We start from the raw sequence: 54,978 nt of genomic DNA, 5'->3' as shown, positions 1-54,978 counted from the left end.
CTCCAGGCCGCGGCGGCCTCCCGGTTGCTGGCCACGGATCCCGAGGCCGCGCGGCGCGCGCTCGCCGCGATCGAGGAGACGGGCCGCAGCGCGATGGCCGACCTCGACCACGTCCTCGGTCTGCTGCGGGCCGACGGCACCGGCACAGGACCACGATCGCCCGCCCGCACCCTCGCGGACCTCCCCGCGCTGCTCGACGACGCCCGCCGCGCGGGTGCCGACGTCGTCCTCGTCGACGTGCCCGAGCGACCGCGCGGTCTCGGCCACGGGAGCGTCCGCGGCACGGAGGACGCCCGTCTCGTCGACGTGCCGCGCGCGACGTCGCAGGAGGCGTACCGCGTGGTGCAGGAGGCGCTCACCAACGCCCTGCGGCATGCGCCGGGCGCGCCGGTGACGGTCACCGTCGGGATCGAGGGCGCGGAGCTGCTGGGCGTCGAGGTGCGCAACCCGCTCCCGGAGGGCCCCGCGCCACCGCCCGACGGTTCGCGCCCCGCCCGCTCCGGAGGTCGCGGCGTCACGGGCATGCGCGAGCGCGCCCGCCTGCTGCGCGGGGAGGTCGACGCCGGTCCCGCGTCGGACGGCGGCACGTGGCTCGTGCGGGCGGCGTTCCCGCTCAGGAGGTCCGGTGCGTGACGGTCCCGTGGGGACGATGGAGCGCACGCCGCCGCCGCTGAGAGGATCGAGCACATGACGGGCAGCCCACGCGACGGCACCATCCGCGTCGTCCTGGTCGACGACGAGGCGCTCGTGCGCGCAGGACTGCGCGTCATCCTCGACGCGGAGCCGGACCTCGAGGTCGTGGGCGAAGCAGGGGACGGCGTCGACGTGCCGCGCGTCGTCGCCGCGACCCGGCCCGACGTCGTGCTCATGGACGTGCGCATGCCGCGCGTCGACGGCATCGCGGCGACGACGGCGCTCCTGGCGCGCGAGCCGGCCCCGCGCGTTCTCGTCGTCACGACGTTCGAGAACGACGACCACGTGCTCGACGCCCTGCGCGCCGGCGCCCACGGGTTCCTGCTCAAGCGCGCCCGGCCCGAGGAGGTCGTGCAGGCGGTGCGCGTCGTCGCGCGGGGCGAGTCGCTGCTCTTCCCGGACGCCGTGCGTCGCCTCGCGACCGCACGGCCACCTGCCGGCGACGAGCTGCGCGGCGCACGGCTCACCGAGCGCGAGGGAGAGGTGCTGCGGCTCATGGCCGGCGGCCTGTCGAACGCCGAGATCGCGGGCGAGCTCTACCTCGGCGTCGAGACCGTGCGCACGCACGTCGGCAACGTGCTCGCGAAGCTCGGCGTGCGGGACCGCACCCAGGCGGTCGTCCGGGCGTACGAGTCGGGGTTCGTCCGAGCGGGGTGATGCGTGGGCCTCGCGGCGAGCCCGGATCCGCCGAGGGAGTCCCGCGGTGTCGCGAAGCAGGGCCGCGGTGCGACGATCGGTGGATGGACCTCTCCGTGCTCACCCGGCCGACCCGCACGTCCGTCCCCGCCACGATCGCGCGCGTCGCGCTCGGCCTCGCGCTCGTCGGTGCCGGCGTCAGCCACCTGACCGTCGCGCGCGAGGAGTTCCAGGCGCAGGTGCCCGACTGGTTCCCGGTCGACGAGGACGTGACCGTCCTCGCGTCCGGCGCGGTCGAGATCGCGCTCGGCGCGTCGCTCGTCGTGCTGTCGCGGTGGAAGGTCGCCGTGGGCCTCGTCGCGGCGGCGTTCTTCGTCGTGATCTTCCCCGGGAACGTCGCGCAGTGGATGGAGGGCAAGGACGGGTTCGGGCTCGACACCGACGCCAAGCGCTTCGGACGGCTGTTCTTCCAGCCCGTGCTCGTCGCGTGGGCGCTGTGGTCGACCGGCGCTCTGCGCGCTCTGCGTCGCGCCCGGGACTGACGGTCACCCGACCGGGGGAGGGGCGTCACCGCGGCGGGTGATCCCTGCGGCCTCGTGCGGGACGAGGGTCGGGTCATGAGCACACGACACCCCGACACCCGTCCCGTCCCCGGCGAGCCCGCCGCCGCCGACCACGACCTCCTGGCCGGCACCGAACCCCCAGCGGCCACGCCGTGCCGAGCCGGCCGACCGTGCCCGTCGGGCGCGCGGTACCTGGATCGGCCCGACCGCCGCGCTGTGGTGGGTGGTGGGTGCCGTCGTCGCACTCGCCGTCACGCTCGCAGGCGGCACCCTGCCGGTCGGCGACGCCGACGCCACCGGGTTCAGCGCGCTCACCGCCGTCCGCGGCGCGAGCCTCACCCCGTGGGTCGCCGTCCTTGCGCTGACGGGCGCGGCGCTCGCCGCGTGGACCTGGCGCGGCGGCCGGTCCCGGCCCGTGGCGCGGGGCGTGCGCCTCGCGACCTGCGCCGCCGTGGGCGTCGTCCTCGCGGGTGCCGTCGCCCTGGTCGACGCGTCGATCCTCGCCCGGCTCGGCTACCTCCCGGTCACCGCGATCATGGCGCCGTTCGATCCGGAGCTGCGCGCCGCGTTCGCCGAGTTCCTCACCCCCGGCGTGCTGCTGCAGCTCGCGGTGCTCGTCGGCGCGGGGCTGCTCGCGGCGTCGACCACGCGGTTCGCGCGCCGAGCGGTCGGTGCGTGCGAGTCGTGCGGCCGTCGGCACGACGGCCCCGACCCGGCCTGGACGACGCCCGCGTCCGCCGCCCGCTGGGGCCGCGTCGCCGCGCTCGTCGCCGCCGCGATCCCGCTGTTCTACGCCGTGACGCGCATCGCCTGGGTGCTCGGCATCCCGCTCGGCTTCTCGGCCGACGACGTCGCGGCACTCGCCGGGGACGACGCCTGGATCGCGGCGCTCGGCCTGGGCGGCTTCGCGCTCGTGGGCGCCGTCCTCACGCTCGGCCTCTTCCAGCACTGGGGCGAGGTCTTCCCGCGCTGGATGCTCGGTCTCGCGGGCCGTCGCGTCCCGGTCAACCTCGCGGTGGTCCCCGCGACGATCGTGGCCGTCGCGGTCCTCCCGGCCGGTCTGTCGCTCATCGCCCTCGGCGTGAGCGACTCGAAGCTCGCGCTCACGGCCGACTCGTGGGGCGCCGTCGGCCCGGCGCTCCTGTGGCCGCTGTGGTCCGTCGCCCTCGGCGCCGCGACCTACGCCTACTGGCTCCGCCGCCGCGGCGCGTGCGTCGTGTGCGGCCAGGGGTAGCCCCCGGGGTCGCCGATCACGACCTGGGGGTCGTTCTCTGCATGAGAACGACCCCCAGGTCGTGCTCGGCGGCCGCGCTACTGCGGCTCCACGGGTCCGTCCTCGCCCGCGACGAGATCACCGCAGCTCGTCTCCTGGGCGGTCGTGACGACCGCGTCCTCCGGGCCGGCGCCCGTCGCGACGGTCTCCTCCTGGCCGTTCGTCGCCGTGCGGGCGTCGGTGTCGAGGTCCACGAAGGTGCGGTCGACGGTGAAGGAGGTGCCGTCGTCGGACACGGCGTCCAGGCCCGCGAGCCGCAGCTCGCCGCCCTGCTCCGTGCAGCCGACGCCGGTGCCGAACCCCGTGAAGCCCTTGTCGAACGTGTAGGACTCGCCCTGGGCGTTCTGCGTCGGGGTCACCGCGCAGCCGGCGGCCGAGAGGAGCAGCACCTCGCGGCCCGTGTCGACGAGGGCGATCGGAGAGGTCCCGTCGCCCGCCGCGACGAGCTGCACGATCGCGCTCGCGGGCTGGGGGCTCGCCGACCCGATCGGCGCGAAGAACGTCGCGCCCGACGCCGTCGTGATGCCGAAGGCACGGTCGGCGCCACCGGTGATCCAGGCGGTGTCGGGGCGGCCGTCGCCGTCCACGTCGACGATCTCGTGCGTGTCCGCGCCCTCCGGCGGGCCGTCGCCCTCGGCCGGGCAGCCCTCGGCGGCGGGGGCCGACGTCGTCGGGCTGTCACTCGGCGACGAGGTCTCGGTCGGCGACGCCGACTCGCTCGCGGTGTCCGACGGCGCGGGCGACGCTGCGGGCTCGCCGTCCGTGGGCCGGTTGACGAGCCACACGACGAGCGCGACGACGAGCACCGCGACGACGGTCAGCACGATCCACGGCCAGGTCCGCCGGGTCTGGTCGTCGGTCTCCGAAGGGTCGGGACCGGCGGGTGGTGGGGCGGAGCTCGGCGTCATCATGTCCTCAGGCAACCACCGGCCTGCCGCCGCGGCATCCGGGCAGCCGCGGCGTGCGGACGGCGCGCCGACCCGCCGGCTGCCCTCGACCGGTCGTCTAACCGGGCGGGTGCGCCTGCTCGGCGAGCTCGGTGAGGGCGGTGAGCCGCGCGGCCCAGAAGGCCTTGAGCGGCGCGGCGTCGTCGGCCGAGCGCAGACCACCGTGCTGCACGCCGACCCGGACCTTGCCCGCGGGGGTGCCGTCGGCGGCGCGCGGCTGGTACAGCCCGATGGTCACGCGACCGGGTCTGTCCGGCGGTGCGCCGAGAGCGCCGACGGGCCACGCGAGCCGCACGGACGACGTCGGCGTGGCCCCGAGCACCTCGAGCCGCTCGCCCGCACCCATCTCGCCGAGCGCGACGTCGAGCCACCGCGCACGCGAGGCGTCGTCAGCGACGAGGGCGAACACCTCGTCGAGCGTCCCGACGACGGACCGGCTGGGCGAGACCTCGTACGTGCCGTCGGACCGCTGGCCGGGCGCGCGCATCCCGCGCTCCTGCTCGTACGCCACCGTGAGCGACTGCGCCCACCAGCCGTCGACCCCCTGCTCCTCGACGAGCCAGGCGGCGATGTCCTTGTGGGTCCACGTCGTCGCGTCCTGGGCGTCGAGCAGCGCGAACCACGTCGCGCGTGGCTGGCCGGTCGCGGTGGCGACGGCGTCGTCGCCCAGGGCCTCGGTGTGTCGGCGGACGCCTCCGGTGCTCATGAGCCCAGCGTCCCATCACGCCCTCGCGGGCGCACCACTCAGCGGCGGTAGGACGCCAGGGCCGCCGCGAGCGAGCGGGCGAGCGCGGCGCCGTCGGGCCCCTGCGCCGCCGGGACGGGCGCCTCGTGCTCGGGGCGGTGGGCGTCGTCGCCGGGCGTCGGCAGGGGCGAGCCGTGGGAGAGCACCTGCTGCGTGGGCGTGAGCTGACGGATCGCGATCGCGGCGACGTGGTCGGGGTGCAGGCGCGCGGCGCGCGTGTAGATCTCGGGGTCGTGCTGGCCATCGTCGCCGATCAGGAGCCAGTCGACGTCCGGGAGGTCGCGCACGAGCCGGTCGATCGAGGTGTTCTTGTGCTCGCGGCCGCTGCGGAACCATCCGGTGTTGGTGGGGCCCCAGTCGGTGAGCAGCAGCGGGCCCGGCGGGTACGCGTGGCGCTGCAGGAAGCGGCGCAGGTTCGCCGCGGTGTTCCACGCACCCGTCGACACGTAGACGAACGGGGTGCCGGGGTTCGCCGAGGCGATGCCCTGGTAGAGCACGGCCATGCCGGGCACGGGGACCCTGGCGCTCGAGTGCCGGACGAAGGTGTTCCACGCTGCGAGGAGCGGACGCGGGACCGCGGTCACCATCGTCGTGTCGTCGATGTCGGAGACGACGCCGAGCCGTCGGCCGTCAGCGACGACCAGCACGCGGCCCGTCACGAGCTCGCCCGACGAGGGCCGGAACGTCACGTCGTGCCAACCGGGCTCGAGGTCGACGTCGACCGTGACGTCGAGATAGCCCGACCGGTCCGAGCAGACGTCGACCACCGTCTCTCCGAGGTGCACCCGCACCTCCTCGCGCGACGCGGGCGCGGTGAAGAAGTAGCGCCAGCCGCGCCGGTCCGCCGTGGCCGCCGGGTCGTACGCGGGGCTCGCGAGCAGCACGCGGCCCAGCACGCGCACGCGGCGCGTGCTCCCGTAGCCCGTGAACGGCTCGACGCGCGGGCGCCACCCGCGCGCCTTCTGGAACCGGGAGACGACGGCGCGCCACCGGTCCTCGAGGCGGGCCGCCCGGTGCGGACGCTGGCTCCTGGACGGCTCGGTGGTGACGGAGGGTGCGGGGGCGGTCTCTGGCATGAGCGGTTCGGACGTCTCCGTTCGGGGGCGGGCAGGTCAACACTGTCACAGCGTTCCTCCGAGCGCGGCCGGGGGACGGGTCGCCCCGTCCCCTCGCGTGCGGGCGCCTCCTGCCCGTCCTAGCGTGGCCGCGTGGCCGACGACGCGACCGACCGAGACCCCCGCGAGGCACGGGACCTGCCGGGGAGGGCGACACCCGACGGCGTGAGCGACGCGACGGTCGAGGCCCTGGGCGCGCTGAGCGAGGCGCTCGAGACGGTCGAGCGCGCGCGGGGGCACCTCTACACGTTCCACCAGCTCACCGGCGAGGCAGACCTCGCCCTCGGCGACGCGGTGGAGAAGCTCCGCGCGGCGGGGCACGACGACGTGGCGGACCGTGTCGCGGCGGACCTGGTCGGGCGCAACGTGGTCGGGGGGCGCTGGACGTTCCAGCTCGTCGAGGACTACGACGACGGGTACTGGTCGACGTTCCGCGCGCACGAGCGGCGGGCGCGCGACGAGCTCGCCGGCGGCGTCCGGCACCTGTACGAGGCACGGATGAAGCAGGACCGGCGGTCGTCGGGCCGCGCAGGTCATGAAGCGGGGCCGGTGGCCCCGGCCTGACAGCGCCCGGTCAGAGCGCCCGGAGCGACGACTCCTTGTGCGCGGCGCGGGCACCGCTCTTCTCCGACTCGACGATCCAGTACGGGTCGTCGTCGGTCGGGACGAACGCCTGGCCGTCGTGCTCGAACCGCTCGGTCCGCTTCTCGACGACCGTGCCGGTCGTCCGCCCCTGCGACGTGTTCCACGAGACCCGGTCCCCGCGCGAGATGCTCATCCACGGACCGTAGGCCGATGAGTCCGTGCTCGCCCACCGGTCCCAGTGGAGACCGACGAGAGGACCCGACGTGACCGCCACCCCCGACGACACCGCCGACACCCCGACCTCCGGCCCGACCTCCCGCCCGACCTCCGCCGGGACGGTCGAGACGCCCGGCGACCCCGCGGGGACGCTGATCCCCGGCTACAGCTCGCCGGGCGCGCGGCCCGTGCCGTGGGAGACCGTGCGGCGGGTGCTCGAGCGCGCCGAGATCTCGTGGATCTCGACGGTGCGACCTGACGGGCGGCCGCACGTCACCCCCCTCATGACCGTCGTCGCCGACGGGTGCCTGCACCTCACCACGGGCCCCGAGGAGCGCAAGGCGCGCAACCTGGCGGAGAACCCGCACGTCGTCCTGACGACGGGGACGAACGCGTACGTCGACGCGCTCGACGTCGTCGTGGAGGGCGAGGCGGTGCGCGTGACGGACGACGCCGCGCTGCACCGGCTCGCCGAGCGGTGGCGGTGCAAGTACGGCGACGAGTGGGCGTTCAGCGTGCAGGACGGGACGTTCCGGCACGGGGACGGCGGCGAGGCGCTCGTCTTCGCCGTCCGGCCCGAGGTCGTCTTCGCGTACGAGCGGACGGCGGAGCACGCCGCGATGCGCTGGCGGTTCGGCGACGACGGCCGTGAGGCACGCACCGCGGGTGCGTCATGACGGGCGACGCCGCGACGGCGGCACGCGACGAGCTGGTCGGCCGGCTCCGGGTCCTGCTCGCCGACGAGCCGTCGGTGCGCGAGGTGTCGATGTTCGGTGGGCGGTCCTTCATGGTCGACGACGCGCTGGTGGTCAGCGCGCTCCGCGGCGGAGACCTCCTCGTCCGCGTCGATGCCCGCCGCCACGACGAGCTCGTCGCGCGACCGGGCGCCGCGCAGGCCGAGATGGGCGCGGGCCGCGACATGGGGCCCGGCTGGGTCGCGGTCGACGCCACCGCCGTCGCCGGCGACGGCCTGTCATCCTGGCTCGGCGTCACGCTGGAGCACCACCGGGCCGCGACAGGAGGGCCGACCGAGGGCTAGTCCGGGATCGCGCCGGAGACGACGAGGTCGGCACGCGACCGCGTCGCCTCGACGACGAGGGCGTTGCGGCCGTCGACCTCGGCCGCCCAGGCGGTCGCCGCCTCGACCGTGCGCCCGTGCCGCGTGTGGCGATCGACGAGCCGTCGCCGGCGCTCCTCGTCGCTGGCGCGGCAGAACCACGCCTCGTCGAGCAGGTCGCGCACGCGCCCCCACGGCTCCTCCGCCATGAGGAGGTAGTTGCCCTCCACGACGACGACCCGGTGCTCGGGACCCACGGCGATCTCGCCGGCCACGGGCTCGTCGACCTCGCGGTGGAACGACGGCGCGTACACCGGGTGGCCGACCTCGTCGCGCACGCGGCCCAGCAGGGCGACGAACCCCCAGCCGTCGAACGTGTCGGGCGCGCCCTTGCGGTCGTGCCGGCCGAGCCGGTCGAGCGTCGTGTTCGCGAGGTGGAACCCGTCCATCGGCAGGTGGACGGACTCGGGGCCGAGGGCCTCCGTGAGCCGGACGGCCAGCGTGGTCTTGCCCGCGCCGGGGCTGCCGGTGATCCCCACCACGACACGCCCGCCGGCCGCCCGGTCCTGCAGCGCGCGCACGCGGGCGACCAGCGCGCCCAGGTCGTCCACCTCGGTCTCCATGCCGCCAGTGTCCCGGAGGACGGGGACATGGTCCGAGCGGGAACATGTTGTGCACAACCAGGTTGTGCGCCATGATGTGGAGGTGAGCACCGAGAGCCCGCCGACCGACGTCGGCGACATGGTTTGCTTCTCCCTGTACGCCGCGGCACGCGCGACGACGCAGGCCTACCGTGCGCTGCTCGCGCCGTGGGACCTCACCTACCCCCAGTACCTGGTGCTCGTCGACCTGTGGGTGCACGAGAGCCGGACGGTCGGGGAGCTCGGCGCGTGCCTCGGCCTCGACTCGGGGACGCTCTCCCCGCTCCTGCGCCGCATGGAGCGCGCAGGACTCCTGGTGCGCACGCGCGACGAGACGGACGAGCGGGTCGTGGTGGCACGGCTCACCGACCGCGGCCTCGCGCTCCGTGACGAGCTGGGCGACGTCCCCCGGCGCGTGTACGAGGGGATGGGCCTGGACCTGGACCAGGCCCGTCGGCTGCGGGACGCGGTCCACGGGCTGACGGACGGCATGAAGGCCGTGACGGCGTCCACCCGCCACGCCGGCTGACCCCTCGTCCTCCCGCTCCACCGCGCGGACGTCCGCGCGGTGCTCCCGGGGCACGGCCCCGGCCGACGAAAGGAACTGAATGACTCCGCTGTACACCGCCGAGGCCCTCTCGACCGGGGGCGCCCGGAACGGCAACGTCCGCACGAGCGACGGGGTGCTCGACCTCGACCTCGCCATCCCGCGCGAGATGGGCGGCGCGGGCGGCGCCGCGAACCCGGAGCTCCTGTTCGCCGCCGGCTTCTCCGCGTGCTTCCACTCGGCCGTGCAGTCGGTCGCCCGGGCGCGCAAGGTCCCGCTCCACGACTCGTCCGTCGGCGCGCGCGTCCAGATCGGCCCCGACGGCGAGTCCGGCTTCCGCCTCGCCGTCCACCTCGAGGTCGTCCTCCCGGACGTCCCTCACGACGTCGCGCAGGAGCTCGTCGAGGCGGCCCACCAGGTCTGCCCGTACTCGAACGCGACGCGCGGCAACATCGACGTCACGGTCTCCGTCGTGGAGGACTGACCGGAAGGTCGACCCCGGGTCGCGCGTGCTCGCGAGACCCGGGGTCCCCTCACGAGGCCGTGAAGTCCTCCGGCCGGGTCCGCAGCTTCTCCGCGATCCGGGCGAGCGCCCGCTGGTCGGTGACCGTCAGCGGGTCGAGCACGTGCTCGCGCACGGACCGCACGTGCGCGGGGGCCGCCTCGACCACCTTCGCCCAGCCCTCGTCCGTGAGCACCGCGATCGTCCGCCGCCCGTCGTCCGGGTCGGGGTGGCGGTAGGCCCAGCCGCGGGCCTCGAACCTCTTCATGACGTTGGACAGGCGGGACAGCGAGCCGTTGGTCAGGTATGCCAGCTCGCTCATCACCAGGCGGCGGTCCGGCGCCTCCGACATGTGGCTCAGCGTCAGGTACTCGAAGAGGGTCAGTCCGGCCGCGCGCTGGACGGCCGACTCCAGGCGGTTCGGCAGCAGGAGCATCAGGGAGACGGCGCCCGTCCAGGCCTCCTTCTCGCTCGGGGAGAGCCAGCGCGGCTCGTCCTCGGCGTCCGCGCCGACCTGCGCGTCCTGGGTCGGTTCCGGCATGGAGCCGACTCTAACAGCGCGCACTCACTTCACAGGTGAAGTCAGGAGTGCTACGTTCATTTCACGCCTGAAGTGACAATCGAAGGAGTTCCCATGGTCACCCCCCAGTTCTTCGCCACCCCCGGCTACGGCGACATGATGCGTGAGCGCCTCCACTACCAGCAGGCGGTGCGCCTCGGCGACGTCGTCCACCTCTCCGGCCAGGGCGGCTGGGACGACGAGATCCGCTTCCCCGAGGACCTGGGGGAGGAGATCGTCCGGGCCTTCGACAACGTCGAGCGCACCCTGGCTCTCGCGGGCGCCACGTGGCGCGACGTCGTCGCCGTCGACAGCTTCCACGTCCCGACGCGCCCCGACGAGATCGGCGACGAGCACACCGCCGTGATGGTCGAGCAGTTCCGCCAGCGGATGGGCGACCGGGCGCCGGTCTGGACCGAGATCGGCGTCGCCGCCCTCGGCGCCGTCGGTATGCGGGTCGAGATCCGGGTCACCGCGGTCGTGCCGGAGAGCACCGGCTCCTGACCCGCCCGACCGCGCACGACCACCAGGCTCCGAACGGAAGGGCAGGCACGATGCGCATCCTCATCACCTCTGTCCGCGGGAAGACCGGGTCGGCGCTCGCCGACCGGCTCGCGCCACGGGACGACGTCGAGCTGCTCGGCGGGAGCACCGACCCCGCGCGCGTCACGCGTGACGGCGTCGTCCCGGTCGAGCTCTCCTGGGACAGGCCGGACGGCTGGGCCCGCGCCAGCGCGGGTGTCGACGCGGTCTTCGTCGTCGTGCCGCTCCGGGCGGACGCTCCGGAGCTCGTCGCCTCGTACCTCGCGACGACGTCGGCCTCGACCCATGTCGTCCTGCTCTCCGAGCGCGACCCGGAGCAGTCCGGACCGCAGGGCTGGTCCTCCCGCGTGGAGCAGGCCGTCCGGACGAGCGGGCGGTCCTGGACCGTCCTGCGGCCCGGCTGGTTCATGCAGGTCATGACGGACCCCCGGTTCCTGCGCGACCAGATCGTCGGCGGAGAGCTCGCCTTCCCGCACGCGGAGGCGCCCGTGGCCTGGACCGACGTGCGCGACATCGCCGAGGTCGCTGAGCTCGCCCTGCTCGACCGGGAGCACGCAGGCCGGACGTACGAGCTCTCCGGCCCGCAGGCCGTGCTCCACATCCGGACGGCGGAGCTCCTGTCCGCCGCGCTCGGTCGGCCGGTCGTCTACACCGAGCCCGGGGCCGAGGAGGCCCTGGACGGGCTCACCGGGTTCGAGCGGGAGCTGACCGCCCTCACCTACGAGCGCGTGCGCGCCGGGCACTTCGCCGTCGTCACGGACGACGCGCCGCGCCTGACGGGTCGGCCGGCGCGTTCCCTGGAGGCGTTCGTCGCCGACGCGGCGGCGGCCGGTGAGTGGTCGAGTCCGTAGCCGCGGGCGCCGACCTCAGTGCCGCGGGTCGCGGATCGCGGACGTGAAGAGGGCCCAACCCGTCTCGGAGTGGGCCACGGAGAAGACGTACGGGCGGTCGACGTGCACGACGACGGGCTCGATCGGGACCTCGGCGGACGCCGCCGAGATCCCCAGCTCCGTGACTGCCGCGGCGACGGTGCCCTCGGCGTCGACCTGCAGGATCGACTGCTGCTTCGCCTGCGACACGAACAGCTCCTCCCCGCTGACGCCGGAGAGGTCCGGTGGCGGCAACGGGACGAAGAGCGCGCCGAGGCCGGCCGCGGTCAGCGCCGGCTGGAGGTCCAGCGGCTCCTCGGCGGGCACGTCGAGCGTGGGCATCGTGAGGTCGACCGGCACAGGACCCGCCGCGGCGAGCGCGTCCCGCAGCGCCGCGCTCGTCCCGGCCGGGAGGGACGCGGGGTCGGTCCCCTCGGGCGGGAGGACGACATCCGCGTGGAACGCCTCGACGTAGGGCAGCCGTACGGCGCGCCAGCCGTCGACCTCGGCGTACCGCGCCACGCTCGTCTGCCGCAGCGACTCGGCCCGGACCTCCTCGCCCGACGCCAGGAAGAAGGGGCGCTCCGTCGTCTCGGAGTCCTCGAACGGCTCCTGCCAGCGCGCGGCGAAGAGCGTCGCGTTCTGCAGCACGAGGCGCAGGTCGGGGTCGGGCTCGATCGCCGAGCCGTCGACGAGACCGCCGGTGTGGTAGCGGACCCAGTCGCTCAAGGGCTCGATCCCGGCCGTCGAGCCGAGGTCGGTCGGCAGGACGCCTGCGCCGTAACCGGCGGCGAGCGCGTCGAGGTAGGAGGCGTGCAGGCGTGCCTCGTCGTCGACCACGACCTGGTTCGCGACATGGGCGAGCGGCTTCTTCGGGAGCTCGTCCGCCCGGACGGTCGCCGGGTCGCCGTCGTGCTCCTCGAGCGCGGCGAGGAGCGCGCCGACCGCCTCGGTGCGTGCGGTGCCGGACGCGCCGAGCGCGTCGTCGAGCGAGGCGGCCGTGTCGCCGCGGGCGCCCTCGGCAAGCATCGACAGCGCGACGACGACGCTCGCCGGGGACACCACGACGTTCCCCTCGGCGGGGGCGGACGCGAGCAGGGTCGACCCGAGCCGGTCGGTCGCCGCGACGACGTCGGGGACAGACCCGGCGTCGGCGACCGCCGTGATCTCGCGGGGTACGTCGGCCGTCACGAGCGGCAGGTCAGGCGGCGTGGAGCGCGGCCCGCCGCACCCGGCGAGCACGGCGACCGCGACGGCCGCCCCCGCGACGTGCTGCAGCGGTCCGTACCGTGCCCTCGCGGTGCCGCGTGCCCTGGTTCCCATGGCGTCCCCCGTGCCGTCGGCCGTCGGCGCCGCACGGTCGTCCCGTCCGCGCGATGCCCCTGCCCGGTCTGTGTGGCGGCGCGCGCAGACCTTGCGCGTCTCGCCACCAGGCAGTGCGCGCAGGCGGACGGTCGTCGCCCGCTAGGGTCCGCCCATGGCCATCTATCCGTTCCTGATCCTCGCCTACGTCCTCGTCATCGCGACGGTGGCCGTCCTCGTCGTCTGGGCCCTCGTGCTGACGATCAAGCTGCTCCGCAGCGTGCTCGCGGAGCGCGAGGAGCGGGCGCGTGCGTGGGCGCACGCGACCGTCGAGCAGCCGCAGTAGTCGCCCCGCGCTCAGTCGCCCGCGGGGCCGAAGCGCTCCGTCTTCACGCGCGCCGGGTCGTGGCCCAGCCCGACGAGCGTGCGCGACACCGCCTCGACGAACCCCGTCGGCCCGCACACGAAGCACGCGGGCCCGAGCTCGGGAGGCCACCCCCACGCGCCGAGCTCCGCGAGCGTGAGCCGGCCAGGGCCACGCCGCGAGTCGAGCGGCGCGGCGCGCGTGAACGCGACGCTCACGTCGAGGCCGTCGCCGGCGCGGGCGAGCCGGGCCAGTTCGTCGACGTAGAGACGGTCCTCCGGTCGGCGCACCGAGTACACGAGGCGGAACGGCGTGCGGTCGCCGTCGTCGCGCCGGGTGCGGAGCATCGCCATGAGCGGCGCGATCCCGGACCCGCCGGCTGCCAGGAGGACGGGGGTCCCGGCGTCGTGCTCGGGCGACCACACGAACCAGCCGCCGATCGGCCCGCGGACCTCGATCGCGTCGCCCACCGTGAACGCGTCCGCGAGATAGCCGGACACCTCGCCGCCGGGCACGCGCTGAACGGTCACCTCGACGCGGGCGGACGCCGACGGGTCGGTCGCCGGGCTCGCGACCGAGTAGCTGCGCTCGGCCGTGTAGCCGTCGGGCGCGGTGAGGCGCAGGTCGAGGTGCTGCCCGGCGAGGTGCCCCGGCCAGTCGGGGACCTCGAGGACGAGGGTGCGCGCCGTCGGGCTCTCCGCCCACGCGTCGACGAGCGTGGCGACGCGCCAGCCCGACGGCATGGCGTATCGCGCCCCGAGCCGGGCGCCGCCGGCCTGCTCCGCGGCGCCCGGGGAGGCGACGCCGTCGGTCACCTCCTCAGTCACCCTGGTACCTCTGCTCGCGCCACGGGTCGCCGAGGTCGTGGTAGCCGAGCCGCTCCCAGAAGCCCTGCTCGTCCATGGGCATGAGCGTGATGCGGTTGACCCACTTCGCCGACTTCCAGAAGTACAGGTGCGGCACGACGAGCCGCGCCGGGCCGCCGTGGACCGGGTGCAGCGGCGCACCCTCGAACGTGTGGGCGATCCACGCCTTGCCGCCGAGCAGCTCGGCGACGGGAAGGTTGGTCGTGTACCCGCCGTAGCAGCCGACCATCGCGAAGTCGGCCGTCGACTCCACGTCGGCGAGGAGCGTGTCGAGCGAGACGCCGCGCCACGTCGTGCCGAACTTCGACCACCGGGTGACGCAGTGGATGTCGACCGTGGGCTCGTCCTGGGGGAGTCGCATCAGGTCGGCCCACGTCCAGGTGTGCGTGGCACCGGTCTCGGTGACGACGTCGAGCCGCCACGTGCTCGTGTCGACGCGCGGGGTGGGTCCCGCGGAGAGGACGGGGAACCCGTCCTCGACGTACTGCCCGGGCGGCAGGGCGACGCCCTGCGGTCTCGGTCGGCCCTGGAAGCCGGGGGTGAGGGTGCTCATGCCTCACGGTAGGCCCGTGCCCGACGGCGCGTCATCCGTCAGGTGACCGGCGCGGCTCCGGGAGGTGTCGCCACGAGCCGCACGACGGCGTCGCGCAGCCAGGCGCGGTACGCCGTGTCCGACCACCCGGCGCTCGTGACGAAGTGGGCCCGGCCCTCGGGGGCGAACACGTACGACAGCGTCTCGGCAGCGTCGTCGCGGGAGGTGCGGAGCGTGAACCCGTGCGCGACGAGGAGGTCGACGCTCGCGCGGACGGTGGTCCGGCGGCGCTCGAACAGCGCCTCGAGCTCCGCGGCGACCTGGTCGTCGCCCTGGGCCGCCGCGGTGAATGCCGGCCACAGCCCGGCGACGCGCGCGTTGGCGTCCGCGACGAGCGCGACCATCCCGTCGAGGAAGGCGTCGGGCTCCGTCAGGGCGACGACGTCGCGACCCTCGGGTCGCTCGGCGAGCGACTGCGGGCCCACGGAGCCGCCGAACGTCAGCTCGAACGCGGCGAGCAGCAGTGCCCGCTTGGGGCCGTGGGACTTGACGGTCTCGAGCGAGACGCCGGCCCGCTCGGCGACGCGCACGAGGGTCGTGCGGTCGTAGCCGTTCTCGGCGAGCTCGGTGGCGGCGGCCCGCACGACGCGCTCGCGGGTGAGTGCGGCCTGCTCGGCACGCAGGTCGGACGAGTAGGCACGAGGGACCACTATTGACTACCCCCTGAGGGTGATGAATACTTTCGACGGTTGGTCGATCTTCTCACAGCCGGACGGCCCGGTCCGCGCCTCGCAGACCTCTCTCCACCCGTAGCGCTCCCCACGAAAGGCACGTCCGATGGCTTCCGTCCTCCTGTGCTCGACCCCCGTCCACGCCCATGTCACGCCGCTGCTCGCCGTCACGCGCAGCCTCGTCGCCCGCGGCCACGACGTCCGGTTCCTCACCGGCGCCCGCTTCGCCGCCGCCGTCACCGCCGCCGGGGCGCAGCACCTGTCGCTGCCCGCCGATGCCGACTTCGACGACCGCGACCTCGCCGGGCACTTTCCCGGGCGCGAGGGCCGGACCGGCCTCGACGCCATCCGGTACGACATGCTGCAGATCTTCGTCGGGCCCGGGCACGCCCAGCACCGTGCGGTGCTCGCCACCCTCGCCGACCGGCCGGCCGACGCCGTGCTCGTCGAGCCCCTGTTCCTCGGCGCGACGGCGCTCGCGGCCACGCCCGCGGACCGCCGCCCGCCGCTGCTCGCGCTCGGCATCTTCCCGCTCGGCCTGACGAGCGCGCACACCGCGCCGTTCGGTCTGGGCGTGCTTCCGGCGTCGGGCCGGTTCGGGGTCGTGCGCAACCGGGTGCTGCAGCGCGTCGTCGAGCGCTCGCTCGCCCCCGCCCAGGAGGCAACCGCCGAGCTGGTGCGGTCCGCGGGGGAGCGGCCGCTCGACGGGTTCTTCCTCGGCTGGCCCGCCCACGCCGACGCGATCGCCCAGCTCACCGTCGAGGAGTTCGAGTACCCGCGCCCCGACGTGTCCACGCCGGTGCACTACGTCGGCCCGCCCGCGGCGTCCAGTGCCGCGGGGTCGGGCGGCCCGGCCCTGCCCACCTGGTGGAGCGACCTCGACGGGTCGCGACCGGTCGTCCACGTCACGCAGGGCACCGTCGCGAACGAGGACCTGGACCAGCTCCTCCTGCCCACGATCCGCGCCCTCGCGGACGAGGACGTCCTCGTCGTCGCGGCGACGGGGGGACGGCCCGTCGAGGCCCTCGGCGCGCTGCCGGAGAACGCCCGCGCGGCGGAGTACCTGCCGTACGAGTCACTGCTCCCGCGGACCGCCGCCTACGTGACGAACGGCGGGTACGGCGGCGTCCACCACGCGCTGCGCCACGGCGTGCCGATCGTCGTCGCGGGGAAGACCGAGGACAAGGCCGAGGTCGCCGCGCGCGTCGCCTGGTCCGGCGCGGGCGTCCGGCTGCGGACGAACGAGCCCCGGCCCGGACAGGTGCGCCGCGCCGTGCGACGGGTGCTCGACGACCCTGCCTACGCACGGGCGAGCGCCCGGCTCGGGGAGCGCATCGCCGCGTCGCCCGGGACGGACGGCGTGGTGGACGTCGTCGAAGGGCTCGTTGGCGCTGCGGCCCGGACCGCGATCGACGGCTGAGACGGCGCCGACAGCGATCGGTCCGGGCGGCGGGCGCTGTGCGTGGACGGCCGCGCGCACGTCGCCGTCTACGCGGTCAACGGCGAGCAGGCCCCGATCGACGTCCGCCTCACCACGCCGTACGGCGACGCGAAGCGCAGCGCGGTGCAGCCGGACGCGGGAGCCTACGTGCTCGTGAGCTCGCGCGCGACGAGCGTGCCCGCGGGGACGGCGACCGTCGCCGGGTACCTGTGGGACGGCGTCGGGCACCACGAGGTGCGGACCGTGCCGTACGCGGGCGTGGCCTGCGGCTGATCGCGTCGCCCCCGGCTCAGGCGGGCGGGTCCCCTGCGTTCCGCAGGAGGTGCAGGACCGTCTGGTAGTGCTCCGTCACCGTGCCACCCAGCTCGTCGACCGCACGCGCGACCTGCTCCGCCTCGTCGGAGGTCCAGTCGCTGAACGTGCGGAAGAGCCGGTGGACCTGGTCGCGGTCGAGGTCGATCGACCAGTGCCAGCGATCGGTCAGGACGTGCTCGAACAGGCCGCCGGCCGACAGCTCCGCCACGGTCGGTCGCTCCTCGCGCGCGGGCGCGTCGTCGGTCCGGTCGCGCTGCGCCACGATGTCGTCGACGCGGCTCCGGAACGGGGTGGGGACGTCGTCGCCGAACACGTTCCGCCAGACGGCGAGCCAACCGCTGGGCCGCAGCGTGGCGTGCATCGCGGGAAGCCCGACGGCGAGATCCACCCAGTGCATCGCTGTCGCCGCGACGACGGCGTCGAACGCGTCGTCGGGCAGTCGCGCGTCCTCGAGCCGGGTCACGCGCACTTCTGCTCCCGGGGCGGTGGCCTGCGCGAGCGCGGCCAGGCGTTCGCCCGGCTCGAGCGCGACGACGTCCGTCCCGCGGCGCACGAGCTCCGCGGTGGCGAGGCCCGAGCCTGCTCCCACCTCGAGGACCCGCAACCCACGACCGATCACGCCGGCCGCCTCCAACGCGTCGAAGACGACCGCCGGATAGGGCGGGCGGGCGGACGCGTACTCGGCGGCCATCCCCTCGAAGTGCATGCTCGACACCGCCCCACCCTACGGCGAGGGCCTCGCGCCGGATCTCGAACCGGGCTGTCACAGCCGCCGCCCGGCCGGTGTCTCCATGTCGACACCACGAGAACCTCTGGAGGAGACATGGTCAGCGAAGCACGGGTGCCCGCCGTCGAGATCACCGGCGTCTACGGGGCACTGGTCAGGACGATGAGCCGTCGGATGCTCGGACAGGTCCCGGACTCGCTCGGAGTCATGTGGAACAACCCCGCCGTGTTCAAGGACCTGATGGCGCTGGGACGCAGGGCCGAGAAGTGGGACCGGCTCGACCCGAACCTTGCGACGTTCGCGCACATGGCGACGGCCGCGACGGTCGGGTGCGGGTTCTGCCTGGACCTGCAGTACTTCCTCGCGCACGACAAGGGCCTCGACGAGGCGAGGGCGCGCGAGGTCCCGCGGTGGCGCGAGTCCGACGTGTTCACACCGACCGAGCGTCGGGTCATGGAGTACGCCGAGGCGATGTGCCAGACGCCGCCCGCCGTGTCCGACGAGCTGTCCGACGCGCTGCTCTCCGACATCGGTCCGTCGGCCCTCGTGGAGCTGGCCGCCAAGGTCGGGTTCATGAACGCCACGGCCCGGGCGAACGTGGCGCTCGGCATCCGCTCGCAGGAGCTCGCGGCGTCGTGCGGCCTGCCGCCGCTCGCCCGCCGGTCGCCCGCCCGCCCGTCGGACGCCGCCGCGGACACGGCGGCCGCCGCCGTGGCAGGCTGACCGCATGGGCGAGGACCCGTTCGTCGTGCACCGGCGCCTGCTGTTCACGGTCGCGTACGAGATGCTCGGCTCCGCGGCCGACGCCGAGGACGTGGTGCAGGACGCCTGGCTGCGGTGGGCCGACGTCGACCAGGACGAGGTGCGCGACCCGCGCGCGTACCTCGTCCGCACCGTCACCCGGCTGGCGCTCAACCGGATGCGGACCGTCTCGCGCCGCCGCGAGGACTACGTGGGCGAGTGGCTGCCCGAGCCGCTGCTGACGAGCCCCGACGTGGCGGACGACGTCGAGCTGGCCGAGAGCGTCTCGCTCGCGATGCTCACGGTGCTCGAGACGCTCCGCCCGGCCGAACGGGCCGTCTTCGTGCTCCGCGAGGTCTTCGACGTGCCGTACGACGAGATCGCCGAGGCCGTCGACCGCTCGCCGGCGGCGGTGCGGCAGATCGCGCACCGGGCGCGGGACCACGTCGCGGCGCGGCGGCCGCGCGTCGCCGTCGACCGGGACGAGCAGCGGCAGGTGGTCGGGCGGTTCCTCGCGGCCCTCTCCACGGGGGACGTGCAGGGCCTGCTCGACGTGCTCGCCCCCGACGTCGTGCTCCTGTCCGACGGCGGTGGTGTCGTCTCCGCCGCCCGTCGTCCCGTGGTGGGGGCGGACCGGCTGGCGCGGTACCTCGTGGGTGGGCTCGCCAAGGCCACGGGGACCGTCACGGCCAGCCCGGCGTGGATCAACGGCGCGGCGGGCCTGCGGATCGAGATGGACGGCGAGCTGGCCAGCGCCGTGGGAGTCGTCGTCGAGAACGGCAGGATCACGCGACTCTTCGGCATCGCGAACCCGGAGAAGCTGGCGTGGCTCGACGACGAGGCGGTGCTGGCGCGGTAGGGGCGTGCGCCTAGTGTGTTTCTCTCCGCGGGGTTCGTCCCGCGACGATCGTGACGGCACCGAGGAACGACGAGGACCAGGAACGAGACGCCTCCATGACGACGACACCCGACCACGACGCCTACATCGCCGCGGCGCCCGAGCAGTTCCAGCCCGTCCTGAGAAGCCTGCGGACGCTGCTGTCCCGGGTCCTGCCGGAAGCGCACGAGATCGTCGCGTACGACATGCCGGGATTCACGATCGACGGCACGGTCGTCGCGAGCTACGCGGCGTTCAGCAAGCAGTGCGGGCTGTATCTCCGCCCAGGCGCCATCTCCGAGCATGCCGAGGACATCAAGGCCGCCGGACTCAAGGCGACCAAGACCGGCATCACCTTCTCGCCGCGAGCACCGATCCCGGACGACCTCGTCGAACGGTTGGTGCTGGCGTCACGCAAGGACGCGGGGGTCTGACGGCTCAGCCTCGGTCGACGGTCACCCGCAAGGCCTGCCGATGCCTCCTCGACGACGACGTCGCGCACGTGCCGCTCGAAGATCGCGCCAGGGCCTAGCGTCCGGAGGACTCCGCCTGGCCGGCCCCGGACGGCTTGGAGAACTCTTCGATCAGCACGGGGTACTGCTCGGTCCCGTGCCCGGCGGCGACGGAACGGTCCGCGATGGCCTTGATGAGCCGTGGCAGCTCGTCGTTCACGCCGGCGGCCTCGCTCTCGGCGATCAGGTGCGACATCGCCCGCACATCGGTCTCCAGGGTCGAGACCTCGGCGGGGAAGGACCCGCGGTCGACCTGTTCCGCGTACCCGGGCAGCCAGCCGGCCACCTCGGCCGCGATCTGCTGCGCGAACGGTGCGAACGTCGCGGCGTCGACCCCGGCCGTCCGGAGCAGGGCGGTGCCGTGCAGCCACGCGTCGAGGACGCTCCACATCATGGTCAGCCCGGCGACGTCGTACAGTGCCGCCAGCCCGGGGTCCTCGCCGAGGTGGGTGACGGTGCCCAGCGCTGCCAGGGTCGGCTCGTGCTTCTCGAAGACGGACCTCGGACCGCTGTGCAGCACGACAGCGTCGGCGGTCCCGATCGCGGACGGGACGGCCATGATGGCGCCGTCCAGGTATCGGGCGCCCCGTCGCTCGACACGGCGCGCCGCTTCCCGACCGTCGGACGAGCTGCCCGAGGTCAGGTTGACCACGGTGGTGCCGTCGAGCCCGACGTCGTCCCCGTCGAGGACGTCGAGGACTGCGGCGTAGTCGGTGAGGCACAGGACCGTGAGGGAGCCGCTGCGGAGGGCGTCGCCGGCCGACGGCGCGAGGCGCGCGCCGTCTGCGACCAGCTGTGCAGCCTTGGACGAGGTGCGGTTCCACACGGTGACGGGGTGCCCGGCCCGCAGGAACGCCCGGGCGAGAGAGCGCCCCATCAGGCCGAGACCGACGACGGACACGGGGAGGGTGGATGACGAGGGGGTACCGGAGGTGTTGTCCATGGGGGAATCGTCGACGTTCGTACCGGTATGAAGGTCAAGGGGGAGCGGCATGCGGATCGGAGAGCTGAGCCGGCGGACGGGGGTCCGTGCGCACCAGCTGCGCTACTACGGGTCACAGGGCCTGCTGGACGCCGAGCGCAGCGCGAACGGCTACCGCGACTACGGCGAGGACGCCGTGCTCCGGGTGACGCAGATCCGACACCTCCTCGGTGCGGGCCTGTCGTCCGAGGACATCGCGTACGTGCTGCCCTGCGCCGTCGGCGAGGAGCCGGAGCTGGAGGGATGTCCCGAGCTGCTGGCCGCGATGCGGGCACGGCTCCAGCGATTGGAGGACGAGGCGGCCCGGCTGGACGGGTCCCGCGCCGCGCTCGCCCGCTACATCGCAGCCGCCGAGCGGACGGATCGTGAGAGTCGCCCGACGCTCATCGATCGGTGAGAGCGACGAGCTCTTCGTGAGGGTCGGCCCGGCGTCAGGACCCAGCGGACGTGGAGTGCACGGCGTCCGTGGTCGCCGGGCACGAGCGTCGGTCAGTGCGTCATCCGCCGGTGAACATGCTGATCGCCAGCGGTGCGCCGACGTCGTCGCACGCGGCGCCGAGGACACCGTGGACCTCGCCCCACTCGGAGGAGCGCACACCGGTCGACTCCGTGGACGCTCCGGGCGGGACGGCCGGCGCGATCTCCTGCAGCTCGCCGATCGCAGCGCGCACGGCGCTGTCCCCGGTGGAGGGCAGGCGATCGAGAACGCGGGTCGCCAGCCGGTACCAGCCGTCGTGCTCCTGCGCCTCCATGCGGCCGTCGGCGAGGCCGACGTCGGCATTCTCCATGATCGTCAGCACATCGCCGAAGGCGGTGCAGAGGGCGGCGTCGTCCAGAGCTTCGTCGTCGGGCGGGTCGACAGGGGAGGACTGCTGGGTTGCGGCACCGGCCTCTGGCGCTTCGATCGGCCCTGCGTGAGCCGCGCCGTCGGCACTGCAGCCACCCATGACCGCGGTGCTCAGCACCGCCACCGACAGCACTGCCCACCGGTTCGCTCGTCTCTGCGCATGTCCCGACGTCGACATCTGAGGGGTACGACTCACGGCCGAGAGTCTGCCGCAATCACGTCGCCGCGGGGAGACTCCCCAGCGGGTGAACCGTCCCGGGCTCATCCGAGGCGCTGGTCTGCCCCGGCGTCCGTGGAGTCGGAGCCAGGGTGCAGGAACCTCGGCCCGGGGTCGTCGACAGCGCGGCGACGGCCGTCCTGCGGTTCGCCGTCGACCAGTGCGGCGAGCCGCGCGGCCGCAGCGTCGGGGGAGTCTGAGCCGGTGACCAGGACCGCGGAGGCGAGTGCCCGCGACCCCACGTCGTCGAGCCAGCCGGCGAGAAGGTCGTGGCCGTCCCGGACCCAGTCGGTGCCCTTGCTCGCGAGGGAACGGCGTCGTAGCTCGGCCAGCGCCGCGTCGCGGTCGGCAGCGGGCACGACGAGGACGACGTGCGGGACGTCGGCCAGTGCAGCGCGGACCGTGGACAGGTGCTCGTCGACGGCGTACGCGGTGTGCCCGGCGCCGAGCGCGACGACGGCACCGGGGTTCGCGGCGACCACACGCCGGACCGCGTGCGCGCGCGCCGGCTCCCACTCGCGCTCCGCCGCGACCCGGCCGACGACCGCGATCCGCTCGACGAGGCGCTCGACGCTCCAGCCGACCTCCCGGTAGTAGCGGTCGCCCACCGCGTCGAGGTCGACGAACGGCACACCCGTCCGCCCCGCGACCAGCTCGCCGAGCGTCGACTTCCCCGCAGCAGGCGGGCCGATCAGGACGAGGCGGGGGAGGAGGTGCTCAGCACGGGGGCTGGTGGTCGTGCTGGAGCCTGCGCTTGCTTCGCTGCGCTCCGGCTCAGCACGCGGGCTGGTGGTCGTGCTGGAGCCTGCGCTTGGTGCGCTGCGCTCCGGCTCAGCACGCGGGCTGGTGGTCGTGCTGGAGCCTGCGCTTGGTGCGCTGCGCTCCGGCTCAGCACGCGGGCTGGTGGTCGTGCTGGAGCCTGCGCTTGGTGCGCTGCGCTCCGGCTCAGCACGCGGGCTGGTGGTCGTGCTGGAGCCTGCGCTTGCTTCGCTGCGCTCCGGCTCAGCACGCGGGCTGGTGGTCGTGCTGGAGCCTGCGCTTGCTTCGCTGCGCTCCGGCTCAGCACTCGATGACGTTGACTGCGAGGCCACCCGTCGACGTCTCCTTGTACTTCGTCGACATGTCGACGCCGGTCTGGCGCATCGTCTCGATGACCGTGTCGAGGGACACGACGTGCGAGCCGTCGCCCTGCAGCGCGAGCCGGGCCGCGGAGACCGCCGTGCAGGCCGCGATGGCGTTGCGCTCGATGCACGGCACCTGCACGAGCCCGCCCACGGGGTCGCACGTCAGGCCCAGGTTGTGCTCCATCGCGATCTCCGCCGCGTTCTCGACCTGGGCCGGTGTGCCACCCAGCACGGCGCACAGCGCGCCGGCCGCCATCGAGCACGCCGACCCGACCTCGCCCTGGCACCCCGCCTCCGCGCCCGAGATGGACGCGTTGCGCTTGTACAGCGCCCCGATCGCGGCCGCCGTGAGCAGGTACGTCCGCATCGCCCGACGGCGACGCTCGTCGTCCGCGGCCAGGTCCGGGTGGGTCCGCAGGAAGTGGCGACCCACCGCGGGGATGATCCCGGCCGCGCCGTTCGTCGGGGCGGTCACGACGCGGCGACCGTCCGCGTTCTCCTCGTTCACCGCCATCGCGTACGCCTGCAACCACTCGATCGAGTGGTCGACCGGGCTCGAACCGTCGCGCTCCTGACCCTCGAGCCGCTCCCGCTGCGCGCGCGCCCGACGACGCACCCCCAGCCGGCCGGGCAGCACGCCCTGGCGGTCCAGGCCCGCGTCGACGCACGCGCTCATCGCGTCCCAGATGCGGTCGACCCCCGCGCCCACCTCCTCGGCGCTGCGCAGCGACGTCTCGTTCTCCCACGCGACGGCGGCAATGGTCGTCCCCTGCGCGGCGCACGTCGCGAGCAGCTCGGCGGCGTTCGCGAAGGGGAACGGCACGTCGACCGGCTCCGTCGCGCGGTCCACCGGCTCGCCCGAGAGCTCCGCCCCGATCTGCGCCGCCTCGTTCGCCGACGCCGCCGCGAGCTCCTGCGCCGTGAGGACGAACCCCCCGCCGACCGAGTAGTAGGCCTCCTCGGCGAGGACGTCGCCCGCCGCGGACAGCGCGGTGCACCGCATCCCGTTCGGGTGCCCCGGCATCCGCGTCAGCGGGGCGAGCCGCACGTCCTCCTGGCGCACCGTCACGTCATGCCGACCGAGGAGTGACAGCCTCGCGCCGTCGCCGAGCTTCTCCCACCCGCCCGGCACCCGGTCCGGGTCGCACGTCTCCGGGTCGAGGCCCGTCAGGCCGGCGACGACCGCGTCGGGCGTCCCGTGCCCCACACCCGTCGCGCCGAGCGACCCGCACAGCACGACGCGCACGCCCGCGACCGCGTCGAGCGCACCGCTCTCCGCGAGGGAGCGCGCGAACGCCCGTGCCGCACGCATCGGACCCACCGTGTGCGAGCTCGACGGCCCGACGCCGATCGAGAACAGGTCCAGCACGGACACGTAGGAGCTCATGCTCCCATCGTCGCACCTCGTCTCATGATGCGGACACGTCGTGGGGTCAGGGCGTGCGCGCGAGCACGACCGGGCACGTCGCCAGGTGGTCGTCGACGAGCCCGCACGCCTGCATCGCGGCGTACGCCGTCGTCGGGCCGATGAACCGGAACCCGAGCTTCTTGAACGTCTTCGCGAGGGCGACCGACTCGGGGGAGGACGGCGGGACGTCCGCCCACGTCCGCGGCCGGGCGGCCTCAGCCCGGGCCTCGGGCGCGAACGACCAGAACAGCTCCTCGAGGGTGCGGCCCTGCTCATGCAGCGAGAGGACGGCGCGCGCGTTGGAGATGGTCGCCTCGATCTTCTGCCGGTTGCGGATGATGCCCGCGTCGCCGAGCAGGCGCGTCACGTCGTCCTCGCCGAACGTGGCGACGACGTCCGGGTCGAAGCCTGCGAACGCCGCACGGAACGTGGGGCGCTTGCGCAGCACCGTGAGCCACGACAGGCCCGACTGGAACCCCTCGAGCGCGATCCGCTCGAGCAGCGCCGCCTCGCCGCGGACCGGCACGCCCCACTCCGTGTCGTGGTAGTCCTCGTAGAGCGGGTCCCCGTCGCCGAAGCACCGGGTGCCGCCCGGAGGTCGCGCCGGGGCGTCGTCGGGCACCGCGAGGGGAGTCGCGGCCCTCGCGGGGGTCTCGGTGTCGGGTGCGTCGGTCGTCATGGGCCCACTGTGCCGCGCCGCGCCGACATCGTGGTGCCCGAGACGCGGATCTGTGGACGGGGCCCGTGCTCGTCGGGACTGTGAACGGCGAGGGGCGGTGTCGCCGGGGCAGGGCACACTAGGTGCGGCCCACCCCTTCCCGAGGAGCTCGCATGTCCGACGCCGCCCTCTCCGCGCTCGCCGCCGCCGTCCAGGCCGCGCCCGACAGCGCACCGCTCCGGCTGCACTACGCCGCTCTGCTCCTCGAGGCGGGTCGCGCGGTGGAGGCCACGGAGCACGCCAGCGCGGCCCTGCGCATCGACCCGACGAACGCCGAGGCGCTCGCCGTGCTCCAACGCTCCGCGGCAGCCATCGCGAGCCGGACCGGAGTTCCCGCACCCACCTCTCCGCCGTCCGCTCCAGTGCCGTCCGCTCCGGCGCCGTCGGCCCCGCTGTCGGCGCCTGCGGACGCCGCCCCCACGACACCCGCGAAGGAAGCACCCCCGGGCGCGGCAGCGCCGCCCTCGACCGCAGCGCCCTCGACCGACGACCCGCCGTCGACCGTGCGACCACCGACGTCTTCACCGCTCATCACCGGCATCCCGGACGACCTGACCGTCCCGCGGCGTCCCGCCGCCGGCGACGACCGGCCGGCCGGCTCCCCGGTCGTCCGAGCCGAATCCGGCGCCCCGGACGGCCCGGGAGCCCCGCGCGACCCGGCCGCGCAGGGCGACGCCGCGGCGTCGGGCATCGACTGGCGGCGTCTCGAGAAGGAGATGGGGCTGGACGTCCCGCCGCCCTTCGTCGAGGGGAGCGGGCCGGGATCGCCTGGCGACGCGGCGTCGTCGGGCAGCGTCACACCGCAGCCGCAGCCGCAGCCGCAGCCGCAGCCGCAGCCGCAGCCGCACGCCCCCATGCCGCCCGGGCTCGTGCCGGCGCGGGACGACGTCGAGGCCTCGGACGACCCGTCGCTCGTCGAGGTGTCGCGCGAGACGATCACGCTCGCGGACGTCGGCGGCCTCGAACAGGTGAAGAAGCGCATCCGTGAGGCGTTCCTCGAGCCGATGCGGAACCAGGCCATCGCGCGCGCGTTCGGCAAGTCGCTGCGTGGTGGCCTGCTGCTCTACGGGCCGCCCGGCACGGGCAAGACGTTCATGGCGCGCGCGGTTGCTGGCGAGCTGGGCGCGCGGTTCCTCACGGTGACGCTCGCGGACATCCTCAACCGGTGGCAGGGCGAGTCGGAGAAGAGCCTGCACGAGATCTTCCAGAAGGCGCGGCGTCTCGCGCCCGTGGTGCTGTTCCTCGACGAGGTCGACGCGATCGGCGGCAAGCGCGCCCAGTACTCGGGGTCGTCGGGGATGCGGACGATCGTCAACCAGCTCCTCCAGGAGATGGACGGCATCGGGTCCGACAACGACGGCCTCTTCGTGCTGGGCGCGACGAACCACCCGTGGGACGTCGACACCGCGCTGCTGCGACCGGGTCGCTTCGACCGCGTCGTGCTCGTCCTGCCGCCCGACGAGCCCGCGCGCGAGGCGATCCTGCGCCACCACCTCGCCGGACGACCCGTCGCGGGGATCGACCTGCGCGCGATCGCCGCGCAGACCGACGGCTTCTCCGGCGCCGACCTCGAGCACCTGTGCGCGACCGCTGCGGAGAAGGCGATGATGGACTCGATCGCGTCCGGGGAGGTCCGGCCGATCACGATGGCCGACGTGCGTGCCGCGCTCGCCGAGCTCCGACCGTCGACGACGGCGTGGCTCCAGTCCGCGCGCAACGTCGTGACGTTCGCCAACAACGACGGCCGCTACGACGACCTCGCGGCGTACCTGCGCTCGCGGCGCATGCTCTGAGCGACCGGTGAGCACCACGACCGACCCGGCGACCGTCGTCTCGCGCGTCGAGCTGCTCGTCCAGATGGGACGGCCCGAGCGCGCCCTCGACGAGGCCGACGCCGCGCTCGCCGCCACCCCCGACGACCCGCGCCTCCTCGCCACCGCCGGCTGGGTCCGGCTGCGCCTGCAGCGCTCCGCGGAGGCGGTCCCGCTGCTCGAGCAGGTCGTCGCCGGGCACCCGACGGCGCACGGCGCGCTGTACCTCCTGTCGATCGCGCAGCAGAACACCGGCGACGTCGCGTCGGCGCGGGACAGCGCCGCTCGCGCGCTCGAGCTCGACCCCGACGACGCGCGGTACCACCTGCAGCTCGCCGACACGCACCTCGTGGGGAAGGTCCGGCGGCAGGACCGGGCGCTCGCGCGCGAGCGCATCGCGTCGGCGCTCGAGCTCGCGCCCGAGGACCCCGACCGGCTCCTTCAGGCAGCCCGCCTGTGGTCGCGGCTCGGCGACGACGACACGGCGCGCACGCTCGTGCGGCGCGGGCTCGCCGTCGCGCCGCAGCACGAGGACCTGCTGTACCTCGACGCCGCGCTCACGACCGACGCGGGACGCAGCGCGAAGGGCTTCGGCGCCGTCCTCGCGCAGAACCCCGAGCACGCCGAGGCCGGCTACGTGCTGCACCTCAGCGTGTGGCGACAGGTCCTGCGCCTCGTCGAGGCGCCGATCCTGCTCGTCGGCGCGGTGGCGCTCGTCGTGACCTTCACGATGAGCGACGCGGCCGTGGGGAGCACCGCGGTCTGGGGGATCGTCGTCCTCCTCGGGGTACTCGTCACCGCGCTGCGCGCCGTGCCGGTGCTCGTGCAGGTGCCGCCCGGTCTCCTGCGCCGCACCCTGCGCTGGACGCCGTGGCGGCGGGGGACCACCGTGGCGCTCGCGGTCGGGTGGGTGGGTGTCGTGGCGGCACTCGTCCTGCTGTACGGGGTGCGCGACGCCGTCGCCGTGCGCTGGTCCCTCGTCGGCCTCGCGGGCGTCCTGCTCGTCAGCGGCGCCACGTCGACGATGCTGCACCGCGCGATGCTGGCCCAGGCGCGCGACCTCGGCTACTTCCCGGCCGGGCGCGCCGGCACGGCGCGGCTGACCGCGCTGCGGTCCGGCCTGCGGGCGGAGACGACCCGCCGCCTGGTCGTCGTCGGGATCCCCGCGGTCGTCGTCCTGGCGATCGGCGCGAACGCTCTCGCGCGCGAGGACGGTCGCGGCGTCGCGGCGCTCGCCGCGGTCGCGTGGACGCTGCCCGGCCTCCTGGCGCTGTGGTTCGCGCGGTCGCTCCTGGGTCGCGTGCGGGCCGAGGGACCGGGGGACCCGGGGACCGGCGCCGCGCGGACCGTGCGGGCCGTCGTCGGTGGTGCCGTGCTGGCCCTCACGACGGCGCTCGTCGTGCTCGCTGGGGTGGCGGCGCTGGTCGCGGTCCCGGTGGTCCCGAACGCGCACGACGCCGACGGGCGCTACGTCCAGGAGGTCCGCGACCCCTCGGACGGGCCGACGTCGTCGTGCGGCGGACGCCCGGTCACCCGGCTCTCGTGCCTGCAGCGCGAGCGAGAGGAGCGCCTGGACGAGATGCAGGAGCGGATGGAGGACATGGAGGTGCCGACGTTCGAGGTGCCGGACATCGAGATCCCGGACTTCGACCTGCCCAGCGTGCCGCCCCTCGACGGCGAGGTCCCGGTGGTCCCGACGCCCTGACGGCTGCGGGGCTCCGCGGCCGCAGCGTCAGCGGCGCCGTAGGGCGGTGCGCTGCTCGACGAACGCCTCGATGCCGTCGAGGACGATCTGCAGCCCGACGTCGAAGCCGTCCTCCCACTCGTCCTCGTGGCGTGGTCCCTCGGGTGGAGGTTCGACGCCGGCCAGCGCGGCGACCAGGTGCGGGTACGCCTCGGGGCTCGCGAGGTGGCGGAGCACCGTCTCGAAGTCGTGGTACGGGTTGGCGCGCTCGAGGGCGTCCGGGTCGAGCGCGGACTGCGGGGTGTCGTCGGGCAGGCCCTCCGCGCGCCGGACGGCGACCGCCGCCGCGCGCTGGGTCTCGACGACCACGCGTCCCTCCCCGAGGACGTGCTGCGCCAGGAGGCCGATGATCTGCAGCTTCTCGTCCGCCGTGAGCGCGACGTCCCGCAGGGCCCGGAACGCGTGGTCGAGCCACCGCACGCGGTGCGGTCCCAGACGGACCGTCGTGAGGGGCAGCTCGAGGAACCAGGGGCGCTCGAGGACGCCGTCGATCTGCGCGCGGGTCCACGCCTCCAGCCCTGCGCGCCAGTCGCTGCCGTGGTCGACGGGGAGCGGGAGGTCGGCGACGGCGGTGTCGGCCATGAGCGACAGGAGCTCGTCCTTGCTCGCGACGTACCGGTAGAGCGCCATCGACGAGTAGCCGAGCGACTCTGCGACACGCGCCATCGACACCGCGTCGAGGCCTTCGGCGTCGGCCAGCGCTATCGCGGCGCGGGCCACCTGGTCGAGGCTCAGCGCGGGCTTCGGCCCTCGACGGCGTGCCTCGCCCCGCCCCCAGAGGCGCTGCAGCGTGGGGGAGACCGCGGGCTCGGGAGCCACCGTCACCTCGTCCGGCGCATCGTCGTCCATGCGGTCATCCTCTCGCGGGTGTTGACCCGCCGCGAAACTGTGTCTACCGTACACGTAACTGCTCTGCACATAAACAGTTTCCGTCCTACGCGCTAGGAGTCCTCATGGCACCGCCACTCGTCCAGGCCATCGGGCTCCGCAAGACCTTCGGCGGCCCGCGCAGGCCTGTCCCGGTGCTCGACGGCGTCGACGTCTCCCTCGCCGAGGGGGAGGTCGTCGCGCTGCTCGGACCGAACGGCGCCGGCAAGACCACGACCCTGCGCATCCTCACGACGCTCCTTCGCCCCGACGGCGGCACCGCGACCGTCGCGGGCCACGACGTCGTGCACGACGCCGCCCGCGTGCGCGAGCTCATCAGCCTCACCGGGCAGTACGCGGCCGTCGACGAGAAGCAGACCGGCCGCGAGAACCTCGCCATGATGGGGCTCCTCGCGCACCTGCCGCGCCGCGCCGTCCGCCGCCGCGTCGACGACCTGCTCGACGCGTTCGACCTCACCGCCGCCGCCGACCGACGCGTCGCCACCTACTCCGGGGGCATGCGCCGCCGCCTCGACCTCGCCGCCGGGCTCCTCGCCCGACCACGCGTCATGTTCCTCGACGAGCCCACGACCGGCCTCGACCTGCGCAGCCGCCAGACCATGTGGGAGGTGGTGCGGCAGGTCGTCGCCGACGGCACGAGCCTGTTCCTCACCACGCAGTACCTCGAGGAGGCCGACCAGCTCGCGGACCGTGTCGCGCTGATCGACGACGGGCGCGTGGTGGCGGAGGGCGCGCCGTCGCAGCTCAAGCGCCGGGTCGGCGACGCCGCCGTCGAGCTGACGTTCGCGACGCCGGAGGATGCGGCCGTGGCGCGGTCCGCGGGCGTGGGGCCGGAGGTGCTCGGGCTGGCCGCGCCGTCGCCCGGCGCGTCCGGCCGTCCGTTCGCGAGCGCGGCCTCTACGCCCTTCGCATCCTCCGCCCCCACGCCCGCTCGTCCTGTCGTCTCGCCCGGTGCGGACGGCGGTCGGAGCGGCTCCGGCCTCCCCGCGCAGCCGGGCGCAGCGGCCGTCACGACGCTGCGGGTGCCGACCGACGGGTCGGTCGGCCACGTGCGGGACGTGCTCGCCGCGGTCGCCGCGGCCGGTGTCGAGCCCGAGCGGTGGGAGGTGCGCGAGCCGACGCTCGACGACGTGTTCCTCACGTTGACGGGTCACGCGGCACGGACGACCGACCGCGCCACCACGCCTGAGCACCACGAGGAGGCCGCAGCATGAGCGCCCAGACCCTGTCCGCGCCGTCGGGCACGGGCTTGCCGCGGAGCGACGCGCCGCCGCGGCCCGGGCGGCACGTACTCTCCGACGCGTCCACGATGATCGGGCGGTCGTTGCGGCTCGTGCGCCGCGAACCGGACGAGCTGCTGCTCGCGCTCGTGCTGCCCGTGATGATCATGGTGCTGTTCGTCTACGTGTTCGGGGGCGCGATCTCCGTCGGCGTCGACTACGTCACCTACGCGACACCCGGGATCATCCTGCTGTGCGCGGGGTACGGGGCGTCGAACACGGCGATCTCCGTGGAGCAGGACATGTCCGGCGGCATCATGGACCGCTTCCGCTCGATGCCGGTCGCGAGCGCGACGGTGCTCGTGGGGCACGTCGTCGCGAGCGTCGTGAAGAACCTCGTGACGACGGCCGTCGTGCTGGGCGTCGCCTACCTCATCGGCTTCCGGGCCGACGCGTCGGCGCTCGAGTGGCTCGGCGCGTTCGGGATGGTCGTGGCCTACGTCGTCGCGATCACGTGCGTCGCGACGTTCGTCGGCGTGCTCGTGCGCTCGGCCGCGGCCGCCGGTGGTTTCGGCTTCTTCATGCTGTTCCTCCCGTACGTGTCGAGCGCGTTCGTGCCGCCCGAGACCATGCCGGAATGGTTGCGCGGCTTCGCCGAGCACCAGCCCGTCACACCCGTCATCGAGACGATCCGCGGCCTGCTGGTGGGCCTCGGTACCGACGGCGCCCCGGTCACGGACCTGGGCCCGACGGCGGCGATCGCCCTCGCGTGGTGCGCGGGCCTCGTCGTGGTGTTCCTCGGCGGCGCCGCGTGGGCGTTCGCGCGACGGCGGCGGCAGTAGACCTCGTGGCACCCGGTGGCGGGACCGCCGCCGGTCGACCTCCTGGAAGGACGGCAGCATGATCGAGATCGAGCGAGGAGACACGCTCGGCGAGGCCTACCGGCGACGGATCACCGAGGTCCTCGTACAGGGGTTCGCCGAGGACTTCGCGTACTTCTCCACCGACCCGCGCGTCCTCGCCGACGCGTTCGAGCACATGCTCGTCCTGGACCGGTTCTACGTGGCGCTCGTGGACGGTGAGCCGGCCGCGGTCGCCTCGCTCACCGAGGGGACGCAGGAGTGCTTCGCACCGGAGAAGGGCCCCTTCCGAGAGGCGCTCGGTCGCGTGCACGGCGCGATCAGCCATCGGATCGTCCGCAGCCAGTTCCTGGGTGCGTACGACGGCGCCCGGGAGGGCCTCGCGGAGATCGGGTTCGTCACCACCACGCCGGAGCAGCAGGGCAAGGGCGTGGCGACCGCACTCGTGCGTCACCTGATGGACCTGCCGTACGACGAGCTCGTGCTGCGCGACATCAAGGACACGAACGCGCCGGCGCTCGGGCTCTACCGCAAGCTCGGGTTCACCGAGTCCTCCCGCCGCCCGGTGCGGTTCGCCCGGCGAGCGGGGTTCTCGGCGTACGTGTCCATGAGCCGTACCCGCGGCGCCGCGTCCTGAGCGCTCGGTGCGTGCGTGCCCGCCGGGCCTCAGCCGGCCTCAGCCGGTCGAGCGCTCGAGCCGCGCACGACGAGCGTGGGGGCGAGCACCTCGTGCACGTCCTCCCGTCGCCCGCCGGCGCGCTCGCGCAGCAGCTCGACCGCGCGTCGGCCCATGAGCTCGCGCTGCTGCTGCACGCTCGTGAGCCGCGGGCGGGCGCGCGTTGCGAGCGCGGTGTCGTCGTAGCCGACCACGGCCAGGTCGTACGGCACGCGCAGGCCCAGGTCGTGCGCCCGGTCGAGGACGTCGAAGGCCTCGACGTCGTTGCGGGCGAAGACCGCGTCGTACCCCGCCGCGAGCAGCGGGTCGAGCGGGGGCACCGCGCCGTCGTGCTCGACGACGCGGACCCGGTCGCCGAGGCCGTGGTCGCGCATCGCCGCCTCGTAGCCGCGCCGGCGGGCGGTCCCTGCGGGGCGTCGTGAGCCGGTGACGTGCGCGATGCGGGTGCGCCCGGTGGCGACGAGGTGGTCGACGACGAGGGCCGCGCCGCGCTCGTCGTCGTTGTTGACGAGGTCGACGCCCGCGACGGGTGCCGCCGGGCGGCCCACCACGACGACCGGTGCACGGCGCGCCGCGGCGGTGAGCACCTCCGGCTCGACCCACGACGACACCACGACGAGCCCGTCGACCGCGAGGTCGAGGAGCTGCTGGACCCTCCCGGCGAGGTGACCGCGGTCGCGGGAGCCGTGCGCGAGCAGGACCGACAGCCCGTCGGCCTCCGCCGCGGCCTCGACCGACGCGACGATCTCGGTGTGGTACGGGTTGTCGAGGCTGGACAGCACCACACCCAGCAGCATGCTGCGGCCCTGCTTGAGGGCGCGCGCCAAGGTGTTGGACCGGTAGCCGAGGGCGTCGGCCGACGCGAGGATCCGCTCGCGCGTGCGGTCGCTCACGCCGGTGTCGCCGCGCAGCGCCAGCGAGGCCAGCGACTTGGAGACCCCGGCGTGCGCGGCGACGTCGAGCAGGGTGGGGCGGCGCGAGCCGGTCGAGAGGGTCGTCACGACTCCATCCTCGCGCCTCGGCGGCCTGCGTCCGCGCGTCGATCTGGAACGTTCCAGAAGTTCTGGTGCCGTTCACCGTCGCGCCACCTGCCGGACGACGGCGGTTGGGCGGCCGTCCCTAGCGTCACCGTCGTGACCCTCACCACTCCCGTCCCACCGGCCCGGGCCGACCGCCGGACCGCGGTGGCGGCGTCGTCCACCGGTGGCCTGACGACCCGGCCGACCGCCCTGCTGCTCGACTTCGGGGGCGTCGTCTTCGCCACGCGCAAGCGCCCGGACGGCATGGCCACGATGGCCGCGCACGTCGAGGAGGTCCTGGCCCGCGGCGGCCAGCACGTCCCGGCCGAGGAGCTGCTGCCCGTCCTGCAGGGCGGCCAGGTCGCGCTCAAGCACTGGAAGCACGCGCAGTCCCGTCGCCTCGAGCCTACGGAGCTCGACCACCGGACGATCTGGCGCGAGTTCTACGGGGGACCGCTGCCCGAGCCGGCGCGCGAGATCCTCGCGGGGAGCGCCGGGGCGCTGCAGGAGCTCCTGACCGCGACGCTCGCGGAGCACGTCGTGCGGCCCGGGATCCCCGAGCTGCTGGACCTCGCCGAGGACCTCGGCGTCCCGGTCGGCATCGTCTCCAACGCCCACAGCGGGCGGGCGCACCGCGCGCTGCTGGCCCGCCACGGGCTCGAGGACCGGTTCGCCGTGCAGGTGTACTCGGACGAGGTCGGGATCCGCAAGCCGCACCCCGGCATCGTCGAGCTCGCCGCGCGAGCCCTCGGGACCACGGCGTCCCGCTGCTGGTACGTCGGCGACACCCAGGACCGCGACGTCGTCGCCGGACGGCGCGCGGGCGTCTCGGCCGTCGTGCTCACGCGGCACACGCACACGGACGACCCGCCGTTCCCCGTCCGCGAGACCGCCGACGCCGTCCTCGACACCCCGGCGGAGCTCGTCCCGCTGCTCCGCGACGCCGACGCCCGCGACGGTGCGGACCGTGCGCGCTCCGGACCGGCTCGCGCAGCGGCGCGGGACGGCGCGACGACGACCGGTGCGCGGCACGACCTGCCGTCGGCGATCCTCCTCGACCACGGCGGGGTCATCGCCGTCTCGACGCCCGACGAGGCCGTCCGCCGTCGCTTCGCCGAGCACCTCGCGCAGCGGCTGACCCGCGCCGGGTACGCGGTGTCGACCGACGGTGCGGCCTCGGCGCTGCAGGAGGCCCGCGTCCGGCACCGCGCCTGGAAGACCACGCACGAGACGCCGCGGCACGCGGCCGTCAGCGACGCCGCGCGCTCGGCGGCCGTCCCCGAGATCGACGCCGCGACGTTCTGGGTCGACCTCGTCGCACCGTGCCTCGACGGGGTCGTCGGGGAGGAGGCCTCGGCGGGGACGACCCCGCAGGAGGTCGTCGTGGGGCCGACCGCGCAGGAGACCGCACCGGGGAGGACCGCCGACGGCGCGGGGTCCGTGGACGGCTCGCGCGCCGGGATGCGCGACTGGCTGCGCGCCGAGTGCCACGACCTCATGGTCCGGTACGCGCGCAGCAAGTCGGTGCCGACCGTCCGTCCGGGGGTCCGCGCGCTGCTCGAGCGCGCCCGTGACCTCGGCGTCCCGGTGGCGGTCGTGTCCAACACCGTGTGCGGGCGCGCGGTCCGGGACGAGCTGGCGGAGGCGGGTCTCGACGAGCTCGTCGGTGCGCACGTGTACTCCGACGAGCTCGGCGTCCGCAAGCCCGACCCGACGACGGCGCGCACGGCCCTCGTCGCGCTCGACGCCGACCCGGCGCGGGCGTGGTTCGTCGGCGACAAGCCGGGTCGCGACGTGCCCGCCGCTCGCGGTGCCGGGGTGGGCACGGTCGTGCTCGTCCGCGGCGGCTCCACGCCCGACGCCGAGCTCGACGCCCTCGGGCCGCTCGGACGAGCGGGCGCGATCACCCCGGACGTCCTCGCGACGCACCCGGACCTCGTCGTGGACGGGGTCGACGACCTCGTGCGGCTCGTCCTGCCCTGACCCGCACGGGTCTGACCACCGCCGACGCCTGACGACGGCATCCCGCACCGCCGACGCTCCACCACCCGCACCGACGAGCACCACCGACCCGAGGAAGGCCCTCATGACCGGCTCGCCGACCACCACGCCCCCCACGACCCCGACGACGACAGCCCGCCCGTCCTTCCGTCGCCTCGTGCACGACCCCGACGGCATCTCCGGCTCGCAGAAGCTGATGATCCTCGTGCTGTCCATGACGCTGTACGGCGTCGCCGACATCGTCGCGGACATGCTCCCGTCGTTCGAGGTCGGGTCCTTCGAGGTCGAGATCGCGTACTTCGCCTTCATCCCCGTGGTCCTCGCCGCGCTGCTCACCCCGCTGTGGGTCGCGCTCGGCGTCGCGATCGGCGAGGCGATGATCGCCGACATGCTGCTCGGCAGCTTCGGCGGCTTCGGCGAGGTCGAGGGCTTCCTGCAGCTCTTCGTCGGGACGTACGTCGCCGGCTGCATCGTCCGCGACCCGCGCAACCGGCGCCAGCTCTTCTGGGCGGCGATCGCCCTCGTCTCCCTCGACAAGGTGAGCTCCGCGGCCATCGACGTCGTCAAGGTCGCGGTCGGCGTCGACCCCGACGCGCTCGACGAGTCCGGCGGCACGCTCGGAGCGGTCGTCGTCGCGGAGAGCCTCGAGCTGCTCGGGGCGCTGCTCGTCACCGGCGTGCTGTTCGGCGGGCTCGCCGCGATGTGGCTCGCGCCGCGCCTGTACGGAAAGATCGAGCCGCTCATGGGCCTGCGGCCGCGCGACCCGCAGAACCCGCCGCGACTCGTCGGGCCGTGGGGCGTGAGCTTCTGGCTCGTCGCCGCCCTCGGCATCGCCGCCGCCGCGGCGGTGGGCGTGCTGAGCCAGTGGGAGGACCACGCGGGCCGCGAGGACGCCGTCACGACGCTCGGCTCGTTCGACGCCGAGCTCGTCGACGCCTACGGGGAGAACCTCCCGTGGGTCGCCGCCGTCGTGGGGCTCGTCGTCGGACTCGCCGCGGTCGTGGCGATCGCCGCCGTCGTGAACCGACGGCGCGACCGGTCCGCCGCAGGCGACCGCGCGAACGACCAGACCTCCGGCGGCGGCCGCTGATGGGCACGCCGACCGTCGGCCACGAGTCGACCCGCGAGCCCGCCCGCGAGCCGGTCCACGAGTCGGTCCACGACGCGGCCGACGAGCGAGCGGCCGAGGTGGCCGTCGAGGTCGAGGGACTGACGTTCCGGTACCCGGGGGCGACGGTCGACTCGCTGCGCGGCGTCGACCTGCGGATCGAGGCGGGCGACTTCGTGGCCGTGGTCGGCGGCAACGGCTCGGGCAAGACGACGCTCTGCAAGGCGTTCAACGGGCTCGTGCCGCACTTCTGGAACGGCGACCTGGAAGGCAGCGTGCGCGTCTTCGGGCGCGACACCTCGACGCTCACCGTCGCCGACCTCGCGGACGACGTCGGGTACGTCTTCCAGGACTTCGGCAACCAGCTCGTGCGCCCCACGGTGCGCGACGACGTCGCGTTCGCGCCCCTCAACCTCGGCCGTGCCGACTGGGCGGCCCGCGCGGACGGCGCCCTGGACGTGCTCGGCCTGGGCCCGATCGCCGACCGCTACACGTGGCAGCTCTCCGGCGGGCAGCAGCACCTCGTCGCGCTCGCCGGCGCGATGGCCCTCGCGCCGAGGCTCCTCGTCGTCGACGAGCCGGCGGCCGAGGTCGACCCGGCGCGCGCGGCGGCGATCTACGACCACCTCGCGCTCCTCAACGAGCGGGGCGTGACGGTCGTCGTGGTCGAGCACCACGCCGAGCTCGTCGCCCGGTACGCGCGGTCGGTCGTGCTCATGGCCGACGGCGCGCCCCTGTGGCACCTGCCCGTCGCCGAGGCCATGAGCCGGACCGACGACCTCGCGGCGGCCGACATCCCCGCGCCCCAGGTGGTCGCGCTCGCCCGCGCGCTGGACCCCGTAGTCCGTGCGGGCGGTCCGCCGCCGCTCACGGTCTCGGCGTGCGCCGCAGCGCTCGCTGCGGGATGCCACCACGCGCCGTCGAGCACGGGATCACCCACCGCCGAGCACGCGACCGGCGACCGTCTGCGCGGAGAACCGGTGGCGAACCCCGTGCTCGGCACCGACGACGCGCACGCGCCGGGGTCCGACCGCGACGCCGGGGCTCCGGCCGCCGTCGTCGCGGAGCTCCGCGGCGTCACCCACGGCTACCGCACCGTCTCGGGGCCGCGCTCCACCGTCCTCGACGGCCTCGACCTCACCCTGCACGACGGCGAGCGGGTCGCGCTCGTGGGGTCGAACGGCGCCGGGAAGTCGACGCTGCTGAGCCTGATGTCCGGGATCGCCCTGCCGCACGGCGGGTCGGTCGTCGTCGACGGGCGCGACACCCGCACCACGACCGCCGCCCAGCTGGCCGACGCCGTGTGCTACCTGGTCCAGCGGCCGGAGGAGATGTTCCTGCAGGACTCGGTCCGCGGCGACGTCGCGATGCACCCGCGCGGCCGCGGCGTGCCGGACGCCGAGGAGCTCGTCGACCGCGTGCTCGAGCAGGTGCAGCTCACGGCGCTCGCCGACCGGGACGGGCGCCTGCTGTCCGGCGGGCAGCAGCGGCGCGCGGCGCTCGCCGTCGCCCTGGCCATGCGGCCGCGGCTGCTGCTCCTCGACGAGCCGACCTCGAGCCTCGACGTGCGCTCGCGCGACGACGTCATCGCCATGCTCGCGGCCCTCGCGGCGCACATCCGCTGCACGGTCGTCGCGACGCACGACATGCACCTCGTCGCCGAGTGGGCCGACCGCGTCGTGGTGCTGCACGAGGGCCGCGTGCTCGCCGACACGGACCCCGCGACCCTCTTCGCGTCGCCCGTCGTGCTCGCCGCGGCCCGCCTCGTCCCGCCGCAGGTGTCGCAGGTGGGCGCGGCGCTGGGGGTCGTCCCCGTGCCGTTGACCGTCGACGAGCTGGTCCGCCGGCTCGCCCCCGTGGAGGTTCCCGCATGACCGCCGGCCCGACGACCGTCGGCGCAGCGGCCGGTGCGGATGCGCGGGAGACGGGCCGGCGCAGGACCGGGTTCGACCGCGCGTCGGTCGAGTGGGTCGTGCTCGAGCTCATGCGCGTCGCGTACGCCACCCGCGGCGGGTTCCTCGCCCGCCGCGACCCGCGCGCCGTCGTGCTCTGGTACGCGGTGTGCGCCGTCGTGCCGTGGTTCACCTACGACCTGCGCGTGCTGGGCGTGTTCTTCGTCCTCGCGCTGGGCTGCGCCCTCGCGGCGCGCATCGGGCCGTTGCTGCTCGGCCTCTTCGTGCTCGGGACGGTCGGTGAGCTCGTCTACGTGCTCGTGCTGGCGTTCGTGCTCGACGGCGACCTGGGCGCCCTGGTCGGCCTCGCCCAGGCGTTCCTCAAGCTGAGCACCGTCTCCCTCGTGAGCATGGCGGCGTTCGTCTCGCTCGACCCGGAGAAGATCTCGGACGCCCTGCTCGCCCTGCGGCTGCCCGCCATCCTCGGGTTCGCGGTCAGCTACGGCTATCGCATGGTCCCCGTGCTGGTCGAGGAGTTCCGCACGATCGTCGACGGGCACCGGATGCGCGGCACGCCCTCCCGCGGGCACGGCTTCCTCGGGTGGCGCACGGTGGTGCGCGGCGCCTCCATCGCCGTGCAGGCGTTCTACCCGCTCGTGCTCAACACCGCGAAGCGGACGCGCACCACGGTCGAGGCGCTGGAGACGCGCGGCTTCACGTCCGCGTCCCGCGACGGCGCGGGGCGCCGGCTGCGGCTGGCCCACCTGCGGTACACCGCGGGTGACGCGGCGCTGATCGGCGTGACCCTCGCCGTCGTCGTGGTGGTGCTCGTGGTGCTGTGAGGCCGCCGCGCGGTCAGTCGTAGGCCGTCCACGGGTCCGACCGGACGCGCTCGTCCACCGCCGTGGCGTCCGCACCGATGACGACGCGCCAGTCGCCGCGCCGCACCGCCTCGACGATCGCCGTGGCGGCCGCCGCGCTCGACACGGGCTCGTAGTCCGCGAAGAGCGAGCCGAGTGCCCGCCGCCACGTCCGGGGCGGGGACGGCATCCGGGTGCGGACGTGACCGGGCAGGACGAGCACCGCGGACAGGTGCGGCGCGTGCGCCTGGAAGTCGACGACCAGGGACTCGGTGAAGCCGCGCACGGCGAACTTCGCCGACGAGTACGCGCTGTGCGGGGTCCTCGGGCCGAGGCTCGCCCACAGCCCGCTCACCGACGACATGTTGACGACGGCGCCCTGGTCGGCCGCCAGCAGCAGGGGCAGGAACGCCCGGGTGCAGTGGTAGGTCCCGAGCCAGGAGACGTCGAACGTCCGCTCCCACTCCACCTGCGGGCCGGTGACGAACGACGTCCCGCCCACGATCCCGGCGTTGTTGACCACGAGGTGGACGACGTCGGTCCCGTGCGCCTCCGCCACCTCGTCGCGGAAGCGGTCGACCGCCTCCACGTCGGCGACGTCCACCACGTGGCCCGTCACGCGGACCGCGGGACCGACGGTCCCTGCACGCCGCACCGCCGCCGCCAGCCGGTCGCCGTCGACGTCGCAGACCGCGACGTGCACGCCCCGCCGGACGAGCTCGAGCACGAGGTCACGCCCGATCCCCGACGCGCCTCCCGTCACGACGGCGAGGCGGTTCTCGAACCTCTCGAAGGGGGCCACGGCGCCCACTCTGCCAAGTCGGCGGCGAGCAGCCCCCGTGACACGTCGGCGACGAAGGAAGGGGCGGTGGTCCCGGTGCCCTGATGCACCGGGACCACCGCCCCGCGAGGGCGGCACCGTCGACGTGAAGCCGCCCTCGAGATCGTGACCGCGCGGACGAGGGTCAGGCCTGGAGACGACGCCGCAGTCCGAGCCCGATCCCGGCGACGCCCGCGAGGACGCTCCCACCGAGGAGCGCCGACGCGCCGACCGACAGCTTGCCGGCGGGGGACTCCTCGACCTCGGTCCTGAGCTCCGTGGTCCCGGCCTGGAGCGTGCCCGTGCCGTCGGACAGCGTCTCCGCGCCGTCGGCGATCTTCGCGCTGCCGTCCCTCAGGTCCGACGCGCCGTCCGCGAGCGACGACGTGCCCTCGTGGAGCGTGACCGAACCCGTCGCGAGCGCAGCATTGCCCTCGGCGAGCGTCGTCGCGCCGGCCGAGAGCGTCGTGAGTCCGCCCTGGAGCCGCAGCGTGCCGTCCTCGAGACGCGTCGTCCCGGCGAACAGGTCGCCGGATCCCGTGGCGAGCCGTGCCGCACCGTCACGGAGGTCGCCCGCACCCGTGGCGGCGCGGAGCGTCCCGGCCTTGAGCTCCGCGGCACCGTCGGACAGGCGACCCGTTCCCTCGGCGACCTGTGCCGCCCCCGCGCTGAGCTCACCCGTCTTCGCGTCGAGCGTCGCGGCACCGGCCTCGAGCTCTCCGATCCTGACGTCGAGGGTGGCCGCACCGCCCGAGAGCTTCTGGACGCCCGCCGCGAGGTCGGTGTCGATCCCGGCGCGCAGCTGCCGGACGCCGGCACCGAGACCCGGCGACTCGGCGGTGCCCTCGCCCAGCCCGGCCTCCAGGCGGGCCAGCCCGACGGAGAGGCCGGGCTTCTCCGCCGTCCCGGCGCCGAGGCCGGTGGTGAGCGCGTCGATCCCGCCGCCGACCCGGCCCGCTCCCGCGGCGATCTCGCCCGCGCCGCCGGCGATCCGCGCCGTGTACCCGGGCGTCTCGGCCGTCCCGTTGCCCAGCGCGCGAACCGTGCCGGCGAGCGTCGCGAGGGTCTCGGGCGTCGCCGGGACCTTGCCGCTCGCGAGCGCGTCGAGCGTCGCGGCGACGTCGTCCAGGCCGTTCCCGACTCCCTGTGCCGACGTCTGGAGCGTCGCCGCGGACGCGCCGAGGGACGTGGCGCCGTCTCGGGCCGCACCGGCCCCCGCGATGAGCTGTCCGACGCCGGCCTGCAGCTGGTGCACCCCGCCCTGTGCCTGCGCGACACCCCCGGCGAGGCGCTCGGCGCCGTCCGAGAGCCGTTCCTGACCTGCCGCGAGGTCTCCGACGCCGCCGCCGAGCTGGTCGCGGACACCCGCCCGCAGCGCGGTCGTGCCCGCGGCCAGGGTGCCCGCACCGTCGGAGATCCTGCCCGCGCCGTCGGCCAGCGCGGAGGCCCCGTCCGCGGCGGTGACGGCACCCGTGCTGAGCCGACCGGCGCCGGCGTCCAGGTCGGCGGTTCCCGTGGCGAGGCGCGCCGCCCCTGACGCAGCGTCGCCGGCGCCGGTGGCCAGGCGTGCCGCGCCGTCGTTCAGCTCGTCCGCGCCGGTGGCGAGCTCGGTCGCGCCGTCGAGCGCGGTGGTGCCGCCGGCGGCGAGCCGGGCCGCGCCGTCGGACGCCTTCTGCGCCCCGGCGGTGAGGTCGGCGGCCCCGTCCTCGAGGTCGCCCGCCCCGATCGCGAGGCGGACGGCGCCGTCCTGGGCCGTGGCGGTGCCGTCGGCGAGCTCGGCGGCGCCGTCGTCGAGGCGGGAGGCGCCGTCGTCGAGCCGGGTCGCGCCGTCGGCGACCCTTCCGTTGAACACGAGCAGGTACGCGACGAGCCCACCGACCAGCACGGCCAGCACCACGAGGGCGGCGGACGTGAGGACGGTGTGGGCGCGGGACGGTCGGGTGGCGGCGTGCAGCGTGGTCGGCATGGTCGTCCTTCCTCGCGCCCGGCGTCGTCGCCGGGCGGTCGGGAGCGGGGAGGGAGGCCCGAGGAGGTGGGCCACCGGACGTCCGCCCCCTTTGGCGGGACGCCGGGTATCAGGTAAATCTCGATCGACGCTAGCAACGCGAGCGGCACCGGGGACAGCGAGTAGCAGGTACATGTGCCTGAAGTCGCCGTCACGATTCGGTCACGGGGGCGGAGTATCCAGTACTTCGTCGGTCACGAGGTCGCCCGCGGCAACCGAGGTCGTCCACCGGCGGTGGACGGTGCCGTGGATTGTTCACCATGACGTCACCCGGCGGTCCCGCACCGGACGCCCGAGCGACACGGCGCGCCACGACGCTCTGCTCGGCCCGTCAGATCCGCCGAAGGAGACCCATGCCACCGACCACCGCGCGCACCGGCACCCGCCGCTCGCGCCTCGCCGCGTTCGTCGCCACCGGCGCCGCGCTGACCCTGGGGCTGGCCGCGGTGCCCGCCCTGGCCGCCGTGCCGTCGGGCACGGGTACGCAGGGGACCGTTGCCTCCCTCGCCCGCGCTGGCACGTCCATCTGGGCGCAGCCTGCCCCGGACGAGACGTTCCACCGCCTCGCGACGTACCCGGTCTTCGAGAACCGGCCGAGCGGGGCCGCGGTCGAGGACACGACGGTCGCGGAGATCTCGGCGGTCAGCGAGGACGGGAGGACCGTCGTGCACACCGACGCCGCCGCGCGCCGCATCGGGTTCCTCGACATCTCCGACCCGAGCGCGCCGAAGGGTCTCGGCACGCTGAGCCTCGCCGGGCTCGGCTCGGAGCACGACGAGCCGACCTCCGTGGCGATCGTCGGCGGCTACGTGCTCGTCGTGGTCGACACCTCGGAGAGCTTCGTCGACGCGAGCGGTCGACTCGACGTCGTGGACCTCGCGACGCGCGAGCGGGTGACGTCCTTCGACCTCGGCGGGCAGCCGGACTCGATCGTCGTCACGCCGGACGGGCGGCACGCGGTCGTCGCGATGGAGAACCAGCGCGACGAGGAGGCGACCCCGGAGGGCGCGGACGAGGGCGACCTCCCGCAGCTGCCGGCAGGCTTCCTCCAGGTCCTCGACCTGCCGGGCGCCGACCCCGCGGGCTGGTCGACGCGGCCCGTGCCGCTCGTCGCCGAGGACGGCTCGGCCCTGCCGCTGCTCGTCGAGGCAGGCCTCGACACACCGCAGGACCCGGAGCCCGAGTACGTCGCGGTCAACCCTGCGGGGACGACCGTCGCGGTGACGTTGCAGGAGAACAACGGGGTCGTGCTCGTCGACGTCGCCACGGGCGAGCTCGAGGGCGCGTTCACGGCGGGCACCGCGTCGGTCGCGGGCGTCGACACGGTCGAGGACGGCGTCATCGACCTCACCGGCTCGATCACCGACGTCCCGCGCGAGCCCGACGCGATCGGCTGGCTCGACGACACGCACGTCGCGACCGCCGACGAGGGCGACTGGAAGGGCGGCTCGCGCGGGTGGACCGTCTTCGACACCACGTCGGGCGAGGTCGTGTGGGAGGCGGGTGCCGAGATGGAGCACCTCGCGGCGCGCGTCGGCGTGCACAACGAGAGCCGCACGGAGAACAAGGGCACCGAGCCCGAGGGCCTGACGGTCGCGACGCTCGGCGGGACGCGCTACGCCTTCGTCGGGTCGGAGCGCTCGAACGTCGTCGCGGTCTACGACGTCACCGACGCCACGTCGCCGCGGTTCGTGCAGGTGCTCGCGACGACGAACGGCCCCGAGGGCCTGCTCGTGGTGCCGGAGCGCGACCTGCTCGTCGTGTCGAGCGAGGAGGACGACGCCGAGGTCGGCGTGCGCTCGGCCGTCACCGTGTTCGGCCTCGGCGAGCAGTACGCCGACGCCGCGGGGTCGCCGCAGTTCCCGAGCGTCGTCTCCGCGGACGTGACGGAGGGCGACGCCGCGGGCACGCCGATCGGGTGGGGCGCGCTCGGCGCCCTCACCGCCGACCCGGCCGATCCCCAGCGCCTGTGGACGGCGACCGACGCCGCGTACGCCGTGACGCAGCTCCTGTCGCTCGACGTCAGCGCCTACGGCGACGGTTCGCCCGCCCTGATCGACCGGTCCGTGACCCTCACCGCCGACGGCGCGCCCGTCGGCCTGGACGTCGAGGGCGTCACCGCACGTCCCGACGGCGGGTTCTGGCTCGCCGTCGAGGGGGCGTCGGGTCCCGAGAACGCGGTCGTCCGCGTGGACGCGGACGGCGCTCTCGTCGAGACCGTCGCGCTGCCCGACGACGTCGCCGCCGGCCTCGGCAAGCAGGGCCTCGAGGGTGTCGCGGTCCAGGGCTCGGGCGCGACCGAGCAGGTGTGGGTCGCGCTCCAGCGCGGCCTGACGACCGACGAGGGCGGCACCGCCGGGACCGCACGACTGGGCCGGTACGACGTCGCCACGGGCACGTGGGACTGGTTCGCCTACCCGCTCGAGCAGACCACGACGGCGGGCGACTGGACGGGCCTCAGCGAGGTCGCGGTCGTCGACGACGACACGCTCGCGGTGATCGAGCGCGACAAGCTGAACGGGCCGGGGGCCGCGGTGAAGCGCGTCTACGCGGTGGACGTCCCCGAGACGGCGGTCGGGGCGGCGTCGTCCACCCCGGTCGCGGTGACCAAGGGGCTCGCGCACGACGTCCTGCCCGACCTGCGCGCCACGAACGGCTGGACGCAGGAGAAGCTCGAGGGCCTGGCGGTCGCGGGCGACGGCACGGTCTACGCCGTCACCGACAACGACGGCACGTCCGACGCCACGGGCGAGACCGTCCTCCTCGGTCTCGGCGACGCGGCGGACGTGTTCGAGGGCCACCTCGACCCGACCGACCCGGGCGAGCCCGGGCCCGGCGAGCCCGGTGGCGAGACGCCGGGAGCGGGCGCGGAGCCGCCGTCGCCGGCGCTGCACACGGTCGACGCCGACGACCTCACGGACGACAACCAGGGCGGCCTGTCGCTCTCGCCGAGCCGCGTCCGCCCGGGTCAGCAGGTCACGGCCACCGCCGACGGCTTCGCGCCGGGGGAGTGGGTGGCTGCGACGCTGTTCTCGACGCCGGCCGAGCTCGGCATGTTCCGCGCGGACGCGGACGGCGTGCTCACGGCGACGGTGACGATCCCGGCCGACGTCGCGGCGGGCACGCACCGGTTCGCGATCGTCGGGCAGGTCGACGGGCGCGTCCTGTGGACAGAGCTCGAGGTGCTGGCCGACGCCTCCGCAGGCGGCTCGGGCGAGGACGACGACGCCGGGTCGCCGGGCGGTCTCGCCACGACGGGCGCGCACGTGGGCGCCTTGGTCGGCCTCGCGATCGTCCTGGTCGCCGGTGGCGTCGCCATCGTCCTCGCCCGCCGTCGGATGCGCCGCATCCCCGGGTAGGCGACGCGAGCAGGAGCCCTGGTGGGGCGACGTCGGATGCGAAGGGCGTCGAAGCCGCGCGCGGCCACGGACGGCCGACCGTCCGTGGTGACGGCGCAGCAGCCCGAGCACCGACGGCGCACCACCAGGGCGGGAGCGGGGGCCGGGGCGGGGCCCCCGAGTCCACGGGCGGTCGCGGCGCGGGGCTCAGCGGTCGTACGGCGCCCAGCCGTCGTCGCCCGCGAGGTACGCCTCGGGCGTGTGGGCGCGGGCCTCGGCGCGGGAGAGCTGAGGTCGTCCGGTCCCGGTGAGCGCCCCCGGGCCCCGGTTGGCGTGCTCCGCGTTGCTGCCGGGGTTCCAGTCGAAGCCGGACATGGTGGTCCACACGTCGTCACGCTTCAGGTGGGCGCCCAGCCACGAGCCACGGACCACGACCCTCGGGTCGGTGTCGGGGTTGCTGCTGGGGTGCCACGGTCGTCCGAGGTGGTACGAGCCGCGGTCGGCGTCCGTGACGAACCGCGACCCGACCACGAGGAACCCGTGGGAGAACCCGGACGACGTGCTCGGCGCGAAGACGTAGCCCGACGGCGTGCTGTCCCGGCGCAGGGCCTTGATCCGCGAGTCCTCGATCACGGCGGTCGCCCTGCCGAAGATGAAGTCGACGTCGCCCTCGACGTAGGAGCCGGTGATGTAGACGCGTGCCGCCACGTCGACGCTCGGGGTGTCCAGGTAGAGGGTGTCCTGGTTGCCGAGGAACCGGACGTCGTCGAAGACCACCCGGTCGGCGCGGGTCTTCACCGCGACGGCCTGGTGACCGGAGAGCTCCGGGTGGGCGGCCTCGTCGAACCCGTTCTCGAACGTGACGTGCCGTGCCTCGAAACCCGCTCCGGAGACGGTCACGGTCGCGCTGCCGGTCGTGCCCCACGTGCCGCCCTCGGGCTTCGGGGTGCCGGCCGCGCGGTCGTCGGTGATCACGACGTCCTCGGGGTCCCCGGTCGACCCGACGAGCAGCAGGTTGGTGCGGTCGGCGGGGACGTCGACGCGCCCGGGGTACGTCCCGGGACGCACCAGGATCCTGACCTGCTCGGCGGAGTGGGCGGGCGCGAGGTCGACGGCGCCCTGGATCGTCGTGGTGTCTCCGGAGCCGTCGGCGGCGACGACGATCCGTGGCGCGGGCTCGTGGTGCCGGGGCGACGCCGTCGCGGCCGACGCGGGGACGAGGAGGAGGGCTCCGGCGGCGAGCGCGACGGGCAGCGGGGCGCGGCGGCCGCGGTCGCTGCGGCGGGACGAGGACGGGTGCGGGCTGGGCAAGACGGTGCCTCCTGGGATCAGCGGGTCGACATCGACCCGAACGGCTCCTCGGCGGTGAGAAACCGGTTCCCCAGATGGTGTCACCCGCCCCGACGCGGGACAAGTCGCGAGTCGGGGCGCGCCGTCCGACGTGGCCCTCGGGGCTCGGTCGCCGTCGTTCAGTCCCGGTCGTTCGGCATGAGGAGCCACAGGACGAGGTACGCCAGGACCTGGGGGCCGGGCAGCAGGAGCGACACGACCGTGACGACGCGCACGACCGTCGTGCTCCAGCCGAAGCGGCGCGCGATGCCGGCGCACACGCCCGCGATCATGCGGCCCTGACGCGGGCGCGAGAGCGTGGCGGAGTTTCCGGAGGAGGCTGCAGGAGTGCTCATGTCCTCGACGCTACGACCGCTCGTGCGCGAGCGACATCCGGAGAACCCCCGACCCGACCCTGGTTCTCGCGGACCGGACCCCGAGCCGCGTCTCGCGCCCGGAGGCGAGACTGGTCGGCATGACGTGGGACGCGCAGGTCGGGGTGGTCGGTCTCGGGGCGGCGGGCAGCGCGGCGCTGTGGCGCGCGGCGGCCCGCGGCGCGAGCGTGGTCGGGTTCGAGCAGCACGAGCCCGGTCATCCGCACGGGTCGTCGCACGGGCACTCGCGCCTGTTCCGCACCGCGCTCGTCGAGGGTCCGCAGTACGTCGACCTGGTGCGGCACGCGCACGGCCTGTGGCGCGAGCTCGAGCGCGCGTCCGGCCGCGACCTCCTCACGCTCACGGGCGGACTCTTCGTCGGCCGGCCCGACGGCGCGATGCTCACCGCCACGCTCGACGTCGTCCGGGCGCACGACCTGCCGCACGAGCTCCTCGACGCCGCGCAGGTGCGTGCCCGCTTCCCGCAGCACGCGGTGGACGACGACGTCGTCGGCCTCCTCGACCCCGGCACCGGCGTGCTCCGCCCGGAGGCGGCGATCGTCGCCGCCGTGGAGGAGGCACGGCGTCTCGGTGCCCGGGTGCGCAGCCACGAACGGGTGGTGGCGGTCGAGCCGGAAGGAGGGGGCGTCGTCGTGCACAGCGACGGGCCGGACGGGGGCAGGTCGTGGCGCGTGCGGCGCCTCGTGGTCGCCGCGGGTGCCTGGGCGGACCGGCTGCTGCCCGCGCTCACGGTGCCGCACGAGGTGCGGCGCGTGCTGCTCACGTGGTTCGCGCCGCGGCCCGGGCAGGACGCAGCGCACCGTCCCGAACGGTTCCCGGCGTTCGTGCACGAGGCGGACGGGCGTCTCGCGTGGGGAGCGCCCGCGTTCGAGGGGCGCGGCGTCAAGGTCGGGCTGCACGACGCGCCCGTGCCGCTCGTCGACGACCCCTCGTCGAACCCGATCGAGGCGGCGCCCGAGGAGTGGCGCGAGGTCGCGGCATGGGTGGCCCACCGTCTTCCCGGGCTCGACCCGGCGGCTGTCACCGCCGAGGGGTGCATGTACACGCGCACGCCCGACGAGGCGTTCTCGATCGGCGAGCCCGCCGCCTACCCGGGCGTCGTGCTCGCCGCCGCGTGCTCGGGCCACGGGTTCAAGCACGCGAGCGCCGTCGGGGACGCCGTGGCGGCGCTCGCGCTCGACGAGGCGCCGCTCGTCGACCTCGGTGCCTTCTCGCCGGACCGGTTCGGGCCGCGAGCAACGGGAGTCGGTGCCACATTGGCCCGATGAGCAGCACCGACACCTCGCAGAGCCCCCGGAGCGCGGACCCCGACACGCGGCTGTCCCGGTCCGTCGGCGGCCGCCTCCTGTACCTGTTCATCCTCGGTGACGTCCTCGGCGCGGGCGTGTACGCCCTGGTCGGTGAGATGGCGGGCGAGGTGGGCGGCGCCGTCTGGCTCCCGCTGCTCGTCGCGCTGGGGCTCGCGCTGCTCACCGCCGGGTCGTACGCCGAGCTCGTCACCAAGTACCCGCGCGCGGGCGGCGCCGCGGTGTTCGCCGACCGCGCGTTCCGCAGCCCGCTCGTGTCGTTCCTCGTCGGCTTCTCGATGCTCGCGGCGGGCGTCACGAGCGCGGCAGGGCTCTCGCTCGCGTTCGCGGGCGACTACTTCGCGACGTTCGTCGACGCGCCCGACCGGCTCGTCGCCGTGCTGTTCCTGGCGGCCGTCGCCGCCCTCAACGCGCGCGGGATCAAGGAGTCGCTGCGTGCGAACGTCGCCATGACCGCGATCGAGCTGTCCGGGCTGGTCCTCGTGGTCGTGCTCGCGGCCGTGGTCCTCGGGCGGGGCGAGGGCGAGCCGGCCCGCGTCACGCAGTTCGCCGAGGGCACGACGCCGGCGCTCGCCGTCCTCGCGGGCGCCATCCTCGCGTACTACTCGTTCGTGGGCTTCGAGACGTCGGCCAACCTCGCCGAGGAGGTGCGCGACGTCCGGCGCACGTACCCGCGCGCCCTGTTCGGAGCGCTGATCACGGCGGGCGTCGTGTACGTGGCGGTCGGGCTCGCGGCGGTCGCCGTCGTGTCCCCGGAGACGCTCTCGGGCTCGTCGGGGCCGTTGCTCGAGGTCGTCGACGCGGAGGGCTCCGTCCCGGCGTGGGTGTTCTCGCTCGTCGCGCTCATCGCCGTGGCCAACGGCGCGCTGCTCACGATGATCATGGCGAGCCGCCTGGCGTACGGGATGGCCGAGCAGGGCATCCTGCCGTCGGTGCTCGGGCGCGTCCTGCCCGGCCGTCGTACGCCGTGGGTCGCGATCGTCGTCACGACGATCGTCGCCATGGGTCTCGTCTTCACGGGCGACGTCGCGGCGCTCGCCGAGACGGTCGTCCTGCTGCTCCTGCTCGTCTTCGCCTCGACGAACGTCGCGGTCCTCGTGCTGCGCCGCGACCACGTCGACCAGCCGCACTTCCGCGTCGCGACGGTCGTGCCGGTGCTCGGCGTCGCGTCGTGCGTGCTGCTCCTCACCCAGCAGGACGGCGTCACCTGGCTCCGCGCGGGCGCGCTGCTCGCCGTCGGTGTGGTGCTGTACCTGGTGATGCGGTGGACGGGCGGCGTCGGCCGCGATCGCGGGCGGTCGACCGAGATCGGCACATCGGCCTGACATCGGTCCTTCGGGCGGCCGATCTCGTGCGCTCGAACCGATCTCGGGGCGTCGTGCCGATCTCGAGCGCCCGCTCGCTCGGTGCGAGACGTGAGCTCAGTCGCGCGACACCACGACGCTCGCGCTGTGCCCGCCGAACCCGAACGCGTTGACCAGCGCGTGCCGCGCCGTCGTCACCTGCGCGGGACCGCGGACGACGTCGAGGTCGATCTCCGGGTCCTGCGTGTCGAGGTTGAGCGTGGGCGGCACGATGCCGTCACGCAGCGCGAGGACCGCCGTGAGCACGCCCAGCGCCCCGGAGGCGCCGAGCAGGTGCCCGGTGGCGCCCTTGGTGGACGTCACGGGGGGCGGCGTACCGAGCGCCGCCCGGATCGCGGTCGCCTCGTTGGCGTCGCCTGCCGGGGTCGACGTCGCGTGCGCGTGCACCAGCCCGACGTCGCCCGGCTCGAGCCCCGCGGAACGCACCGCCTGCGTGATCGTGCGCGCCTGGTTCTCGGGGTCGCCGCCGACGATGTCGAACGCGTCCGACGTGAGCGCGGCGCCGGCGACGACACCGTGGACCGTCGCGCCGCGCGCCCGTGCGTGCTCCTCGCTCTCCAGCACGAGCACCGCAGAACCCTCCGCCATGACGAACCCGTCGCGGCCGACGTCGAAGGGTCGTGAGGCCTTCTCCGGGTGGTCGTTGCGCGTCGACAGCGCGCGGGACTGCGCGAACGCGGCGATCGAGAACGGCAGCACGCCCGCCTCGACGCCCCCGCAGACGACGACGTCCGCCGAGCCCGCGAGGATCATCTCCCGGCCCATCGCGATCGCCTCCGTGCCGGCCGCGCACGCGCTGATCGGCGCCCGCGCGCCGGCCTTGGCGCCCAGGACGATCGACAGCCACGCCGCGGGCCCGTTGGCCATGAGCATCGTCACGGTGTGGGGAGAGACCCGGCGGTAGCCCTGCTCGTCGAGCACCTTGGCCTGCGCGAGCGTCGTCGCGATGCCGCCGTTCGCCGACCCGATCGCGACCGCGAGCCGCGTCGGGTCGACGTCGGGCGCGCCCGCCGAGCCCCACGCCTCACGACCGGCGACGAGCGCGAGCTGCTCCGCGCGGTCGGTCCGGCGTGACTCGCGGACGCTGAGCGCCTCCGCGAACGCGTCGTCCACACGCGCCGCGATGCGCACCGGCAGATCCTGCGCCCACTCGTCCTCGATGGCTCGGATCCCCGAGCGCCCCCCGACCACCCCCCCCCCCGCCGCCGCCGCGGTCGCCCCCAGGGGGGTCACCGCTCCGACCCCCGTCCCCACTGCGCGCGTCATGGCTGCCCCCGCTCCCTCGACCCGCCGGTGCGTGCGCCACGACGGGTGCCGGCCGATGGGACCCATTCCAGAGCATCGGACCCGGTTCTGTCGTATCGAGCGGTATACCGGCGGGTCGTCCGGGGTGCACGACGCATACCGTGGAGGCCTGCTCGACACGCGACCGAGGAAGGGCCCGGGTCACCAGCCGCCGGGGCTGAGGAGCTTCCGGATCCGCTTCTCGCTCACCGGCCCGTCCGTGCCGAGCTGCTGCGCGAACAACGACACGCGCAGCTCCTCGATCAGCCAGCGCACCTCGGCGAGCTCGCGCGACCGGCCGACGTCGGGCGGCCCGGCGGCGTAGGCGGCGCGGGCCTTCGCGAACGCCTCCTCGACGTCGTGCACGCGCCACGCCAGCTCGGCGTCGCGGTTCGGGTTCGCCTGTGCCTTCTCCAGCCGGTACGACGCCGCGCGCAGGTAACGCGTGAGGTGCGGGAGCCGCTCGGGCGGGGTCGCCGAGACGAAGCCGTCGTGGACCAGCCCCGAGACCTGGTCGCGCAGGTCCGTGAGCGTGTTGAGCAGCGCCAGGCTGTTCGCCGACCGGATCTCCCCGTCCAGCGTCCGCGCCGCCGACAGGGCCGCCACCACGTGCCCGACGACGCGGTGCACCTGGTCCTCCAGGTGCTGTCGGACGAACGTCCGCGCCGCCGCGTACGCGTCCGCATCGCGGACCGTGCGCGCGTCCGGCTGCGCGCCGTACGACCCGCCGCCCCCGCTCGTGAGCGCGATCACGGCCGCGAGCTGCAGGTCTCCGACCAACGCCTCCGTCGACCGGTACGGGCTCGCCGCGAGCGTCAGCGACTGCGTGCTGCTCCACCGGCTCGTGATCCGGCCCGTCGCGAGCGCCGTCTCGCCGAGCAGCAGCCGCCGCACGCCGCGCGCGTGCTCGCGCACCTGCGCGTTCGCGTCCGCGAGCACCCGCAGCGCGACCGTCGGCTTGCCCTTGGCGTCCTGCTCCTCGACGACCGCGGGATACCCGCGCACGACGACACCGCCCCCGACGTCCGTCGACACCGTCTCCGGGATCGCACCGCCCGGCAGGTCCGTCGGCCACGACGTGAGCCCGGTCTGCTCGGCGACGAGGGCCGTCGTGGTCGGGCCGGCGTCCGGTGCGCCGTCGGTGCTCGGGCTGGCCGCGCCGTCGCTCCGTGCGGTCGGCTGTCCGTGGCCGCGCGCGTCCTCTACGCCCTTCGCATCCGACGTCGCACCGCCCGCTCGTCCGTCGTGTCGCCCCGGTGAGCCGGACGCCGACGCCCCCTCCGCCGCCGAACCCGACCCCGCAGCCTCACGCAACGCCGCGCCCACCGCGCCCTTCACGGCGGCGCGGACCGCGGCCTGGTTCTGGGCGGCGAGCCGACGCTGGAGCGCGAGGAGATCCTTCGACTCGTCGAGGACGACCGAGCTCGCGGCGCGGCCCGTGCCTCGAGAATCGATGACGCGGAAGGTCATGCGCAGGTGCGCCGGGAGGCGGGACTCCTGCTCGGGGCCCCAGGCGTCGTCGGGGATGACGACGTCGCGCAGGGCGCGGACAGCGCGCGTGAAGGCGGCGGGGAACGACTCGGCCATGTCGCCGGCGCGGGCCATGTCCTCCCACGCGGGCGAGTTCTCGCGCAGCCAGGCGACGACGTCGCGCGCGACGTCCGGGGCGGGCACGAGCTGGACGCGGACCGGCTTGGGCAGCGAGCGGATCGTCGCCGTCGCGAGCTCGTCCAGGAGGCCGGGGACCATCCAGTCGAACCCGTCGGGCACGACCCGGTTGAGGACGGAGATCGGGACGTGGACGGTGACGCCGTCCGCCTCCGTGCCGGGCTGGAACTGGTAGGTGAGCGGGAGCGTGAGCTCGCCCTGCGGCCAGGTCTCGGGGAACTGCGAGGTGTCGACCTGGTCCGCGTCGGGCACGAGCTGCTCGAGCGTGAACGTGAGCAGGTCCGGGTCGTTCCGGCGTGCGCTCTTCCACCAGCGGTCGAAGTGGGCCGCGGAGACGACGTCGTCGGGGACGCGTTCGTCGTAGAAGGCGAACAGGGCCTCGTCGTCGACCACGAGACCGCGCTGGCGCGAGCGTGCCTCGAGCTCCTCCGCCTCCTCCAGGAGGCGCCGGTTCTCGTGGAAGAACTGGTGGTGCGTCGTCCACTCGCCCTGGACGAGCGCGTGCCGCACGAACAGCTCGCGCGCCGCCTCGGGGTCGACCTTCGCGTAGAGGACCTTGCGGTCCGCGACGATCGGGACGCCGTACAGCAGCACCTTCTCGACCGCGATGGCAGCTCCGCGCTTCGTCGACCAGTGCGGGTCGGAGTACGTGCGCCGCGCGAGGTCGCCCGCGAGGTCCTCGGCCCACTCCGGCTGGATGCGGGCGACGTCGCGCGCCCACAGGCGGCTCGTCTCCACGAGCTCGCCCGCCATGATCCACGCCGGCGGCTTCTTGCTCAGCGGCGATCCGGGGAAGATCGCGAACCGCGCGCCCCGCGCGCCGGTGTACTCGTTGCGCGCCTGCTTCTGCGCCCGGCGCAGCGCCTTCGCGCGCGCCTCGCCCTTGAGGTGCGCCACCGACGACGCCTTGACGTCGCCGGTGTCCTGCATCCCGATCTGCGACAGCAGCCCGGCGAGCAGCGCGCGGTGGATGGTGTCGCCGTCCCACGAACGCTTGTACGCGGCCGAGGTCGGGTCCGCGGCCGGTGCGCCGCCGGTGCTCGGGTCGGTGGTCGGGAGCGCGGGTGGTGCGCCGTCGGTGCTCGGGCTGGCCGCGCCGTCGCCTCGTGCCGTCGGCCGTCCGTTCTCGCGCGCGGCGGAGCCCGACCGGGGCTTGTAGGACATGTCGATGCCGAGGGGCTTGGCCATGTCGCGGAGCTGGGCGACGACGTCCTGCCACTCGCGGATGCGCAGGAAGTTGAGGTACTCGGCCTTGCAGAGGCGGCGGAAGGCCGAGGAGGAGAGGTCGTGCTGCTGCTCGCGGACGTACTCCCAGAGGTTGAGGTACGTGAGGAAGTCGGAGTGCGGGTCGGTGAAGCGGGCGTGGAGCTGGTCGGCCTGCGGGCGCTGCTCAGCGGGGCGCTCGCGCGGGTCCTGGATGGACATGACGGCCGCGATGATGGCGACCTCGCGCGCGACGCCGAGCGTCGAGCCCTCCCAGATCATGCGGGCCAGGCGCGGGTCCATGGGGAGCTGCGCGAGGACGCGACCGACCTCGGTGAGTCGCGTGCCGCCGTCGACGGTCTCGAGCGCGCCGAGCTCGGTGAGGAGCTGGACGCCGTCGCGCACGGCCCGGGTGTCCGGGGGTTCGACGAACGGGAAGCGCGCCACGTCGTCGGGCGAGCTGACGACGCCCACCGAGATCATCTGCAGGAGCACCGACGCGAGGGACGTGCGCAGGATCTCGGGCTCGGTGAACTCGGGGCGCGAGAGGAAGTCGTCCTCGGAGTAGAGGCGGATCGCGATGCCGTCGGCGACGCGGCCGGAGCGGCCCGAGCGCTGGTTGGCGCTCGCCTGCGAGACGGGCTCGATCGGCAGGCGCTGGACCTTCGTCGCCTTGGAGTAGCGCGAGATGCGGGCGGTGCCCGGGTCGACGACGTAGTGGATGCCCGGGACGGTGAGCGACGTCTCGGCGACGTTCGTGGCGAGGACGATCCGGCGCGACGCGTGCTGCTGGAACACGCGGTGCTGCTCGGCCGAGGACAGGCGCGCGTACAGCGGCAGGATCTCGACGCGCTGCGGGTGCTTCGGGTCCCGCACGCGGTCCTTGAGGTGACCCTCGAGCGCGTCGGCGGCGTCGTGGATCTCGCGCTCGCCGGAGAGGAACACGAGGATGTCGCCGGAGCCCTCGCGCATCAGCTCGTCGCACGCGTCG

54 protein-coding genes (2 of these 54 cut by a window edge) are annotated in these 54,978 nt (G+C 74.7%); 30 read left to right on the top strand and 24 right to left on the bottom strand.

Annotated features, from left to right (window positions below; translation table 11 throughout):
• The 4 genes from NFS20_RS15845 to NFS20_RS15830 all read left to right on the top strand — a co-directional run.
• On the top strand, positions 1 to 633 hold the 3' end of the coding sequence (locus tag NFS20_RS15845; RefSeq protein ID WP_251152773.1) for a sensor histidine kinase. 732 nt of this gene lie to the left of the window's left edge; only the last 633 of its 1,365 coding nucleotides appear in the window; the start codon falls outside the window, past its left edge; the stop codon is at positions 631 to 633.
• 54 nt (positions 634 to 687) lie between these two features.
• Complete coding sequence (locus tag NFS20_RS15840) at positions 688 to 1,350, top strand: response regulator transcription factor (RefSeq protein ID WP_251152772.1); 663 nt, start codon at positions 688 to 690, stop codon at positions 1,348 to 1,350.
• An 83-nt stretch (positions 1,351 to 1,433) separates the two neighbouring features.
• Complete coding sequence (locus NFS20_RS15835) at positions 1,434 to 1,871, top strand: DoxX family protein (protein WP_251152771.1); 438 nt, start codon at positions 1,434 to 1,436, stop codon at positions 1,869 to 1,871.
• Positions 1,872 to 2,118: 247 nt separating this feature from the next.
• Entirely contained in the window at positions 2,119 to 3,126 is a 1,008-nt protein-coding gene (locus NFS20_RS15830) for a hypothetical protein (protein ID WP_251152770.1), read from the top strand.
• 77 nt (positions 3,127 to 3,203) lie between these two features.
• On the opposite strand, the gene NFS20_RS15825 is transcribed toward NFS20_RS15830, so the two are convergent.
• From NFS20_RS15825 to NFS20_RS15815, 3 genes are all read right to left on the bottom strand, one after another.
• Entirely contained in the window at positions 3,204 to 4,076 is an 873-nt protein-coding gene (locus tag NFS20_RS15825) for a hypothetical protein (RefSeq protein ID WP_251152769.1), read from the bottom strand.
• A gap of 94 nt (positions 4,077 to 4,170) precedes the next feature.
• Positions 4,171 to 4,818: a hypothetical protein gene (locus NFS20_RS15820; RefSeq protein ID WP_251152768.1), complete on the bottom strand. Its 648-nt coding sequence runs from the start codon at positions 4,816 to 4,818 to the stop codon at positions 4,171 to 4,173.
• 38 nt (positions 4,819 to 4,856) lie between these two features.
• Positions 4,857 to 5,933: an App1 family protein phosphatidate phosphatase gene (locus tag NFS20_RS15815; RefSeq protein ID WP_251152767.1), complete on the bottom strand. Its 1,077-nt coding sequence runs from the start codon at positions 5,931 to 5,933 to the stop codon at positions 4,857 to 4,859.
• A gap of 177 nt (positions 5,934 to 6,110) precedes the next feature.
• Here NFS20_RS15815 and NFS20_RS15810 point away from each other — a divergent pair, with 177 nt between their 5' ends.
• The gene (locus NFS20_RS15810) at positions 6,111 to 6,536 is read left to right on the top strand and encodes a hypothetical protein (protein WP_251153036.1); all 426 of its coding nucleotides are present in this window, start codon (positions 6,111 to 6,113) and stop codon (positions 6,534 to 6,536) included.
• Between the two features lie 10 nt (positions 6,537 to 6,546).
• On the opposite strand, the gene NFS20_RS15805 is transcribed toward NFS20_RS15810, so the two are convergent.
• A complete protein-coding gene (locus tag NFS20_RS15805) occupies positions 6,547 to 6,750 on the bottom strand; it encodes a hypervirulence associated TUDOR domain-containing protein (RefSeq protein ID WP_251152766.1) in 204 nt (67 codons plus the stop codon).
• A 70-nt stretch (positions 6,751 to 6,820) separates the two neighbouring features.
• Between NFS20_RS15805 and NFS20_RS15800 the strand changes: the two genes are divergently transcribed.
• Both NFS20_RS15800 and NFS20_RS15795 read left to right on the top strand, forming a co-directional pair.
• The gene (locus NFS20_RS15800) at positions 6,821 to 7,450 is read left to right on the top strand and encodes a pyridoxamine 5'-phosphate oxidase family protein (RefSeq protein ID WP_251152765.1); all 630 of its coding nucleotides are present in this window, start codon (positions 6,821 to 6,823) and stop codon (positions 7,448 to 7,450) included.
• Positions 7,447 to 7,812 carry a TfoX/Sxy family protein gene (locus NFS20_RS15795; RefSeq protein ID WP_251152764.1) on the top strand — a complete coding sequence of 122 codons (366 nt, stop codon included), beginning with the start codon at positions 7,447 to 7,449 and terminating at the stop codon, positions 7,810 to 7,812. Before NFS20_RS15800 ends, NFS20_RS15795 begins: the two co-directional genes overlap by 4 nt.
• On the opposite strand, the gene NFS20_RS15790 is transcribed toward NFS20_RS15795, so the two are convergent.
• Positions 7,809 to 8,453 carry a nucleoside/nucleotide kinase family protein gene (locus tag NFS20_RS15790; RefSeq protein ID WP_251152763.1) on the bottom strand — a complete coding sequence of 215 codons (645 nt, stop codon included), beginning with the start codon at positions 8,451 to 8,453 and terminating at the stop codon, positions 7,809 to 7,811. The genes NFS20_RS15795 and NFS20_RS15790 overlap by 4 nt on opposite strands.
• An 82-nt stretch (positions 8,454 to 8,535) precedes the next feature.
• Between NFS20_RS15790 and NFS20_RS15785 the strand changes: the two genes are divergently transcribed.
• A complete protein-coding gene (locus tag NFS20_RS15785) occupies positions 8,536 to 9,000 on the top strand; it encodes a MarR family winged helix-turn-helix transcriptional regulator (protein WP_353050468.1) in 465 nt (154 codons plus the stop codon).
• Between the two features lie 79 nt (positions 9,001 to 9,079).
• Positions 9,080 to 9,502 (top strand): organic hydroperoxide resistance protein, encoded by a 423-nt coding sequence (locus tag NFS20_RS15780; protein WP_251152762.1) that lies wholly within the window; start codon positions 9,080 to 9,082, stop codon positions 9,500 to 9,502.
• Positions 9,503 to 9,551: 49 nt separating this feature from the next.
• Here NFS20_RS15780 and NFS20_RS15775 read toward each other — a convergent pair whose 3' ends face one another.
• Positions 9,552 to 10,061 (bottom strand): MarR family winged helix-turn-helix transcriptional regulator, encoded by a 510-nt coding sequence (locus NFS20_RS15775; RefSeq protein WP_251152761.1) that lies wholly within the window; start codon positions 10,059 to 10,061, stop codon positions 9,552 to 9,554.
• 93 nt (positions 10,062 to 10,154) lie between these two features.
• Between NFS20_RS15775 and NFS20_RS15770 the strand changes: the two genes are divergently transcribed.
• Together NFS20_RS15770 and NFS20_RS15765 are read left to right on the top strand one after the other, a co-directional pair.
• Positions 10,155 to 10,583 (top strand): Rid family hydrolase, encoded by a 429-nt coding sequence (locus tag NFS20_RS15770; RefSeq protein WP_251152760.1) that lies wholly within the window; start codon positions 10,155 to 10,157, stop codon positions 10,581 to 10,583.
• 50 nt (positions 10,584 to 10,633) lie between these two features.
• A complete protein-coding gene (locus NFS20_RS15765) occupies positions 10,634 to 11,473 on the top strand; it encodes an NAD(P)H-binding protein (RefSeq protein WP_251152759.1) in 840 nt (279 codons plus the stop codon).
• Between the two features lie 15 nt (positions 11,474 to 11,488).
• On the opposite strand, the gene NFS20_RS15760 is transcribed toward NFS20_RS15765, so the two are convergent.
• Positions 11,489 to 12,814, bottom strand: a complete 1,326-nt coding sequence (locus NFS20_RS15760; RefSeq protein ID WP_251152758.1) for a serpin family protein — start codon at positions 12,812 to 12,814, stop codon at positions 11,489 to 11,491.
• A gap of 154 nt (positions 12,815 to 12,968) precedes the next feature.
• Here NFS20_RS15760 and NFS20_RS15755 point away from each other — a divergent pair, with 154 nt between their 5' ends.
• A complete protein-coding gene (locus NFS20_RS15755; RefSeq protein WP_251152757.1) occupies positions 12,969 to 13,139 on the top strand; it encodes a hypothetical protein in 171 nt (56 codons plus the stop codon).
• Between the two features lie 11 nt (positions 13,140 to 13,150).
• Here the strand turns inward: NFS20_RS15755 and NFS20_RS15750 are convergent, their stop codons facing one another.
• The 3 genes from NFS20_RS15750 to NFS20_RS15740 are packed head-to-tail and all read right to left on the bottom strand — an operon-like array spanning position 13,151 to position 15,265.
• Entirely contained in the window at positions 13,151 to 13,984 is an 834-nt protein-coding gene (locus tag NFS20_RS15750; protein WP_251152756.1) for a ferredoxin reductase, read from the bottom strand.
• Positions 13,977 to 14,576, bottom strand: a complete 600-nt coding sequence (locus NFS20_RS15745; RefSeq protein WP_251152755.1) for a sulfite oxidase-like oxidoreductase — start codon at positions 14,574 to 14,576, stop codon at positions 13,977 to 13,979. Before NFS20_RS15745 ends, NFS20_RS15750 begins: the two co-directional genes overlap by 8 nt.
• Positions 14,577 to 14,614: 38 nt before the next feature.
• The gene (locus NFS20_RS15740) at positions 14,615 to 15,265 is read right to left on the bottom strand and encodes a TetR/AcrR family transcriptional regulator (RefSeq protein ID WP_251152754.1); all 651 of its coding nucleotides are present in this window, start codon (positions 15,263 to 15,265) and stop codon (positions 14,615 to 14,617) included.
• A gap of 127 nt (positions 15,266 to 15,392) precedes the next feature.
• Here NFS20_RS15740 and NFS20_RS15735 point away from each other — a divergent pair, with 127 nt between their 5' ends.
• Positions 15,393 to 16,706 (top strand): nucleotide disphospho-sugar-binding domain-containing protein, encoded by a 1,314-nt coding sequence (locus tag NFS20_RS15735; RefSeq protein ID WP_251152753.1) that lies wholly within the window; start codon positions 15,393 to 15,395, stop codon positions 16,704 to 16,706.
• Between the two features lie 42 nt (positions 16,707 to 16,748).
• A complete protein-coding gene (locus NFS20_RS15730; protein WP_251152752.1) occupies positions 16,749 to 17,000 on the top strand; it encodes a hypothetical protein in 252 nt (83 codons plus the stop codon).
• A gap of 16 nt (positions 17,001 to 17,016) precedes the next feature.
• On the opposite strand, the gene NFS20_RS15725 is transcribed toward NFS20_RS15730, so the two are convergent.
• On the bottom strand, positions 17,017 to 17,748 hold the full coding sequence (locus NFS20_RS15725; protein ID WP_251153034.1) for a class I SAM-dependent methyltransferase: 732 nt from the start codon (positions 17,746 to 17,748) through the stop codon (positions 17,017 to 17,019).
• A 117-nt stretch (positions 17,749 to 17,865) separates the two neighbouring features.
• On the opposite strand from NFS20_RS15725, the gene NFS20_RS15720 reads away from it, so the two are divergent.
• The 3 genes from NFS20_RS15720 (at position 17,866) to NFS20_RS15710 (ending at position 19,821) form a co-directional block, all read left to right on the top strand.
• On the top strand, positions 17,866 to 18,492 hold the full coding sequence (locus tag NFS20_RS15720) for a carboxymuconolactone decarboxylase family protein (protein ID WP_251152751.1): 627 nt from the start codon (positions 17,866 to 17,868) through the stop codon (positions 18,490 to 18,492).
• 4 nt (positions 18,493 to 18,496) lie between these two features.
• On the top strand, positions 18,497 to 19,369 hold the full coding sequence (locus NFS20_RS15715; RefSeq protein ID WP_251152750.1) for an RNA polymerase sigma-70 factor: 873 nt from the start codon (positions 18,497 to 18,499) through the stop codon (positions 19,367 to 19,369).
• A gap of 95 nt (positions 19,370 to 19,464) precedes the next feature.
• On the top strand, positions 19,465 to 19,821 hold the full coding sequence (locus NFS20_RS15710; RefSeq protein ID WP_251152749.1) for an iron chaperone: 357 nt from the start codon (positions 19,465 to 19,467) through the stop codon (positions 19,819 to 19,821).
• 94 nt (positions 19,822 to 19,915) lie between these two features.
• Here the strand turns inward: NFS20_RS15710 and NFS20_RS15705 are convergent, their stop codons facing one another.
• Positions 19,916 to 20,842 (bottom strand): NAD(P)-dependent oxidoreductase, encoded by a 927-nt coding sequence (locus NFS20_RS15705; RefSeq protein WP_251152748.1) that lies wholly within the window; start codon positions 20,840 to 20,842, stop codon positions 19,916 to 19,918.
• Between the two features lie 49 nt (positions 20,843 to 20,891).
• Between NFS20_RS15705 and NFS20_RS15700 the strand changes: the two genes are divergently transcribed.
• Positions 20,892 to 21,278: a MerR family transcriptional regulator gene (locus tag NFS20_RS15700; protein ID WP_251152747.1), complete on the top strand. Its 387-nt coding sequence runs from the start codon at positions 20,892 to 20,894 to the stop codon at positions 21,276 to 21,278.
• A 100-nt stretch (positions 21,279 to 21,378) separates the two neighbouring features.
• On the opposite strand, the gene NFS20_RS15695 is transcribed toward NFS20_RS15700, so the two are convergent.
• The 4 genes from NFS20_RS15695 to NFS20_RS15680 all read right to left on the bottom strand — a co-directional run bounded on the left by NFS20_RS15695 (position 21,379) and on the right by NFS20_RS15680 (position 25,156).
• Positions 21,379 to 21,852: a hypothetical protein gene (locus NFS20_RS15695; protein WP_251152746.1), complete on the bottom strand. Its 474-nt coding sequence runs from the start codon at positions 21,850 to 21,852 to the stop codon at positions 21,379 to 21,381.
• Positions 21,853 to 21,989: 137 nt separating this feature from the next.
• Positions 21,990 to 22,577: a hypothetical protein gene (locus NFS20_RS15690; protein WP_251152745.1), complete on the bottom strand. Its 588-nt coding sequence runs from the start codon at positions 22,575 to 22,577 to the stop codon at positions 21,990 to 21,992.
• A 427-nt stretch (positions 22,578 to 23,004) separates the two neighbouring features.
• Entirely contained in the window at positions 23,005 to 24,456 is a 1,452-nt protein-coding gene (locus tag NFS20_RS15685; RefSeq protein WP_251152744.1) for an L-serine ammonia-lyase, read from the bottom strand.
• A 46-nt stretch (positions 24,457 to 24,502) separates the two neighbouring features.
• A complete protein-coding gene (locus tag NFS20_RS15680; protein WP_251152743.1) occupies positions 24,503 to 25,156 on the bottom strand; it encodes a DNA-3-methyladenine glycosylase I in 654 nt (217 codons plus the stop codon).
• Between the two features lie 152 nt (positions 25,157 to 25,308).
• Here NFS20_RS15680 and NFS20_RS15675 point away from each other — a divergent pair, with 152 nt between their 5' ends.
• Complete coding sequence (locus tag NFS20_RS15675) at positions 25,309 to 26,988, top strand: ATP-binding protein (RefSeq protein ID WP_251152742.1); 1,680 nt, start codon at positions 25,309 to 25,311, stop codon at positions 26,986 to 26,988.
• Between the two features lie 7 nt (positions 26,989 to 26,995).
• Positions 26,996 to 28,711, top strand: a complete 1,716-nt coding sequence (locus NFS20_RS15670; protein WP_251152741.1) for a tetratricopeptide repeat protein — start codon at positions 26,996 to 26,998, stop codon at positions 28,709 to 28,711.
• A 27-nt stretch (positions 28,712 to 28,738) separates the two neighbouring features.
• Here the strand turns inward: NFS20_RS15670 and NFS20_RS15665 are convergent, their stop codons facing one another.
• Positions 28,739 to 29,599, bottom strand: a complete 861-nt coding sequence (locus NFS20_RS15665; RefSeq protein WP_251152740.1) for a TetR/AcrR family transcriptional regulator — start codon at positions 29,597 to 29,599, stop codon at positions 28,739 to 28,741.
• Between the two features lie 104 nt (positions 29,600 to 29,703).
• Here NFS20_RS15665 and NFS20_RS15660 point away from each other — a divergent pair, with 104 nt between their 5' ends.
• Genes NFS20_RS15660 through NFS20_RS15650 form a run of 3 tightly spaced genes read left to right on the top strand, consistent with a single transcriptional unit; the run spans position 29,704 to position 32,355 of the window.
• Positions 29,704 to 30,852 (top strand): ATP-binding cassette domain-containing protein, encoded by a 1,149-nt coding sequence (locus NFS20_RS15660; protein WP_251152739.1) that lies wholly within the window; start codon positions 29,704 to 29,706, stop codon positions 30,850 to 30,852.
• Positions 30,849 to 31,700, top strand: coding sequence for an ABC transporter permease (locus NFS20_RS15655; RefSeq protein ID WP_251152738.1), 852 nt, complete (start codon positions 30,849 to 30,851; stop codon positions 31,698 to 31,700). The genes NFS20_RS15660 and NFS20_RS15655 overlap by 4 nt, the downstream gene beginning before the upstream one ends.
• 58 nt (positions 31,701 to 31,758) lie before the next feature.
• Positions 31,759 to 32,355 carry a GNAT family N-acetyltransferase gene (locus NFS20_RS15650; protein ID WP_251152737.1) on the top strand — a complete coding sequence of 199 codons (597 nt, stop codon included), beginning with the start codon at positions 31,759 to 31,761 and terminating at the stop codon, positions 32,353 to 32,355.
• 29 nt (positions 32,356 to 32,384) lie between these two features.
• Here NFS20_RS15650 and NFS20_RS15645 read toward each other — a convergent pair whose 3' ends face one another.
• The gene (locus NFS20_RS15645) at positions 32,385 to 33,395 is read right to left on the bottom strand and encodes a LacI family DNA-binding transcriptional regulator (RefSeq protein ID WP_251152736.1); all 1,011 of its coding nucleotides are present in this window, start codon (positions 33,393 to 33,395) and stop codon (positions 32,385 to 32,387) included.
• A gap of 132 nt (positions 33,396 to 33,527) precedes the next feature.
• Here NFS20_RS15645 and NFS20_RS15640 point away from each other — a divergent pair, with 132 nt between their 5' ends.
• From NFS20_RS15640 to NFS20_RS15625, 4 genes are all read left to right on the top strand, one after another.
• Positions 33,528 to 35,396, top strand: a complete 1,869-nt coding sequence (locus NFS20_RS15640; RefSeq protein WP_251152735.1) for an HAD family hydrolase — start codon at positions 33,528 to 33,530, stop codon at positions 35,394 to 35,396.
• A 103-nt stretch (positions 35,397 to 35,499) separates the two neighbouring features.
• A complete protein-coding gene (locus NFS20_RS15635) occupies positions 35,500 to 36,504 on the top strand; it encodes a DUF8171 family membrane protein (RefSeq protein ID WP_251152734.1) in 1,005 nt (334 codons plus the stop codon).
• Positions 36,504 to 38,396 (top strand): ABC transporter ATP-binding protein, encoded by a 1,893-nt coding sequence (locus NFS20_RS15630; RefSeq protein ID WP_251152733.1) that lies wholly within the window; start codon positions 36,504 to 36,506, stop codon positions 38,394 to 38,396. Before NFS20_RS15635 ends, NFS20_RS15630 begins: the two co-directional genes overlap by 1 nt.
• Complete coding sequence (locus tag NFS20_RS15625; RefSeq protein ID WP_251152732.1) at positions 38,393 to 39,256, top strand: energy-coupling factor transporter transmembrane component T family protein; 864 nt, start codon at positions 38,393 to 38,395, stop codon at positions 39,254 to 39,256. The genes NFS20_RS15630 and NFS20_RS15625 overlap by 4 nt, the downstream gene beginning before the upstream one ends.
• Positions 39,257 to 39,269: 13 nt before the next feature.
• Here NFS20_RS15625 and NFS20_RS15620 read toward each other — a convergent pair whose 3' ends face one another.
• Positions 39,270 to 40,076, bottom strand: coding sequence for an SDR family NAD(P)-dependent oxidoreductase (locus NFS20_RS15620; protein WP_251152731.1), 807 nt, complete (start codon positions 40,074 to 40,076; stop codon positions 39,270 to 39,272).
• A gap of 163 nt (positions 40,077 to 40,239) precedes the next feature.
• The gene (locus tag NFS20_RS15615; RefSeq protein ID WP_251152730.1) at positions 40,240 to 42,060 is read right to left on the bottom strand and encodes a YhgE/Pip domain-containing protein; all 1,821 of its coding nucleotides are present in this window, start codon (positions 42,058 to 42,060) and stop codon (positions 40,240 to 40,242) included.
• A 392-nt stretch (positions 42,061 to 42,452) separates the two neighbouring features.
• Between NFS20_RS15615 and NFS20_RS15610 the strand changes: the two genes are divergently transcribed.
• Positions 42,453 to 45,458 carry an esterase-like activity of phytase family protein gene (locus tag NFS20_RS15610; protein ID WP_251152729.1) on the top strand — a complete coding sequence of 1,002 codons (3,006 nt, stop codon included), beginning with the start codon at positions 42,453 to 42,455 and terminating at the stop codon, positions 45,456 to 45,458.
• Positions 45,459 to 45,644: 186 nt separating this feature from the next.
• Here NFS20_RS15610 and NFS20_RS15605 read toward each other — a convergent pair whose 3' ends face one another.
• Both NFS20_RS15605 and NFS20_RS15600 read right to left on the bottom strand, forming a co-directional pair.
• Entirely contained in the window at positions 45,645 to 46,748 is a 1,104-nt protein-coding gene (locus NFS20_RS15605) for a pectinesterase family protein (protein WP_251152728.1), read from the bottom strand.
• 158 nt (positions 46,749 to 46,906) lie between these two features.
• The gene (locus NFS20_RS15600; protein WP_285821140.1) at positions 46,907 to 47,122 is read right to left on the bottom strand and encodes a PspC domain-containing protein; all 216 of its coding nucleotides are present in this window, start codon (positions 47,120 to 47,122) and stop codon (positions 46,907 to 46,909) included.
• A gap of 119 nt (positions 47,123 to 47,241) precedes the next feature.
• Here NFS20_RS15600 and solA point away from each other — a divergent pair, with 119 nt between their 5' ends.
• On the top strand, positions 47,242 to 48,429 hold the full coding sequence (gene solA, locus NFS20_RS15595) for an N-methyl-L-tryptophan oxidase (RefSeq protein ID WP_251152727.1): 1,188 nt from the start codon (positions 47,242 to 47,244) through the stop codon (positions 48,427 to 48,429).
• Positions 48,426 to 49,793 (top strand): APC family permease, encoded by a 1,368-nt coding sequence (locus tag NFS20_RS15590; protein ID WP_251152726.1) that lies wholly within the window; start codon positions 48,426 to 48,428, stop codon positions 49,791 to 49,793. Before solA ends, NFS20_RS15590 begins: the two co-directional genes overlap by 4 nt.
• A gap of 96 nt (positions 49,794 to 49,889) precedes the next feature.
• Here NFS20_RS15590 and NFS20_RS15585 read toward each other — a convergent pair whose 3' ends face one another.
• Both NFS20_RS15585 and hrpA read right to left on the bottom strand, forming a co-directional pair.
• Entirely contained in the window at positions 49,890 to 51,098 is a 1,209-nt protein-coding gene (locus tag NFS20_RS15585; RefSeq protein WP_251152725.1) for a beta-ketoacyl-[acyl-carrier-protein] synthase family protein, read from the bottom strand.
• A gap of 180 nt (positions 51,099 to 51,278) precedes the next feature.
• On the bottom strand, positions 51,279 to 54,978 hold the 3' portion of the coding sequence (gene hrpA / locus NFS20_RS15580) for an ATP-dependent RNA helicase HrpA (protein WP_251152724.1). The gene runs 995 nt beyond the window's last position; the window shows 3,700 of its 4,695 coding nt (coding positions 996–4,695); its start codon lies off the right edge, out of view; it ends in the stop codon at positions 51,279 to 51,281.

The organism is Cellulosimicrobium sp. Marseille-Q4280 (assembly GCF_943181405.1).
GTDB lineage: Bacteria > Actinomycetota > Actinomycetes > Actinomycetales > Cellulomonadaceae > Cellulosimicrobium.
Note: the sequence above shows the minus strand (reverse complement) of the source record. Positions and strands in the feature narration are given on the sequence as shown.

Excerpts from the sequence above, each read along its gene's own strand:
- NFS20_RS15840 (WP_251152772.1), top strand. The coding sequence starts at position 688 with ATGACGGGCAGCCCACGCGACGGCACCATCCGCGTCGTCCTGGTCGAC.
- NFS20_RS15835 (WP_251152771.1), top strand. The coding sequence starts at position 1,434 with ATGGACCTCTCCGTGCTCACCCGGCCGACCCGCACGTCCGTCCCCGCC.
- NFS20_RS15825 (WP_251152769.1), bottom strand. The coding sequence starts at position 4,076 with ATGATGACGCCGAGCTCCGCCCCACCACCCGCCGGTCCCGACCCTTCG.
- NFS20_RS15820 (WP_251152768.1), bottom strand. The coding sequence starts at position 4,818 with ATGAGCACCGGAGGCGTCCGCCGACACACCGAGGCCCTGGGCGACGAC.
- NFS20_RS15815 (WP_251152767.1), bottom strand. The coding sequence starts at position 5,933 with ATGCCAGAGACCGCCCCCGCACCCTCCGTCACCACCGAGCCGTCCAGG.
- NFS20_RS15805 (WP_251152766.1), bottom strand. The coding sequence starts at position 6,750 with ATGAGCATCTCGCGCGGGGACCGGGTCTCGTGGAACACGTCGCAGGGG.
- NFS20_RS15795 (WP_251152764.1), top strand. The coding sequence starts at position 7,447 with ATGACGGGCGACGCCGCGACGGCGGCACGCGACGAGCTGGTCGGCCGG.
- NFS20_RS15790 (WP_251152763.1), bottom strand. The coding sequence starts at position 8,453 with ATGGAGACCGAGGTGGACGACCTGGGCGCGCTGGTCGCCCGCGTGCGC.
- NFS20_RS15780 (WP_251152762.1), top strand. The coding sequence starts at position 9,080 with ATGACTCCGCTGTACACCGCCGAGGCCCTCTCGACCGGGGGCGCCCGG.
- NFS20_RS15775 (WP_251152761.1), bottom strand. The coding sequence starts at position 10,061 with ATGCCGGAACCGACCCAGGACGCGCAGGTCGGCGCGGACGCCGAGGAC.
- NFS20_RS15770 (WP_251152760.1), top strand. The coding sequence starts at position 10,155 with ATGGTCACCCCCCAGTTCTTCGCCACCCCCGGCTACGGCGACATGATG.
- NFS20_RS15765 (WP_251152759.1), top strand. The coding sequence starts at position 10,634 with ATGCGCATCCTCATCACCTCTGTCCGCGGGAAGACCGGGTCGGCGCTC.
- NFS20_RS15760 (WP_251152758.1), bottom strand. The coding sequence starts at position 12,814 with ATGGGAACCAGGGCACGCGGCACCGCGAGGGCACGGTACGGACCGCTG.
- NFS20_RS15755 (WP_251152757.1), top strand. The coding sequence starts at position 12,969 with ATGGCCATCTATCCGTTCCTGATCCTCGCCTACGTCCTCGTCATCGCG.
- NFS20_RS15745 (WP_251152755.1), bottom strand. The coding sequence starts at position 14,576 with ATGAGCACCCTCACCCCCGGCTTCCAGGGCCGACCGAGACCGCAGGGC.
- NFS20_RS15735 (WP_251152753.1), top strand. The coding sequence starts at position 15,393 with ATGGCTTCCGTCCTCCTGTGCTCGACCCCCGTCCACGCCCATGTCACG.
- NFS20_RS15725 (WP_251153034.1), bottom strand. The coding sequence starts at position 17,748 with ATGCACTTCGAGGGGATGGCCGCCGAGTACGCGTCCGCCCGCCCGCCC.
- NFS20_RS15720 (WP_251152751.1), top strand. The coding sequence starts at position 17,866 with ATGGTCAGCGAAGCACGGGTGCCCGCCGTCGAGATCACCGGCGTCTAC.
- NFS20_RS15715 (WP_251152750.1), top strand. The coding sequence starts at position 18,497 with ATGGGCGAGGACCCGTTCGTCGTGCACCGGCGCCTGCTGTTCACGGTC.
- NFS20_RS15710 (WP_251152749.1), top strand. The coding sequence starts at position 19,465 with ATGACGACGACACCCGACCACGACGCCTACATCGCCGCGGCGCCCGAG.
- NFS20_RS15705 (WP_251152748.1), bottom strand. The coding sequence starts at position 20,842 with ATGGACAACACCTCCGGTACCCCCTCGTCATCCACCCTCCCCGTGTCC.
- NFS20_RS15700 (WP_251152747.1), top strand. The coding sequence starts at position 20,892 with ATGCGGATCGGAGAGCTGAGCCGGCGGACGGGGGTCCGTGCGCACCAG.
- NFS20_RS15685 (WP_251152744.1), bottom strand. The coding sequence starts at position 24,456 with ATGAGCTCCTACGTGTCCGTGCTGGACCTGTTCTCGATCGGCGTCGGG.
- NFS20_RS15680 (WP_251152743.1), bottom strand. The coding sequence starts at position 25,156 with ATGACGACCGACGCACCCGACACCGAGACCCCCGCGAGGGCCGCGACT.
- NFS20_RS15675 (WP_251152742.1), top strand. The coding sequence starts at position 25,309 with ATGTCCGACGCCGCCCTCTCCGCGCTCGCCGCCGCCGTCCAGGCCGCG.
- NFS20_RS15665 (WP_251152740.1), bottom strand. The coding sequence starts at position 29,599 with ATGGACGACGATGCGCCGGACGAGGTGACGGTGGCTCCCGAGCCCGCG.
- NFS20_RS15660 (WP_251152739.1), top strand. The coding sequence starts at position 29,704 with ATGGCACCGCCACTCGTCCAGGCCATCGGGCTCCGCAAGACCTTCGGC.
- NFS20_RS15655 (WP_251152738.1), top strand. The coding sequence starts at position 30,849 with ATGAGCGCCCAGACCCTGTCCGCGCCGTCGGGCACGGGCTTGCCGCGG.
- NFS20_RS15650 (WP_251152737.1), top strand. The coding sequence starts at position 31,759 with ATGATCGAGATCGAGCGAGGAGACACGCTCGGCGAGGCCTACCGGCGA.
- NFS20_RS15635 (WP_251152734.1), top strand. The coding sequence starts at position 35,500 with ATGACCGGCTCGCCGACCACCACGCCCCCCACGACCCCGACGACGACA.
- NFS20_RS15630 (WP_251152733.1), top strand. The coding sequence starts at position 36,504 with ATGGGCACGCCGACCGTCGGCCACGAGTCGACCCGCGAGCCCGCCCGC.
- NFS20_RS15625 (WP_251152732.1), top strand. The coding sequence starts at position 38,393 with ATGACCGCCGGCCCGACGACCGTCGGCGCAGCGGCCGGTGCGGATGCG.
- NFS20_RS15615 (WP_251152730.1), bottom strand. The coding sequence starts at position 42,060 with ATGCCGACCACGCTGCACGCCGCCACCCGACCGTCCCGCGCCCACACC.
- NFS20_RS15610 (WP_251152729.1), top strand. The coding sequence starts at position 42,453 with ATGCCACCGACCACCGCGCGCACCGGCACCCGCCGCTCGCGCCTCGCC.
- NFS20_RS15600 (WP_285821140.1), bottom strand. The coding sequence starts at position 47,122 with ATGAGCACTCCTGCAGCCTCCTCCGGAAACTCCGCCACGCTCTCGCGC.
- solA (WP_251152727.1), top strand. The coding sequence starts at position 47,242 with ATGACGTGGGACGCGCAGGTCGGGGTGGTCGGTCTCGGGGCGGCGGGC.
- NFS20_RS15590 (WP_251152726.1), top strand. The coding sequence starts at position 48,426 with ATGAGCAGCACCGACACCTCGCAGAGCCCCCGGAGCGCGGACCCCGAC.
- NFS20_RS15585 (WP_251152725.1), bottom strand. The coding sequence starts at position 51,098 with ATGACGCGCGCAGTGGGGACGGGGGTCGGAGCGGTGACCCCCCTGGGG.